Origin of the sequence: Saccharopolyspora cebuensis (assembly GCF_039542665.1) — a bacterium.
Taxonomy (GTDB): domain Bacteria; phylum Actinomycetota; class Actinomycetes; order Mycobacteriales; family Pseudonocardiaceae; genus Saccharopolyspora; species Saccharopolyspora cebuensis.
In genome coordinates this window covers 1-56,383 of the sequence record NZ_BAABII010000009.1, presented here as the reverse complement: position 1 = coordinate 56,383, position 56,383 = coordinate 1, and the positions used below count along the sequence as shown (strand labels likewise).

The window sequence follows — 56,383 nt, the reverse complement described above, 5'->3', positions numbered from 1 at the left end:
GACCGCGCCCCCATTGTCGGCGGATCGGCGGGTTCCGCACCCGCAGGACGGCGGGCGGCTCACCCGGCGCCCACCGCGCCCGGCCCGCCGGTGGGCAGCCACAGCCCGGACCGCGCCCGCCCGGTGCGCCCCGGTGCGCCGGGCTCCCCGGGTTCGGGCAGGTCGAGCAGCGCGTTGATCGCCGTGACCGCGTCCCCGCTGCTGCTCCACACGACTTCCTCGGCCTCCACCGCGCTGTCCAGCACCGCCCGGGTGGCCACCGCGTCGTGCTCGTCGTTGATCTGGATGCGGTCGTAGTACTCGGCCCACCCGTAGGTGCCGATCACGGCGCAGATGCGATCCTCCCGATCCGAGAGCTGCAAGAACCGGTAGCCGCGCGCGACCAGGGCGCGCAAGCCGTCGTCAACGCTGTGCATCTCAGCTTCTCCCCGTCGACCGTCCGGGACCAGGGCGGCAGGCGCCAGCGGTGCGCGCCCGCCGCTGCCGCGGGGGTGGGAGACCGGGCCGGAGGACGACCGGCGGAGCACGCGGTTCCGCTCCCCCGCGATCGGTGCGCGGGCCGATGGCATCGGGGGACCACCGGCCCGCCGATCCAGCCTCGCGCCTGCCCGGCGAAGCGGGAACAGCGTTCCGGTCGCCGGTTCACCAGGCCGCGAGATCGGCGTCGGAGGCGGTGGCGAACTCGGAGATCTACTCGGAGACTTGCCCGGAGATCACTCCGGCCGCGCGCTCGCGAACTACCCTTCGAACACGACCGAGCACCGAGAGGCAGTCGTGATGCCCGCGACCAACGGCAGACTCGTGGCCGCCCGGACGGCGGCCATGTTGACGCAGGAGTCCCTGGCCGGTTTGGCGAACGCGCAGGTCGAACGCGACACCGGCAAACCGGGCGCGATGGACGCCGACTACGTCAGCAAGCTCGAGCGCGGGGTGCACCACTGGCCGGGCAAGGACTACCGGCGGGCGCTGCGCACCGTGCTGGGCGCGTCCGAAGACCGCGATCTCGGCTTCTACTCCACGCGGAGCAAGGCGGCTACGGTCGTCGGTGATCCAGCAGAGGCGGCCCAAGGGAGCGACGACGTGAAGCGGCAAGCATTCCTCCGGGCGCTGGCGGCCACCGCGGCCGGGATGGCGGTCGGTGACCCGGTGGCCGAGGCGGTGGGCCGCGCCGGCAGCGGCGACACGCCCGCGCGGGTCGGAGCCACCGAGGTGGAGCAGGTCGACCACGCGATCGAGCTGTTCGGCGAGTGGCAGGACCTCTACGGCGGCGGCGTCTGCAAGGACGCGCTGGCCGGGCAGGTCCGGTGGGCCACCTCGCTGCTCGGCGCCCAGGCCACCGAGAAGGTGCGCAACCAGCTCTACCGCTCCGTCGGGTTCCTCGTCGACATCGCGGGCTGGGGCGCGTTCGACGCGGGGCACCACGACACCGCGCGCTCCTACTTCCGGCTCGCGCTGGGCTGCGCCGAGCAGGCCGACGACTGGGGGTTGCGCGCCAACGTGCTCTCCGACATGGCGCGCCAGGCGATCTACGTGAACCGGCCGGACGACGGCCTGAGCCTGATCGAGCTGGCCCAGGTGCGGCAGGACCGGCAGACGCCGACGGTGCGCTCGATGCTCGCCACGGTGCACGCGCGGGCCCTGGCGAAGGTGGGCCGCGGGGAGGACTGCTACCGGGCGGTGATGGGCGCCGAGGACTCCTTCGGCGACCGCCGGGTCGGCGACGACCCGCCGTGGATCACCTACTTCAACTCCGCCGACCTCGCGGGGGACACCGGGCACGCGCTGCTGGACGTGGCGCTGGACGGCGAGCACGTCGACGCCGCCCGGGACCGGTTGCGCCGATCGGTGGACACCTATTCCCAGGCCCAGGCCCGCGCCCGGGCGTTCTCGCTCGGCAAGCTGGCGATCCTGGAGCTCTCGGTCGGTGACGCGGACCGAGGGGTCGACTACGGCGAGCAGGCCCTGGCCGCCGAGGCACCGCTGAAGTCCCAGCGCGCGCGGGACGACCTCGCCGAACTCCGCAAGGCGCTGCGGGCCCGGCGCGAGGTCCCCGGCGCCCCGGAGCTGCGCTCCCGGCTCACCCGCGCGCTGCGCTCCGCCTGAACGGCGCTCCCGCGGGAGCGCGGGCCGCGTGCCGACCACCATCGCGGCGGTGTTCGAGTCCGACGATTCGCACACCGATCTCTGGGTAACCCGGTCGTGGGACGCACAGATCGGATTCCCGTTCCCGCGGAGGTGATGACGATGAACAAGACGGCCCGCTTGCCCAGGCCGGTGGTCGACTCGTACCAGTGGCAGCTCGACGCCGCGTGCAGGCACGAGGAGACCAGCCGGTTCTTCCACCCGGACAACGAGCGCGGGTCCGCTCGGCACAACCGGGAGCGGCGGGCCAAGGAGGTCTGCTTCGAGTGCCCCGTGATGCAGCAGTGCCGGGCGCACGCGCTGAACGCGCGCGAACCCTTCGGGGTCTGGGGCGGGCTCGGCGAGCTCGAACGCCGGGACATGCTCGCGGGTGACCGGGCGGCCTGATCGGCGCACGTCCAACCCCGCACGGCACGAGCAGCAGGAGGCGCCGCGGTGCCCGACGACGAACTCACCCCGGTCGAGCGGACCGCGCTGCTGACGCTGTCCGCGCGGGCCTGGGACGCCCGGCACGTCAGCCCGGTGCTCGGTGACGCGATGGCCGAACAGGTGCTCGGTGCGCTGGGGTCCGCCCCGGAGCACTGGCGGATGACCTCGGCCGCCGTCGCGGAGATCGCGCTGCGCACCTCGATGCTCGACGACGCGGTGCGCGGGTTCGCGGTCGAGCACCCCGACGCCGTGGTGCTCGACCTGGGTGCCGGGTTCGACGCCCGCGCCCAGCGGGTCGACCCGCCCGACGGCGTCGACTGGTACGACGTGGACCTCCCCGCGGTGGCGCGGCTTCGGGAGCGGTCGTTGCCCGCCCGCACCGGGAGCCGCGCGGTCGGCGCTTCCGTGGCTGAATCCGGGTGGGCGGAGCCGATCCCGACCGGACGCCCGGTGGTGGCCGTCGCCGACGGGCTGCTGCCCTTCCTGACCGAGCAGGAGATCGCCGTGCTCCTGCTCGCGCTGACCGACCGCTTCGGCACCGGCGAACTCCTCGTCGACGACTCCCGGTGGCCACCGCTGGGCGCCTGGCCGAGCCCGTCGATCCGCGGCGTGGCCCGCCGCCCCGCGGGGATCGAGGACCCGCGCGCCCTGGAGCGCTGGAACCCCCGGATGCACTGGGTCGAGGAGCGTCCCCTGGTGCACGAACCGGAGGTGGCACGGCTCCCGCCGGTGCCGCGCCACCTGGCCCGCGCCGCGACGCACTTCCCGGCCGCCGCGCGCACCGCCCGCGTGCTGCGCTACCGGTTCTGAGGACCGCTTTCGCCAATGGTCTGCGTGGCGGTGCCGGTAGCGGAACCTCAGCGGCCTGCTCGCTCCGGGAGCCGTTCGGCGATGTACCCACCTCGTACACGGCGTCACGGCTGTCCTCGCGAGAAGACCGCTGAGCGGTCACGTCCGAGCACGGGCCGCGGTGCAAGTTGCGTGCTTCACCGCAATGCGGCTCCGCCGCATTCTGAAAAGCCCCCTGAGGCGCGCGGCCCGGCGTTTGGGGATCAGCGCCTGCGGTCATCCCAGCGAGGATGGACGAACTCGACGGGGCGCGCGCGGCGATCCCGGAGGGGGTGCGCATCGCGGCGGCCTGGAGCTGGCGGCTGCTGCTGCTCGTCGGCGTGTTCGTCGTGTTGTGGCGGGCGGGCTCGGCGATCTCCCAGGAACTGCTCGTCGTCGCGGTCGCGGTGCTGTTCAACGCGCTGCTCGCGCCCGCCGTGAACTGGCTGGACGACCGCGGGGTGCACCGGACGCTCGCGGTCGTCCTGGTGCTGCTCGGCGGGCTGGCGCTGATCGGCGGGGTGCTCACCGTCGTGGTCCGGACCCTGGTCCGCGGCTTCGCCGGACTGCGCGGCCAGCTCCTGTCCAGCCTGGAGCACCTGCACCGCTGGCTGCTGGACGGTCCGCTGAACCTCAGCCAGCAGCAGCTCGACCGGGTGTTCAGCGGGCTGCCGCAGGCGCTGCACCTCGGCGGCGGGGTGACGGCGACGGCGGTGACCACGGCGGACGCGGTGCTGCGGCTGCTCGCCGGAGCGCTGCTGGCCCTGTTCACGCTGTTCTTCCTGCTCCGCGACGGCTCCCGGATCTGGCGGTTCCTGGTCTGCGTGCTGGTGCCCCGGCGGGCGCGGTGGCGGGTGCACCGCGCCGGCTGCGCGGGGTTCAGCACCCTGGTGGCCTACGTGCGGGCGACCGCGGCGGTGGCCTTCATCGACGGCGCGGGCATCGGCATCGGAGCTCTGGTGCTCGGCGTGCCGTTCCCGTTCGTCATCGCGATCACGGTGTTCCTCGGCGCGTTCGTGCCCTACATCGGTGCGGTGGTCACCGGCGGGCTGGCCGTGCTGGTGGCGCTGGCGGCGAACGGGATCGTGCCCGCGCTGATCATGCTGGCGGTGGTGGTCGGCGTGATGCAGCTCGAAGGGCACGTCCTGCAACCGCTGCTGCTCGGGCACGCGGTGCGGCTGCACCCGCTGGCGGTGGTGCTCAGCGTGACGGCGGGATTCACCATCGGCGGTGTCGGCGGCGCGGTGCTGGCCGTGCCGGTGGTCGCCACCGGAAACACGATCGTGCGGGCATTGCGCCGAAAACGGTGATCACGACGGGCTTTTCAGTCTTCCGGGCGACAGCGGGCACCGGTTCGCCGGTGAAGGATCGCGGCATGACGAGAGTCAACCCGATCGAAGCGCTCTACCGGGCTCGGGACGCCCTGGAACTGGCCGCCGCCGAGCAGGCCCGGCAGGCCGAACCGACTCCCGACCAGCTCTCGGCCTACGGATCGGCGATCGTCTCCACCCTCGCGGCGGCGGGTGAGCTGGCCACCGTCCTGGCCGGTCAGGTCGCCGACTACGACGAGCAGCGCCTGCGCGAGCAGGCCACCCAGAACCACCCCGCCGACAAGCTGCGCGCGGCCCTGTCCCACCTCACCGCCTTGCAGGAGGTGCTGGCCAACGCCCTCGTCGACGCCAGGCACTACTGGACCGCGGCGGCGGGCATGCACGACGACCTCCAGGCCGACCGGGAATGAGCACCGGCGCCTCGGGTACCCGGCGGGAATGGGAAGCGAACGGCTGACCGAATACCGGCGCAAGCGCGACTTCGACCGCACCGCCGAGCCGTCCGGGAAGGAGGCGTCCCGGGCGTCGGGTCACCGCTTCGTGGTGCAGCGGCACCGCGCCAGCAGGCTGCACTACGACCTGCGGCTGGAACTCGACGGCGTGCTGGTGAGCTGGGCGGTGCCCAAGGGGCCGACGCTGGACCCGAAGGCCCGCCGGATGGCGGTGCACGTCGAAGATCACCCGATCGAGTACGTCGACTTCGAAGGCGTCATCCCCGAGGGCGAGTACGGCGGCGGCGACGTCATCGTCTGGGACCGGGGCACCTGGCAACCCGTGGACGGCGCCGACCCGGCGCGCGCGCTCGACGACGGGAACCTGCACTTCGACCTGCACGGCGAGAAGCTCAGCGGCCGGTTCGTGCTGGTCCGCCCCGGCGGGAACCGCGATCCGAAGCAGTGGCTGCTGCTGCACAAGAAGGACGACGACGCCGCGACCGGGTGGAACCCCGAGGAGCACCCGCAATCGGTGAAGACCGGGCGGACCAACGACGAGGTGGCCGCCGACCCCGAGGCGATGTGGCGGACCGACCGGCCCGCCGAGTCCGCGGAGACCCCGGTGCGCCGCGGCGGCGGCAAGGGCGGCGGGAAGGGCGGCGGCCGCGGGGGCAGCACGACCGTGAGCGGCGGCGCGGCGCGGCAGTCGACGACCGCCTCCGGGAAGCGGCGCACCGGGACCCGCGACCGCTCCGGTGGACGCGGCGGGAAGGGCGGCGGCTCGTCGAAGGCGAGCGGCCGGGGGCGGCGCTGGAAGCCGCCGACGGCCGCGCAGCTCCGCGCGCTGGACGAGCTCGGCGGCAAGGGCCGCTGGCACGTCGACGGCCGCGACCTGGTGCTGACCAACCTGGACAAGGAGCTGTTCCCGGGCCGGGACGGAGCTCCTCCGGTGACCAAGCGCGACCTCATCCGCTACCACGCGCTGATCGCCCCGGTGATGCTGCCGTACCTGGTGGACCGCCCGCTCAACAGCCACCGCTTCCCGCAGGGCGTGGGCGAATCCGGGTTCTGGCACAAGGAGTACCCCGAGCACGCCCCGGAATGGTTGCGGCGCTGGCACTACCCCGCCGCCGACGCCGACGAGACGCAGGACTACATCGTCCCGGACAGCGTCGCGGCGCTGGCCTGGCTGGCGAACTGGGCGGCGCTGGAACTGCACCCGTGGTCCTCCCGCGCCGACGACGTCGACCACCCGACCTGGGCGCTGTTCGACATCGACCCCGGCTCCCGGACCACCTTCGAGGACGTGCTGGTGCTGGCGCGGCTGCACCGCACCGCGCTGGACCACCTCGGCGTCGTCGGCAAGCCGAAGGTGACCGGGCAGCGCGGCATCCAGATCTGGGTGCCGGTGGAGCCGCGCTACACCTACGCCGAGACGCGGGCGTGGGTGGAGTCGGTGTCGCGCGCGGTCGGCAACGTGGTCCCGGAGCTGGTGAGCTGGGCGTGGCGCAAGGGCGATCGGCGTGGCCTGGCCCGGCTCGACTACACCCAGAACGTGATCAACAAGACCCTGGTCGCGCCCTACAGCGCCCGGCCGGCCCCCGGCGCCCCGGTGTCGGTCCCGCTGGAGTGGGACGAGCTCGACGATCCGGACCTGGCACCGGACCGCTGGACGGTGCGGGACGTCCTCGACCGGGTGCGGGAGGTCGGCGATCCCTTCGCCAGCCTGCTCGACGCGCAGCAGCGGCTCCCGCCACCGTGAGCGGTCCGCACCGCGGCGTGGAACCATGCGACCCGACACCGGCCCGATCCGACAGCGGCCCGACCCGACACCGGCCTCGGGAGGAGGCGGTCCGACTGAGCACGGCGATCGCGCTGTTCACCAGGAACCTGCGGGTGCACGACAACCCCGTGCTGCACGCGGCGGCGCGGGCGGAGGCGGTGGTGCCGCTGTTCGTGCTGGACCGGGCCGTCCTCGACGGCCCCTTCCACCGCCCGAACCGCGCGCGCTTCCTGCACGACTGCCTGACCGACCTGCGGGACCGGCTGCGCGAGCTGGGCGGTGCGCTGGTGGTGCGCGACGGCGACCCGGCGACCGAGGTGGCGCGGCTGGCCGAGGAGGTCGGCGCCGACGCCGTGCACGTCGCCGCCGACGTCAGCGCGCACTCCTACGCCCGCGAGGAGGCGCTGCGCGCCGCGCTGCCCGACGGGCTGCTGCACGTCCACGACGACGTGGTCACCGCCCGCGCACCGGGCCTCGTCACCCCGTCGGGCAACGACCACTTCGCGGTGTTCACCCCGTACTTCCGGCGCTGGCAGGAGGCACCGCTGCGCCGGGTCGTGCCGGTGCCCGACGCGATCCGGTCGCCCCGGGTGCGCCGCGGCGGCCTGCCCTCCCGGAACGAGCTGATCGCCGGCTCGCCGTCCCCGGACCTGCCGGCCGGGGGCGAGACGCGGGCCCGCGAGCGGATGGCGGAGTGGTACCGCGACGGCGTCGCCGACTACGCCTCCGGGCAGGACGACCTCGCCGCCGACGCCACCTCGCGGCTGTCCCCGTACCTGCACTTCGGCTGCCTGTCCCCGGTGGAGCTCGTGCGGCGCGCGGGGACCGGCGACCCGGAACGGGCGTTCGTCCGGCAGCTCGCCTGGCGGGACTTCCACCACCAGGTGCTGGCCGCGCGCCCCGGTGCGCACGACCGCGACTACCGCACCCACCACGACCGGTGGCGCGCGGACCCGGACGCGTTGCGGGCCTGGCAGGAGGGGCGCACCGGGGTGCCGATCGTGGACGCCGGGATGCGCCAGCTCGCCGCCGAGGGCTGGATGCACAACCGGGCGCGGCTGATCACCGCCAGCTTCCTGACCAAGTCGCTGTACCTGGACTGGCGGCTGGGCGCCCGGCACTTCGAGGACCTGCTGGTCGACGGCGACGTGGCGAACAACCGGATGAACTGGCAGTGGGTCGCCGGGACTGGCACCGACACCCGGCCCAACCGGGTGCTCAACCCGGTGCGGCAGGCCCAGCGCTACGACCCGCGCGGCGACTACGTGCGCCGCTACGTGCCGGAACTCGCCGAGGTGCCCGCCGCGCGGGTGCACGACCCGCACCGGCTCGGCGAGGACGAGCTCGACCGCCTCGGCTACCCGCCGCCGCTGGTCGACCTCGCCGAGGCCACCGAGCGGTTCCGCCGCGCCCGGGGCAAGGCATGACGCTCGCCGACCAGGTGCGCGCGGTGCTCCGGGAGCGCGCGGCCACCGACCCGGCCGCGGCGCAGGCCGAATTCCGCGAACCGGTCGAACAGCACGGCGCGGCGGCGGTGGCGACCGCGGTGGTCGTCGAACGCTGATCAGCGCGGCGGCAGTGGTCGACCGCACCGCGGCCGACCGCCGTTCCGGGTCGACCCGGCGGTGCGCCTGGAGCGCCACGCACGCGGCCCGCCGCGGGCACCGGGCGTCGGCGGGCACCGGGGCATCGGCGGGCACCGGGGCGTCAGCGGGCACCGGGGGACCGCGCCGCCCGTGGTCGGCGCGGCCTAGACTCGCCGCCGGAGCCGAGAGGTCGAGGGCGGGGAGGCGATCGCGCGGTGTCCCGGAAGAAGGTGCCGGTGCTCGTCGTCGCGGGATTCCTGGGCGCGGGCAAGACGACGCTGCTCAACCACCTGCTGCGCCACCCGCGGGGCGCGCGGATCGGCGTGGTGGTCAACGACTTCGGCAAGATCGGCATCGACGCGATGAGCGTGGCCGGGCAGGTCGACGCCGCGGTGTCGTTGAGCAACGGGTGCCTGTGCTGCGCCGTCGACCCGGAGGGCCTCGACGAGATGCTGGGTCGGCTGACGCGGCGGCCCATCGACGTGGTGGTCGTCGAGTCCAGCGGGCTGGCCGATCCCCGGGTGCTGATCAAGATGCTGCTCAACAGCACCGACGAGCGGATCAGCTACGGCGGCCTGGTCGAGGTCGTCGACGCCGCCGAGTTCGCGACCACCCGCCGCGACCACCCCGAGCTCGACGGGCACCTGCGGTTCGCCGACCTGGTGCTGCTGAACAAGGCCGACCGGGCCGCCGACCTCGACGGCGTGCTGCGGCTGGTGCGCGAGCTCGCCGGGGGCACCCCGGTGCTGCCGACCAGCCACGGGCGGGTCGACCCGGAGCTGCTGGTCGACGCCCGCGCGGCTCCGGTGGCCCAGCAGCTCTCGTTCGACGAACTGCTCGCCGACGACGAGGACGACCACCCGCACGCGGCCTACCAGAGCGTCGAGTTCAGCACCGCCGAACCGCTGCACCCGCGCCGCTTCATGCGCTTCCTGGACGAGCGGCCCGCCGGGGTCTACCGGATGAAGGGATTCGTCCACTTCGGACCAGCGGACCCGCGCGCGTTCTCGGTGCACACGGTCGGCAACTTCGTGCGCTTCGCGGCGACGCGCCGACCGGCGACCCCGGGCACCCACCTGGTGCTGATCGGCGCGGGCATCGACGCCGACCGGTTGCACGCCGACCTCGCCGCGTGCCGGGGCGTCCCGGACGACACCGACGAGCACGCCATGCTCGACGTCCTGCGCTACCTCCGCTGACGCCGGCGGCCGATAGCCTGGGCGCATGGGTGATTACGTGCAGGTCGTGACCACGACCGACTCCGAGGAAGCCGCCGCGGCGCTGGCCCGCGGGATCGTGGAATCCAAGACCGGCGCCTGCGTGCAGGTCGTGCCGATCCGCAGCTTCTACCGGTGGGACGGCGCCGTGCAGGACGACCCCGAGTGGCAGCTCCAGGTCAAGACGCCCGCCGGGCGGCTGGACGCGCTGGTGGCGCACATCCAGGAACACCACGGCTACGACGTACCGGAGATCATCGCCACGCCGATCACCGGCGGCGGCGAGGCCTACCTGCGCTGGCTGGACGACGAGACCCGGCCCTGACCGACGCGCGCGCCCCCGCGGCCGGTCGCGGCGCCGCTCAGCACCCGCCCGGCGCCGGGGCGCGGTCGAGCCGCCGCAGCGCGAGCAGGCCGCCGACCGCGGGCAGCAGCGCGAGGACCTTCGCCCCCGCGTCGGGCCACCGCCACGTCCCGAGGACGACGACCAGGTAGGCGCAGCCGTGCGCGGGCCCGAGCAGGGCGGACACCTGCGGGAGGTGCGCGGTGGCGAGGTTGGCCAGCATCAGCGCCAGCGTGACGAGTTCGGCCCGGGCGGCCCAGCGCAGCACCCGCACCGATCACACCCCCGTGGTGGAACCGGGGCGGACGATCATCAGCACGGTGACCACCGCCCACAGCAGGTTGAAGACGCCGGTGAGCACGGCCAGCCGCGCGGTGGTGCGCCGTTCCAGCACCGCGCCGGGCGCCTCGGCCGCCGCCAGGGCCGCGTCCTGCCGGGGCAGGACCAGCAGCCCCAGCACGACCGCGGCGATCCCGGTGAGCACCACCGAGGCGATCAGCCACGGGTCGCCGAGCACCCCGAGGCTGCTCGCGGTGGCGAACCCGAGGACCGGGACGGCGAGGCCGACCAGGGCGTACACGCGGCAGATCCGGTGCACGGTGCGCAGCGCGGGCAGGGCGGCGCGGTCGGCGTGCGCGCGGCGCAGCACCGCCGGGAACATGCTGGCGGCGACGGCGACCGGGCCGATCGCGAGGATGGCGGCGAGGACGTGCAGGGACAGCAGGAGCTTCGGCATGGCGGGGGTTTCCTGGGAGTCGGGCGGTGGGACCGGCACCGACGCTAAGCGGATCGGGACCGTTGCCCCAGTGGCATTCCCGCCGATCGGCAACGGGATCCCGCCAACACCGGTTCGCGCAGGTCACCGCCCGGAGGACCGGTGACGCCGGAGCGGCGGACGGGTAGGTTCCGGCCATGCACGTCGTCGCCGTCCTCGCCCTCGACCAGGTGATCCCCTTCGACCTCTCGACGCCCATCGAGGTCTTCACCCGCACCCGGCTGCCCGATGGCCGCTCGGGCTACCAGGTGCGGATCTGCGCCGAGCGGCCCGAGGTCGACGCCGGGGCGTTCACCCTGCGGGCGCCCCGGGGGCTGGACGGGCTGGCGGACGCGGACACCATCGTCGTGCCCGGCACCGCGTCCCCCACCGCACCGCCGCCGCCCGCGGTCGTCGAGGCGCTCACGTCGGCGGCCGCGGCAGGCACCCGGATCGCCTCGATCTGTTCCGGCACGTTCCCGCTGGCCGCCACCGGACTGCTCGACGGCCTCCGCGCGACGACGCACTGGTCCGCCGCCGGACTGCTCGCCGAGTCCTTCCCGGACGTCGAGGTCGATGCGGACGTGCTGTACGTGGACAACGGGCAGGTCCTCACCTCCGCGGGCGCCGCCGCCGGGCTCGACCTGTGCCTGCACCTGATCCGCCGCGACTACGGTTCGGCGGTCGCCGCCGACGCCGCCCGGCTGTCCGTGATGCCGCTGGAGCGCGAGGGCGGCCAGGCGCAGTTCATCGTGCGTCCGCTGCCCCCGACCCCGCGCGGCTCCGAGCTGGAGCCGCTGTGCGCCTGGCTCCAGGACAACCTCGCGCGGGAGCTCACGTTGGCCGACATCGCGGCCCGGGCGCACACCAGCCCGCGCACCCTGATGCGCCGCTTCCGCGAGCAGACCGGGAGCACGCCGCTGCAATGGCTGCACCGCGCCCGGATCCGGCAGGCGCAGCACCTGCTGGAGACGACCGGGCACACCGTGGAGCGCATCGCCGCGCAGGTCGGTTTCGGCTCTCCCACCGCCTTCCGGGACCGGTTCAAGCGCACCACCGGCGTCAGCCCCCAGGCCTACCGCCGCTCCTTCGCCTGAACCCCGCGCCGCACCGGACTGGTGAGGGGCACCTTCATCCGGCTCAGTCGGCTGAAGGTGCCCCTCACCAGGAACGGAGGGCGCGATTTCGACGGGGCGTATTCATAGACCGAGTGCTCGGTCTACGATAGGTGCCATGAGGGCGGCGGGGCACGTGCTGGAACGCGACGGGACGCACTTCGAGCTGGCGGTGCGGCGCACCGGCGGGCAGACCGAGGTGGAGCTGTTCCGCGACGCGGAGCGGGTGGGCTCGGCCACCGGGCTCGGGCCGCTGCGGATCCCGCTCGACGAGGGCGAGCCGACGACCGCCGTGCGGGTGCTCAGCCCGCTGCCCGGTCTCGTCGTCGGCGCGCAGCTGCGGGTGCCGGAAGCCGACGACCGGGCCGCCGAGCAGGTCCCGTTCGAGCCGCCCGCCGGAACGCCCGCCGCCCGGCTGCTGGCGTTCCAGCGGGCGCACCCCGCGCTGTACGCGTCGCGGCACGTGGTCGGCGCGGTGGCCAAGGTGCTGCTGGGCGTGCTCGGCGTCGCGGTGCTCGTGCAGCTCGTGCTCCGGCGGGTCGTCGAGTGGGTCCTCGACCGGTTGCCCCCGATCGAACTGCCTCGCATACCCTGGCCGGACATCGATCTGCCGTCGATCCCGTGGCCGGACATCCCGTGGCCGGAGATCGAGTTCCACCCGCCCGGATGGCTGCTCGCGGTGCTCGGCACCGCGAAGTACTGGGGCCCGGTGCTGCTCGCCGCCGCCGTGGCGGTGCGGGAATTCCGGCGGCGGAACCGGCGAGCGGGTGGGGAGGGCGAACGCGACGATGCGCACCGCTGATCCGGAGCTGCACCGGCAGCGCAGGCAGCAGATCGTGGGCGCAGCGGTCGAGCTGTTCGCGACCAAGGGCCTGGCCAAGACCACCACGGCCGAGATCTGCCGGGCCGCCGGGGTCAGCACCGGCAACCTCTTCCACTACTTCCCCTCGAAGCTGGCGATCTTCTACGCGCTGTTCGAGGTCGACCGCGACGAGTGGGACGAGCTCTTCGCCGCCACCGCCGCCGATCCGGATCCGTGGGCCGGGCTGATGCGGGTGGTCGACCAGCTCGCCGCCGATGCCGCGCACCCGGTGCTGGCGGGGTTGCTGGTGGAGATCTTCGCCCAGGCGCACCGCGACCCGGAGTGCGCGGCGCTGGTGGCCGAAGGCGACCAGCGGATGCTGCGCGGCATCACCGCGCTGGTCGAGCGGCTGGTGGCGGACGGCCGGGCGGACCCGGTGGTGCCCCCGCCGGACGCCGCGCGCTGGGTGCTCACCACCACCGACGCCTTCCACACCCGCGGCTACCCCGAACCGGACCGGGACCGCACGACCGAGATCGCCCAGGCCAAGCAGGTCATCGCCCGGCTGCTAGGTCACCCGGAAGGGCGGTGAGCGAGGGGCACTTTTAGCCGGCTCGCGCTGAGGTCGGTCGTGACCTGCACGGATGTGGTGGGTGCACACCAGGCGCCCCACCCCTGGCCGACGTCGCGTTCTTCAGCGCAGACGAACAATCCTGGTTGTGGTTCGTCTCACTCGGATGCTCCCGTGTCGGCCTGGAAGGACTCGGCGACCGCAGCCGGGAGCGGGTCGCATCTCCGCCGCCAGGTCTCCGCAGAACGCCAGTTGGTGACCGGGGCGCGGACGGGCACACCTCACGTCCGCGCCCCAGCGATCTGCTCGCACTCAGCGCACATCGGCCACTCACCGGGGACGGTCGTCCGTGGCCCCCAACCGAGCCCGCCGCACTGCCCGATGACGAGCGGACGACCGTCGATTCGGGTGCGGGCGGCGTCGGGCGCGACGCGGTGAACCTCCCGCTCGCGCCACGACAGCGCGTAGAGCTCGCCCGAGGCGGAAGCGCCGACGATCTCCTCCGGCTGCATCTCGTCGAGCTCACGCACCGACGGCGCATCGAGCTCGGCGCGGGGGAGCGGCGGGGCGTCGCTGGACAGCGCGGCGATCATCGCGCACTGGGTGCACGGCGCCCCGGTGAACGCCTGCACGACCTCGGCAGCGTCCGGCTTGATCCGCGACCCGCACGGAGCCCGCCAGACATCTTCGCCGTCAGGTACCCGGTAGGCGTGCACCTCCGGCGGGTGTCCCGGCGGTGCGTACTCCGCCCGTAGCCGCGCCAGAATCACCGGCCCGGAACGCTGCACGTTCATGCTGCGCGTCCCGCAGTACGGCGGCGCAGCCGTTCCTCCCGGTGTTGCGTGGCTTCCCGCATCCGTTGGCGTCGCCGGTGGTCCGGCCACCACCACGCCAGGAACAACGGAATGAAGATCACTGCCCAGGCCAGCAGCCCGAGGACCAGCGTCAGCGCCTCATGCATGGCGCCAAGATCGCCCGGGCTGACACCGCCGATAGGTACAGTTCGTACCTCTACCCGATCAGCGGACCCCGATGCGTCGCGCCAGCGACCGCACCGTCATCGTCTCCCCGTTCGGCGGGTGGTCGAGCAGCTTGTGCGTCAGATCGCGTGCCCAGCCGTTGAACCGCGCCGTTTCCGGCGCGGTCCGCTCCGCCCGCTCCAGCATGGCCAGCGTCGCCGCCTGATCGCCTTGCAGTGCGTGAACGCGGGCGACCTCGATCAGGTGGCGGGCGCGGCGTGGGACGGATGCGATCTCGACCGGGTCGAAGGAGTTCGCCGCCTGTGCCGCTTCGCCGCCTCGCCGGAGCTCCACACCGAGCGTGACGGCGTTCGCGTGCATCACCGGGAGCCCGAAACTCGTCTGCACGTGCCGATAACCAGGCCCGAGCTTGCGGGCGATGTCGTAGGCCGACTCCCAGTACCGCCACGCTTCGCCGTGCTTGCCCCGGCGGGCGTAGGTGAGTGCGTTCTCGGCGCGGAGAGCGCCGACCATGCCGCGCCAGTCGTCCGGCGCGGACTCCAGGTAGGGCTCTAGCTGCGCGGCACCGTCGTGGGCGACGCTGACCGCCTCTTCCCAACGCCCCGACTCCCGCAACGCCTGCACCAGCGCCCACGCACCGGCCGCCATCGAATAGGGGTCGTCGGCTTCCTGCCCTTCGGTCACGGCCCGGTCGGCGACCAGCCACACCAGTTCAGGCGCGGGCTGGAAGGCAACGTAGAAGTCGGCGAGCTGGTAGACGCCCGCCAGGATGCGCCGCGCCTCCCGCCGATCAAACCCCCACCGCGCCCGGACGGCCCGCTGCGCGTCGCGGATCAAGCCGGGAAGCAGCGCGCCGAGCTTGGTGCGGTGATCCGGCGAGCTGTGCCGCACCTTCCACGCCGACGCGAGCCGTTCCGCCAGGTGTGCCAGGTCGACGGGTCGTGGGTCAGAGGCAAACCGGTACTCGGTCAACGCGGTCCGCACGTCGGAGAGCGCTTGGTGAGCCGCGCCCGGTGCGAACCGGGATACCGAGACCGCCTCATCGTTGCCGGTGAGCTCGGCCAGATCCCGAATGTCGAGCACGTCAGCAAGCTTGGTGAGCATCTGCAACTTCGGGGTCTGCAAACGGCCGACCTCGACCGCCTTGACCCACTCGGCGGAGCGGTCGACGAGGCCACCCAGCACGCGGCGGCTCATCCCGGCGCGTTCCCGCGCGTGCCGTATGCGCGCACCGACAGACGGACCGTTCGAGGACACGATCACATCACCTCTTCGCGGAAGGCCCTCTTCGCGTGCCCCCGGCCCGTCGGCCGGGGGCGTACCTCCGCGAAGAGGTGACCTTGAGGGTAGCGAGAAGGCGATCAGGTGACGAGCACGTCCGCCCACGGGTGGAGCGGCGGCTCGGACGTGGGGCGAACGTGGGGTCCGAAACCCGTCACACCACGTACTCACCACAGGTCAGCGCCAAGCCTCCGAGGTGAGGGGCCCCTTGTCCCGGATACTCGGACGAGGGGCCCCGCACCTCGACGAAGATCGCGCGATCGGGGGCGTCAGCGCGGGGTCTGGCCGTAGCCGCTGAACAGGTCCACGCAGCGGGCCAGCTCGGCGTCGTCGAGCAGCCGCGGCTCGCCGACCCGCGAGGCGGTCAGCCACAGCTCGCACAGCCACTCCAGCTGCCGGGCCCGGTTGTAGGCCTTGCCCAGCGTGTCGCCGGTGGTCACGGTCCCGTGGTTGCGCAGGATGCAGCCGGTGCGCCCGGCCAGCGCGGCCGACACCGACCTCGCCAGCTCGTCGCTGCCGAAGGTGGCGTACTCGGCCACCGCGACGCTCCCGCCGTAGTCGGCGAGCTGGTAGTGCACCGCGGGCACGTCATCGCGCAGCAGCGACAGCGCGGTGGCGTGCAGCGAATGGGTGTGCACCACCGCGCCCGCGTCGTGCTCCCGGTAGGCCACCAGGTGCATCGGCAACTCGGAGGTCGGCTTCAGCTCGCCGTCCACCACCACGCCGTCGAGGTCGACCAGCGGGATGTCCCGCAACCGCAGCTGGTCGTAGTCGACCCCGGAGGGCGTCACCGCCACCAGGTCGCCGCAGCGCACCGAGACGTTGCCGGAGGTGCCCACGACCAGCCGGTCGTCGGTCATCCGCCGGGCGGTGGCGATGACCTCGCGGCGTTCCCGCGCGCAGCGCACCTCGCCGGCTTCCGGGCCGGCTTCCGGATCCATCGCCGACCCGCTCAGCACGCCGACGGCTCGTAGCCGTCGATCGCCGCGACCTTCTTCGCCGACGACGAGTTCTCGTCGAACCGGTGGTCGAGCCACTCGGAAGCCAGCTTGCGGGCCAGTTCGAGGCCCACCACCCGCTGGCCGAAGCAGAGCACCTGGGCGTTGTTGCTCAGCACGGCCCGCTCCACCGAGTAGCCGTCGTGCGCGGTCACCGCGCGCACGCCCGGCACCTTGTTGGCGCTGATCGCCACGCCGAGCCCGGTCCCGCACACCAGCAGCGCGCGGTCGGCCTTGCCCTCGGCGACCAGCCGGGCGGCGGCGACCGCGACGTGCGGGTAGTCGGTGTGCTCGTCGCTGCCGACCCCGACGTCGGTCACCTCGGCGACCCGCGCGTCCGCGCCGAGGTCCGCCTTCAGCGCCTCCTTGTACTGCAGTCCCGCGTCATCGCAGCCGACCACGATGCGCCACGGCGCCTGCTCGGTCATCTCGACCTCCTCCTCCGATGCTTGTCCGCGAACTCGTGCTTCCTGCCGGTCTCCGCCGGCGGCGCGTGCTCAGGATTCGGCGAGCACCCCGCCGATCCAGGTCAGCGCCATCGCCAGCGAGGTCGCCCCCGGGTCCGGGGTGCCGACGCTGCGCTCGGCCAGCGGTCGGGCGCGGCCGGTGCGGGGACGCAGCTCGGCGGTCCCCGCCGCGGCCTCGGTCGCGACCTCGGCGGCCCGCTGCCAGGCCCGCGCCACGCCCGACCCCGACCCGGTGGCCTCGCGCAGCGCGTCGACGAACGGCACCAGCGCGTCCACCAGCGTCTTGTCCCCGAGCTCGGCCCGGCCGAGCCGCTGCACCGAGGCCAGCGCCGCCGCCGCGCCGGAGGTCACGTCGTCGCCCGTCACCGCGCGGTCGGCAGGCAGCAGGTCGCCGAAGGAGCGCAGCGCGGCGCCCCACAGCGCACCCGAGGTACCGCCGGCCTTGCTCGCCCAGGCGTCCCCGGCCGCGAGCAGGACGGCCGCCGGGCCGACCCCCTGCGCGGCTTCCTCGGTCGCCGCCTCCGCCGCCGCCGCGCTGCCCTTGGTCATGCCCCGGCCGTGATCGCCGTCGCCCGCGATCGCGTCCATCCGGCCGAGCTCGTCCTCCGCGTCGCGGAGCCGCTCGGCGACCACGTCCAGCGCGCGCACCACGAGCGCGGCGGTCGCCTTCCCCTCGGCCGGGGCCTCGACGACCTCCTGCTCGACCGGCGCGGGCGGTTCGTAGGCCGGTTCGGACCCGTCGGCGACCGGGATGCCCACGTCGCCCTTGCGGTAGGCCGGGGAATCGGCGGGGGCCTGCCACAGCCGCTCCAGCTCCGGGTCCAGCCAGGTGACGGTGAGCGAGCACCCGGCCATGTCCAGGCTGGTCACCAGCTCCCCGACCTCGGGGGCGACGACCTCCACCCCGGCCTCGGCGAGCAGCCGGGACGCGGTGCGCCACACCACGTACAGCTCCTCGTACTTGGTGGCGCCGAGGCCGTTGAGGATGGCGGTGACCCGCGGGCGCTGCCCGGCGTCGGCCGGGGCCTCCGCCAGCACGCCGTCCACCAGGATCTTCGCCAGCTCCGCCGCCGAGGGCAGGTCCCGCTCGGAGACGCCCGGCTCACCGTGGATGCCCAGCCCGAGGCCCATCCGACCCTCCGGCACCTCGAACAGCGGCTCGTCCTGCCCGGGCAGGGTGCAGCCGTCGAAGGCCACGCCCAGGCTCCGGGTCCGGTCGTTGGCGTGCTCGGCGACCCGGACCACCTCGTCGAAGTCGTAGCCCTCCTCGGCGGCGGCCGAGGCGACCTTGAACACCACGAAGTCGCCGACCACGCCGCGCCGCTTGCTCGCCTCCGAGCGCGGCGCGCTGGCCACGTCGTCGGTGACCACCACGTTGTGCGCGCGGACGCCCTCCCGCTCCAGCCGTTCCACGGCGAGGCCGAAGTGCATGTTGTCGCCCTGGTAGTTGCCGAACGAGAACACCACCCCGGCGCCGTTGTCGGCGGCCCGCGCGACGGAGTAGGCGTCCTGCGCCGACGGCGAGGTGAAGATGTTGCCGATGACCGCGCCATCGGCGAAGCCCGGTCCCACCACCCCGCAGAACGCCGGGTAGTGCCCGGAACCGCCGCCGGTGACCACGGCGACCTTGCCGCGCCGGGGCCGGCGGGACCGCACCACGCCGCCCGGGACCTGCCGGACGTGGTCGGGGTGGGCGGCGACGAAGCCGGCCACCATGTCCTCGGTGAACGTCGCCGGGTCGTCGTACAAGCGCGTCATCGCACTGCTCCTCGTACAGGGTTCGTCGCGGCCTCGGTGGTTGCCGGACGGGCGGTCCTCAGTCGGTCGGGCGCTGCCGCCACAGCGGGCGGGCGCGGTCGATGGAGTCCAGGTACTCGCGGTAGCCCCGCTCGTAGAACTCGACCGCGCTCGGGTGCGGCTGCACCACCCGGCGGGCCTGCGCCCAGCGCTGCCGGTCCACGGGTTCGCCCAGCGAGTCCCAGGCGGTCATGGCCGCGCCCCGCGCCCCGACGCCCTCCTCGTGCGGCACGTGCAGCGGACGACCGAGCACGTCGGCGAAGATCTGGCTCCACGCCGCCGACCGGGCACCGCCGCCGCACGCCGAGACCTCACCGGTGAGCCCGGCGGTCTCCAGGTTGTGCCGGGCGGCGTAGGCCACCGCCTCGCACATGGCGCGCACCAGGTCGGCCGGGGTGGTCTCCAGGGACAGCCCGGTGAACTGGCCCCGCGCGTAGGGCTCGACGAACGGGGCGCGCTCGCCGGAGTTGGACAGGAAGGACAGCGCCGAGACCCCGCCCGCACCCGGCCGGCTGCCGCCCAGCAGCGGTTCCAGCTCCTCGATGCCCGCGCCGACGGTGCGCAGCACCCAGTCGAGGTTGGCGGTGCCGACCATCGCGGGCATCACGCTGAGGTAGCGCTGCGGCTGCGGGGTCGCCAGCCACATCCCGGCGGCCTCGCCGTCGGGGTCGAAGTCGACCTCGTCGCGCAGCACCTGGCAGCCCAGCGTGGTGCCGATGACCAGGGTGCCGTCGCCGGGTTCCCGGATGCCCGCGCCGAAGGCGCACGCGGGCAGGTCGAACGGTCCGGCCGAGACCGGCAGCCCGCTGGGCAGCCCGAGCTGCTTGGCGGCGCGCCCGCTGAGCGCGAACAACTTGCCCAGCGGCGCCGGATCGGCCAGCAGCTCCCGGTACCCGGACAGGCCCGCCGCCGCGATCGCCCGCTCCGAGTAGGTGCGGGCGGCGACGTCCAGGAACGGCAGCGAGGCGTCGGAGGCGTCCACCGTGATCTCCCCGGTGAAGCGCTGCACGATCGCGTCCACGCAATAGCCGGCCACGGCGGCCCGGCGCAGCCGGTCGGGGTCGTGCTCGGCGAGGTGGGCCAGCAGCGGACCGGCCGAGCCGGAGAACATCCCGGAGCCGGTCAGCCGGTAGACCTGCCGCAGCACCCCGGTCTCCGCCCAGCGGTCCATCACCCCGGAGGCCCGCGCATCCAACCAGGACAGCGCGGGACCGACCTGGTCGCCCTGCTCGTCGCGCAGCCAGAGGCCGTCGCCCTGGCCGGTGATGGCCAGCGCCTCGATCGGCTGCCGCTCGCGCTCGGCCTCGGTCACGACCTGCCGCACCACGCGCACCACCGAGTCGACGACCTCGTCGAGGTCCTGCTCGACCCGGCCACCGGGGGCGCGGCGCAGCGTGCTGCGCACGCTGTGGGTGACCATCGCCGAACCTTCCCGGTCCAGCAGCGACGCCTTGGTCACCGACGTCCCGACGTCGACTCCGATGATCATGGCCGCAGACCCTCGATCCGGTCCAGCACCTCCGGGTTGGCCACGAAGCGGGGCCGCCGGCCGTCCAGGTACCGGGCCACCTCGCCCGCGACGATGTCGGCGGCGCGGTGCGCGGTCTGCCGGGTCGCCCCGGCCAGGTGCGGCGTGGTGATCACGTTCGGCGCGTCGAACAGCGGCCAGTCCCGCGGCGGCGGCTCGATGTCGTAGACGTCCACCGCCAGGGCGCCGAGCTTGCCGGACTTGAGCAGCTCCGGCAGCGGCGCGTAGTCCAGCAGCCCGCCCCGCGCGGAGTTGATCAGCGCGGCGCCCTCGGGCAGCAGCTTCAGGTTGTCGGCGTTGAGCAGGTGGTGGGTGTCCTCGGTCAGCCGGGCGTGCAGGCTGACCACCGAGCTGCGGCGCAGCAGGTCCTCCAGACCGACGAGCTCGACCCCGTCGCGGCGGACGTCCTCGGGGTCGGCGAACGGGTCGGACACCAGCACGTGCGCACCGAACGCGGACAGCACCCGGGCCACGATCCGGCCGATCGCGCCGTAGCCGACGAGGCCGGCGGTGGAGCCCTCCAGCTCGATGCCCGCGTTCTCGTAGGCGTAGTAGTCGCCGCGCCAGTTGCCCGCCTTGAGCTCGGCGTCGGAGCCGGGGATGCGGCGCAGCGCGGCCAGGATCAGGCCGACGGCGAACTCGGCGGCGGCCGCGGCGTTGCGCCCCGGGGCGTAGCTGACGATCACGCCGTGGTCGGTCGCGGCCGTGAGGTCGACGTTGACCGGGCCACCCCGGCAGACGCCGACGAACTTCAGGTCGGGGGCGGCGGCGAGCACCTCGGCGGTGAACGGCGCCATCTGGGTGGCCACGATCTCGGCCCCGCCGAGCGCGTCGAGCAACTGCCGCTCGGTGCCGCTGGCCTCCTGGACGTTGCCGACCGGGCCGAACGGCTCCACCGGCCACGGCAGCCGCAGGGTGCTGAAGTCCAGGTCGTGCGCGCCCGCGCTGCGGCGCAGGGCGTCGACGAACACCTGCGGTGCGACGAAGTGGTCGCCCGCGGCGAGAACACTGGTCATGACGACTCCTTTGTCTGTCGTGGGGTCAGCGGCCGACCGGCTCGACGAGCTCGCCCAGCAACCGCTCGCGCACGTCGTCGAGGTCGGCGGCGACGTAGGCGGCACCGGCGAGGGCGTCCTCGGCGGGCGGGTAGTCGGAGTTGGGGATGGCCACCACGGTCATCCCGGCCGCCGCGGCGGCCCGCAACCCGTTGCTCGAGTCCTCCACGGCCAGGCAGGCCGCTGCCTCCTGCCCCAGCTTGCCAGCCGCCGCCAGGTACACGTCCGGGCTCGGCTTGCCCTTGGGGACCTCGGCGCTGGAGACGGTCGCGGTGAACCGCTCGGTGAGCCCGTGGCGGTCCAGCACCGCGTCGATGAGCCGACGCGGCGCCGAGGAGGCCAGCGCGATCGAGGCCCGGTCGGAGACCTCGACGACCATCCGCTCGGCGCCGGCGAGCAGTTCGATCTCACCGCCGTCGAGGGCGCCGATCATGCCGTCGACGACCTCGCGCTCGGTCTCGGCCGCGGTCTTGCCGGTGCCGCTGAAGCGGGCCAGGAAGGAGGCCCACTCGGGAGCGCTCATGCCCTGGACCTGCCGGGTCTGCTCCCCCGTCCAGGTCGTGCCGTGGTCGGCCGCGAACCGGGCCCACATCCGTTCCCACAGGTGCTCGCTCTCGACCAGAACGCCGTCCATGTCGAACACCACGGCGCGGTGGACGCCGGTCGGCCCCTCGGGCTGGGTCATGCTCACTACCTCCCGCGAATCACGTCTGAGCGTCAAATTAACACGGGGATAGTTAATTGTCACCGTTGGTGTGATAGTTCGCCGATCCGCCGCGCCGGGCCCCGCTCGGCGGCGCGGAGCAGGCAAGATTGACCGCATGGCGTCCGCACCGAAGAAGCAATCGCCCCGCCTGCTGCGGCAGCAGAAGATCATCGACCACGTGGTCGCCCAGGGGTTCGCCAGCGCGGCGGAGCTCTCCGCGCTGACCGGGGTCAGCCTGATGACGGTGCACCGGGACCTCGACGACCTGGCCACCCGGGGCCTGCTGCGCAAGTACCACGGCGGGGTGTCGGCCCAGCCCTCCACGGTGTTCGAGAGCAGCTCCGACTTCCGGCTGCACACCCACACCGCGGAGAAGGACGCGCTGGCCCGGGACGCGGTCGGGTTCATCCACCCGGGCATGTCGGTGATGCTGGACGACTCCACCACGGCGCTGGCGCTGGCCCGGCTGCTGCCCGACGTGGGCCCGCTGACCGTGGTGACCAACTACCGGCAGGTCGTCGACGCGCTGCGCGAGGTCCCCGACATCCGCCTGATCGGCCTGGGCGGGGAGTACTCCCGCACCCACGACTCCTACCTCGGGCTGCCCTGCCAGGAGATGGTGCGCTCGTTCTCGGTGGACATCGCGTTCCTGTCCACCTCGGCGATGAACGCCCGCCTGACCTTCCACCAGGAGCAGGAGATCGTGCTGGTCAAGCGGGCGATGATGGACACCGCGGCGACCAGGGTGCTGATGATGGACGCCAGCAAGGTCGGCCGCGCGGCGCTGCACCAGTTCGCCCCGGTGGACTCCTTCCACCACGTGCTGCTGGCCGGCGAGCTGGACGCCGAGCTCGTCGAGGCCATGCGCGAGCACACCGACGTCCGGCTCGCGGCGGTGGAGTGAGGTTCCCTCCATCACAGCGATCCGCTCGTTATTAACATGGGTGTTGAGATTTTTATCTAGAAGTATGAGGATGGTGCGCACGTAAGCGAGGGCGGAGGCCGTTGCACCACGCCCCTGCACCAAGCACCTCAACGTGGAGGTTTGGCGTGTCTACAGCCACTCCTGCGGGATCGACATCCCTGCTCGACCGATGGGGCCTGCCCAAAGCGCTGGTCTACGGCTACATCGGCGTTCTGCTGTTCATGATCGGCGATGGCGTCGAATCGGGCTTCATCGCGCCGTACATGGCCGACCACGGCGCGGGCACCGACGTCCGCGCCGGCTACGTCATCACCGTCTACGGCATCGCGGTGATGATCGCCTCGTGGTTCTCCGGCGCCCTGTCCGACGTGTGGGGCCCGCGCCGGGTGATGTTCCTCGGCTTCGCCATCTGGGCCGTGTTCAACGTGCTCTACCTGGTGTTCGCCCTGGGCACCGAGAACTACGTCCTGATGATGGTCTTCTACGGGCTGCGCGGCTTCGGCTACCCGCTGTTCGCCTTCGGCTTCCTGGTGTGGATCACCGCCACGGCGCCCACCCCCCGGCTCGGCGCGGCCGTCGGCTGGTTCTACTTCGCCTTCACCGGCGGCCTGCCCACCCTCGGCTCGCTGTGGTCGAGCTTCACCATCCCGTTCCTGGGCCAGTACGGCACCCTGTGGTCGGCCATGGTCCTGATCCTGGCCGGTGGCGCGTTCGCCCTGCTCGGCGTCAAGGAGCGCACCGGCTACCAGCGGCTCATCCCGGCCGACGTGACGCTCGGCGAGAGCCTGCGCAACAGCGTGTCGATCATGTGGACCCACCCGCGGGTGCTGGTCGGCTGCCTGGTGCGCATCATCAACACAACCCCGCAGTTCGGGATGCTGGTGTTCCTGCCGCGGATCTTCTCCGACGACATCGGCTTCGGCGAGAGCAAGTGGTTGCAGCTCCTCGCGATCATCTACGGCACCAACATCGTGTTCAACCTGATCTTCGGCGCCCTCAGCGACCGGATCGGGTGGCGCACCACCATCGCCACCTTCGGCGGGCTGGGCTGCGCGGTCAGCGTGACGCTGCTGTACTTCATCCCGACCGCGCTGGGCCCGGACTACTACTGGGCCGCGGTGCTGGTGGGCATGTTCTTCGGTGCGACGCTGGCCGGGTTCGTCCCCATCTCGGCGCTGATCCCGTCGATGGCCCCGACCAACAAGGGCGGCGCGATGGCGCTGCTGAACCTGGGCGCCGGCGGCGCGACCTTCGTCGGCCCGGCCATCGCGAGCCTGTTCTTCCCGCTGGTCGGCGCGGGCGGCGTGACGCTCATCTTCGCCGCGCTGTACGTCGTCGCCATCGGGCTGACCATGCTGCTCAAGCTGCCCCAGGACGCGGAGGCCGCGATCGCCCGCGGCGACACCCTGCAACAGGCGGCCGCCAAGAGCTGACGGTCCCCGACGCCGCCCGCACCCGACCGGTGCGGGCGGCGTCGTGTTCTGCGCCCCACCTGCCTGCTCGCCGGGCCGCGGGGTTTGGCAGGCTGCCGGACATGCCCGCAGCGTCCTTCCCCCGCCGAAGCGCCCGCACGCAGGGATTCACCCTGGGCGCGCCTCGTGACCTCACCACCGCAGGTGACGGTTCCGCCGTGTTCTTCCTGCGGTCGGCGAGCGGCACCGACCGCAGCAACGCGCTGTGGGCGCTGGACGTCGCCACCGGCGCGGAGCGGCTGCTCGCCGACCCCGCCACCCTGCAGGAGCAGGAGCAGGTGTCGGCGGAGGAGCAGGCGCGCCGGGAACGCGCCCGGGAACGCGCGGGCGGCATCACCGGCTACGCCACCGACCGCACCGGCGCCCTGATCACCTTCGCGCTCGCCGGGCGGCTGTTCGTCACCGCCACCGGCACCGGCACCACCCGCGAACTGGCCGTGCCGGGCCCGGTCGCCGACCCCCGGCTCGACGCCGACGGGCGGCACGTCGCCTACCTCGCGGGCGGAGCGCTGCGGGTGGTCGCCGTGGACGGCACCGGCGACCGGCCGCTCGCCGAGCCGGACGGGCCCGACGTGACCTGGGGCGCCGCCGAGTTCATCGCCGCCGAGGAGATGTCGCGCCCCCGCGGCCACTGGTGGAGCCCGGACGGGGCGGCGGTGCTGGCCGCCCGGGTCGACGAGTCCCCCGTGGGGCACCTGCACCTCGGCGACCCGGCCGAGCCCACCCGGCCGCCGACCGTCCTGCGCTACCCCTTCGCGGGCACCCCGAACGCCGACGTCGGGCTGGCCGTGCTCGGGCTCGACGGCGGGCGCACCGACGTGCGCTGGGACCGCAGCGCCTTCCCGTACCTGGTCAGCGCGCACTGGTCGGACCGGGGCCGACCGCTGATCGCGGTGCAGAGCCGCGACCAGCGCACCCAGCTCGTGCTGGCCATCGACCCGGCGACCGGCGCCACCGAGGAGCTGCACCGCGACGAGGACCCGCACTGGGTGGACATCAAGACCGGGGTGCCGGCCTGGACCCCGCGCGGCGAGCTGGTGCGCGTCGAGGCCGCGGCGGGCAGCTACCGGCTCGTCGTCGGCGACCGGCCCTGGACCTCCGCACCCCTGCAAATCCGGTCGGTCCTCGACGTCGGCGAGGACGACGTCCTGGTCTCCACCTCCGGGGACGACCCGGCCGAGGTCCACCTGCACCGGGTCACCGCCGCCGGCGCGGAGCCGCTGACCACCGCCCCCGGCGTGCACGGCGGCACCCGCGGCGGCGGCCTGCTGGTGGTCACCAGCGCCACCCTCGACGAGCCGCACGCGCGGGTCCGGGTGTTCCGCGACGGCGTCCACGCCGCCGAACTCGGTTCCCACGCCGAGGACCACGGGCTGCGGCTCACCACCGAGCTGCTGCGGCTGGGCGACCGCGAGCTGAGCAGCGCCCTGCTGCTGCCCGCCGACCACCGCCCCGGCGACGGACCGCTGCCGGTGCTGCTGGACCCCTACGGCGGGCCGAAGGCCCAGCGCGTGCTGTCCCGCCAGCAGGGCTACCTGACCTCGCAGTGGTTCGCCGACCAGGGCTTCGCGGTGCTGATCACCGACGGGCGCGGGATGAACGGCCGCGGTCCGGAGTGGGAGCGGGCCATCGCCGACGACCTCGCCGGTCCGGTGCTGCAGGACCAGGTCGACGCGCTGCACGCGCTGGCCGAACGGCGCCCCGGGCTCGTCGACCTCGACCGGGTGGCCATCCGCGGCTGGTCCTTCGGCGGCTACCTCGCCGGGCTCGCCGTGCTGCGCAGGCCGGACGTCTTCCACGCCGCGGTGGTCGGCGCCGGGGTGGTGGACTGGCGGCTCTACGACACCCACTACACGGAGCGCTACCTCGGCGACCCGAACGAGCGGCCCGAGACCTACCGGGCGAACTCGCTGCTCGACGACGCCGCCCGGCTGGACCGGCCGATGCTCGTCGTGCACGGCACCGTCGACGACAACGTCGTCCCGGCGCACGCGCTGCGGCTCTCCGCGGCGCTCACCGCCGCCGCCCGGCCGCACACCGTGCTCCCGCTGCCCGGCGTCAGCCACTTCCCCACCGACGAGGTCACCACCGAGAACCTGCTGCTGATGGAGGTCGACTTCCTCCGCCGCGCCCTGGGCTGAGGCGGGCTGGGAAGGCCGCCCCGCGGCGGAGGTCTTCCCCAGGTATGACGCGAAGATCTGCCTCGAGGCAGACGCCCCGCGGCGGCGCGGCGACCTACGCTGCCGACCGTGCCACACCTGATCACGACGCACGAGCTGGGCAAGACGTACCGGAACCGGGTCGTCGTCGAAGGCTTGGACCTGCGCGTTCCGGAGGGCTGCGTCTACGGCTTCCTGGGGCCCAACGGGTCGGGGAAGACGACCACGATGAAGATGCTGCTCTCGTTGGTGCGCCCCACGACCGGCGAAATCCACGTCATGGGTCGCCCCATGCGGCGCTCGACGCGTCGCGAGCTGCTGGGGCACATCGGTTCGCTGATCGAAGCTCCGCCCGCGTACGGACACCTCACCGGTCGGGAGAACGTGCGGCTGGTGCAGCGGCTGCTGGCTCTCGACGACCGCCGGACCACGCGGGCGGTGCGCACCGTGCGGTTGCAGGACCACCTGGACAAGCGGGTCCGCGACTACTCGCTGGGGATGAAGCAGCGCTTGGGGATCGCCCTGGCGTTGGCCCGCGAGCCACGGCTGCTGATCCTCGACGAACCCACGAACGGACTCGACCCGGCCGGTATCGACGAGATCCGCCGGCTGCTCACCCGCCTGGCGGACGGCGGGACCACCGTGCTGGTCTCCAGCCACCTGCTCGGCGAGATCGACCGAACGGCCACCGTGCTCGGCATCCTCGGCAACGGTCGCCTGCTCTTCCAAGGCACCCGGGACCAGTTGTTCGCCCGCTCGGTCCCGGACGTGCTGATCGAGACGCCTGAACCCCGGCGGGCGGCGGCGCTGGTCGCGCGGTCGCACCGGGCCCGCGTCGACGAAGGCGCGGTGCGCCTGACCGGGCTCGACGACGCGGCCACGGCCGGGGTGGTGTCCCACCTCGTTCGCGAGTCCGTCGACATCTACGGCGTGCGCCGCGATGCCCGAACGCTGGAGGACGTGTTCATGGACCTCACCGGAGGTCGGGGACTGTGATGGGACGTGCGGTGGTGAACGAGTTCGCGAAGATGCGCCGCCTCCGCGTGGTGCCCATCGCGGTGGTGATGGTGCTCGGCGTCGTCGCCCTGTCGTGCTTGGTCACGCTCACCAGTCCCGGGTTCTCGGCGTCGGTGGCGGATCCTTCCGGACACCCCTGGCGGTGGCTGCTCGGCGGCATGTCGACGTTCGTGCCCGTGGTGTCCCCCCTCCTGCTGGCGGTGCTCGCCAGTCGGCCCGTGGACGTCGAGCACCAGGGCAACGGCTGGCTGCTGTCCGGAACGTCCGGGCTGGCGCCCGGGCAGCTGTGCCGGGCCAAGTTCGTGGCGGGCGGTTCGGTGGTCGTGCTCGCCACGCTGCTGCAAAGCGCCCTGGTGGTGGCGTTCGGTGAACTCGTCGGGATCGCGGCCGCGCTTCCCGTCGGGCGGTGGCTCGCCTACACCGCTGGGATCGTGCTCGTGAACCTGGTGGTGTTCGCGCTGCACCTCCTGCTCTCGGCACGCATCGGGAACCAGCTCGTGGGACTGGGCGTCGGCGTGCTGGGCGTGTTCCTGGCCATCGCGAGCAGCGGCATGCCCACCTGGTCGGCCCACTTCGTCGCGCCGTGGGGCTACTACGCCGTGATCACACCGGTCGACGCGCGCGGAGCCGGCATGGTCGCGCTGGCCCCGTCGCACTGGGGCGTGGTCGGCCTCGGTGTCGCCGGCGGCGCCCTGTTCCTGCTCCTCTCCCGACTCTTCGACCGCCAGGAGGCCTGAAGCATGGGTTCGGTCCGCGCGGAGTTCCTCAAGCTGAAGCGCTCCTCCAGTTGGGCGGTGGTGGTCCTCCTCCCGCTGATGGCCGTCATCACCGGCGTGGCGAACACCGCCGTCTCCGGGCAGGAGCTCGACGGCGGCTGGCACGCGTGGTGGCTTCGGGTGGTCGTGTTCTACGGCTTGTTCCCGCTGTCCGCCGGGGTGGCCGCGCTCGCCTCGCTGGTGTGGCGGGTCGAGCACCAGGGCGGCAACTGGAACGCGCTGATGGGCAGGCGCGTATCGAGTTCCCAGGTGGTGATCGGCAAGTTCGCCGTGCTGGCCGTGCTCGCGGCAGCCATGCAGGCGGTCCTGGTGGTGGGGTTCGTCCTGGCGGGCAAGCTGCTGTTCGGACTGGCCGGGCTGCCACCTGCCCGGTACTTCCTGATCAGCGCGGTGATCGTGCTGGCATGCCTGCCCGCGGCCGCTCTGCAGTCCGGCCTGTCCATGCTCATGCGGTCCTTCGCCGCCCCGGTCGCCGCAGCGCTGGTGGGGGCGAGCGGTGGCGTGCTGCTCCTGATGGCGGGGCTCGAAGCCCCGGCGGTGGTCGTGCCCTACGGCTTGGTCGGCCGAGCCACCCAGCTCGGAACCGGGATGTTCGTGGACAGCGGGACGATCACCCCCGGCGTCCTGGCCGTCGTCGCGGCAGCGGCCCTCGTCCTCACCGCACTGGTGATCGGCACGGCGACCGCGCTCCTGGAGCGTCGCGACGTCCGCTGATCGGTGTCGTGCCGAACCGGGACGCTGCGGATCTGGAAGCCCTGCCGAGGAGGATCCGACGGGTTCGTCCACACAGGACCCCCACCCGTCGCCCGGAGCCGCACCGGTCCCGGGAAATCGCGCCACCGCCGAGCTTCCCGACGTGCGGCACGCGTACCGGAACACCCTCGAACGGCCTCGTCCGCGCGGTAGGCTGAACCCGTGATCGGCGTGCGCTCGTGGCTGCGGAAGCGTCCGCGGGCCGTCGATGCCGCGGTCGCCGTCGTGGTGTTCGCCTACAACGCGCCCGTGCAGGGCCTCTACGTTCCGCAGGGCCTTCCACCGGGGACGGGAGTGCTGCTGGCGGTCGGGTTGTGCGCGCCGCACGTGCTCCGCCGCGAATTCCCGCTGAGCTGCTTCGCGAGCGTCGCCACCGCGTTCTCCCTGCAGCTGGCGCTGGGGGTCGGGTTCATCCCCGCGGACGTCATGCTCCTGTTCGCCCTCCACACCGTGGCGGCGTGCTGCCTGCGGTGGGTGTCCGTCGCGGCGGCGGTTGCGGTGGCGCTCGGCGTGCTGGTGGTGGCCATCGGTTGGTGGGACGAGCTGTTCCTCAACGTCGGCGATCTGGTGACGGCCTTGGTGCTGATCGCATCGGTCTGGATGTGGGGATCGACGACCGGCCTGCGCCGGGCGCACGTGGCGGGCCTGCACGAACGCGCGGTCCGGTTGGAGAAGGAGCGCGACGACCAGGCTCGGATCGCGGCGGCCGCGGAGCGCGCCCGCATCGCGCGGGAGATCCACGACGTCGTCTCGCACGGCTTGAGCGTCGTCGTCGTGCTGGCGCGCAGCGCTTCCGTCAGCGTGCGCGAGGATCCCGACCGCGCGGAGCGGTCGCTCGAGACCGTCGAAGCGACCGGCCGTTCCGCGTTGGCCGAGATGCGGCGGATGCTGGACGTCCTCCGGGAGGACGAGCCGGGTTCGCACGCCCCGCAACCAGGCATCGCGCAACTGGAACAACTGGTCGCGGATGCGCGGTCCTCGGGGATGCCCGTCGAGTTCACCGTCCGCGGGACCGCGCGGCCGCTGCCCGCCGGTACCGCCCTCGCGGTGTACCGGATCGTGCAGGAAGCGCTCACCAACGCGCGCAGGCACGCCGGTCCGGGCGTGACGCGGGTCGAGGTCGGCCTGCACTACGGGGAGGAGGAACTGCGGGTGCACGTCCGCGACGACGGCCGCTCCGCGGCTTCGGGGGCTGCGTCCGGCGGCGGGCACGGACTGGTCGGGATGCGCGAGCGCGTCGCGGCCTACGGTGGTGCGCTGCGCACCGGGTTCCGGTCCGACGGCGGGTTCGAAGTGGCGGCGGCATTGCCGCTCGGGAGGTCGACGTGACGATCCGCGTCGTGCTGGTCGACGACCAGGAGCTGATCCGCGTCGGGTTCCGCACGATCCTCGACGCGGAACCCGGCATCGAGGTCGTCGGCGAGGCGGACGACGGGGACACCGCGCTGGAGCTGCTGACGACGCTGACGGCCGACGTCGTGCTCGTGGACGTCCGGATGCCCCGGATGCACGGAGTGGCGGCGACGCAGCGGATCCGCGCCGATGACGGGCCGCGCGTGCTGATCCTCACGACCTTCGACCTGGACGAGTACGCCTACGAAGCGCTCCAGGCCGGGGCGAGCGGCTTCCTCCTCAAGGACGCCCCGATCGCGGACCTGGTCGCGGCGATCAAGCACGTGCACCACGGCAACGCGGTCGTGGCACCCAGCACGACCCGCCGGTTGCTGAAGCACTTCACCGGGGGACGGCCCGCAGGCCGCGGGCCGCGCCCCGCTCCCCGGGCGCTGGACGACCTGACCGCGCGCGAGCGGGAGGTGCTCGTGCTCCTCGCCCGAGGTCTGTCGAACGCGGAGATCGCCGGGGAGCTCGTGGTGTCCGAGGGGACGATCAAGACGCACGTGGGACGGATCCTGACCAAGCTGGGCCTGCGCGATCGGGTCCAAGCCGTGGTCCTGGCCTACGAGACCGGCGTCATCTCCGTCGGCGAGGGCTGAGGCGGCGGTCAGAGGATTTCGAGGGGGACGGGGTTCGCCGGGGCTGGGAAGGCCGCGTCCAGCGCGGCGAGGTCGTCGGCGTCCAGGCGCAGGTCCAGCGCCGCCCGGTTCTGCTCGACGTGCTCGGTGGTGGCCGCCTTCGGGATCGCGCACACGTCCTGCGCCAGGACCCACGCCAGCGCGACCTGGGCGGGTGTCGCACCGCGCCGCCGGGCGACGTCGGCCAGCTCCGGGCGGTCCAGCAGCCGGCCCTGCTCGATCGGCGAGTACGCCATCACCGGCATCCCGCGCTCGCGGCACTGCGGCAGCAGGTCCAGCTCGACGCCGCGCCGGGTCAGGTTGTAGAGGACCTGATCGGTCACCGCCTCCCGGCCGAGCGGGAGGCCGGCGAGCTCGTCGAGGTCCGCCGGGTCGAAGTTGCTCACCCCGAAGGCGCCGATCCGGCCCGCCTCGCGCAGCTCGGCGAACGCCTCCAGGGTCTCCGCCAGCGGCACCCGGCCGCGCCAGTGCAGCAGGTACACGTCGAAGCGGTCGGTGCCGAGCCGGCGCAGGCTGGCCTCGCACGCCTCGACCGCCGCGCGCCGCCCCGCGTTGCCCGGCAGCACCTTGCCGACCAGGAACACCTCGTCGCGCCGGCCCCGGATGGCCTCCCCGACGACCTCCTCGGCCCCGCCCGCGCCGTACATCTCGGCGGTGTCGATCAGGCCGAGCCCGAGGTCGAGGCCGTGGCGCAGCGCGTCGACCTCGGCGCGGCGGGCGTCCGGCCGCTCCCCCATCCCCCAGGTGCCCTGGCCGAGCACCGGCAACGTCCGTCCGTCCGGCATCGGCAACTGGCGCATCGCGATCCTCCTCCTGGTCAGGTGCGCGGGAGCTCGGCGACCACGTCGAACCCGCCGTCGGCGCGCGTCCCGGCGTCCAGGGTCCCGCCGGCCACCCGCACCCGCTCGGCCAGGCCCGCCAGCCCCGAACCGGTGCCGCCGACGTCGACCGCCGGCGCCGCCGGGGGCTCGTTGGCGACCACCACCCGCAGCGCGTCGTCCCGCTCCGACAGCTCTACCACGACCACCGCCCCCGGCGCGTGCTTCGAGGCGTTCGTCAGCGCCTCCTGGACCACCCGGTAGGCCGCTCGTCCGGCGGCCGGGGCGACCGCGTCGTCGGCCACCGCACCCCGCAGCTCGATCGGCAACCCCGCCTCCCGCGCCGATTCGACCAGGCCCGGGACCGCCGCCAGCGCCGCCCGGTCCCGGGCGGCCTCACCCAGGCCGAGGGCGCTGCGCACCTCGTCGAGGGCCTGCTTGGCCAGCCCGCGCAACCGGTCCGCCGCCTCGGCGGTCCGGGGGTCCGGTGCGGTGGCGCCGAGCGCGGCGGACTCGACCGCGATCAACGTGACGTGGTGGCCGACCGCGTCGTGGATCTCGCGGGCGATGCGGGACCGCTCCTCGGCGCGGGCCCGCTCCGCGTTGGCCTCCAGCGCCGCGTCGGTGGCCTCCTCCAGCCGTCGCAGGCTCTCCGCGAGCCGCGCGCGCAGCGACACCAGCGCGCCGAGCGCCACCGGCGCCCCGGCCGCCAGCAGCACGAAGGCGACCGTCAGCACCACCGCGCCCGGGGCGAGCGACTGCACGAGCAGCACCGGCGCGAGCGCGGCCACCGACACCAGCAGCACCCACCCGCTCAGCGGGCCGACGCTGGGCCGGGCCCGGCCCAGCGCGAACAGCGCCACGATCGCCGGGGCCCAGCCCAGCCCGCCGGCCATCGCGGGCAGGCACACCAGCACCGCCGTGCGCGGCCGGTGCCGCCGCAGCACCAGGCCCGCCGCACCGACCAGGCCCGCGACCAGCGGCCAGACCCGGTCCGAGGAGGCGAACCACACCGCGAGCGCGGGCACCCCCACGGCGGGCACCTCGACCAGCAGCCGCGGCCACCCGGTCCTCACCGGACCCCGCCACCGGCCGCCCGCTGCGCGATCAACGCCGCCTGCACCCGGTTCTGCGCGCCGAGCTTGGTCAGCACCGTGGACACGTAGCTCTTCACCGTCGCCTCGGTCAGCCCCAGCCGGTCACCGATGTCGGCGTTGGCCCGGCCGTCCGCGAGCAGCCCCAGGACCTGCTGCTCGCGCGCCGACAGCGCCCGCACCAGGCGGTGCTCGTGGTCGCGGTCGCCCACCGCGCGCAGCTTCGGCAGCAGCCGGGCCGCCACCCTCGGGTCGAGCACCGCCCCACCGGCCGCCAGGTCGTGCACCGCGCGGACCAGCACCTGCGGGTCGGCGTCCTTGAGCAGGAAGCCGTGCGCCCCGGACCGCAGCGCACCGGCCACGTAGTCGTCGAGGTCGAAGGTCGTCAGCACGGCCGCCACCGGGGCGTCCGGCAGCGCCGCCAGGTCGCGCAGCGCCTCGATCCCGTCCTTGCCCGGCATCTGCACGTCCACCAGCACGACGTCGGGCCGGTGCGCGCGGACCTCGGACAGCATCTCGTCGGCGGTGCCCGCCTCACCGACCACCCGGACGGTGCCCGCGGTCTCCAGCAGCACCCGCAGGCCGCGCCGCAGCACGGCCTCGTCGTCGGCGAGCACCACCCGAACCGGTTCGGCGGCGGTGCCCGCGCCGTCGTCGATTCGCACTCCCAGCCCCCTCCCCCAGAGGTCCGGCCGCAGATCGTCGGGACGCGGCGACCGCGAGGTGGACCGGATCACCTCCGGCCGTGCTTGTCCTTCCGGCGTTCCCGCACCCGCACCGAGATCCGCACCGGGCTGCCGGTGAAGTCGAAGGCCTCGCGCAGCTTGCGCTCCAGGAACCGGCGGTACCCGGCCTCCAGGAAGCCGGTCGTGAACAGCACGAACGTCGGCGGTCGGCTCTGCGCCTGGGTGGCGAACAGGACCTTCGGCTGCTTGCCGCCGCGCACCGGCGGCGGTTGGGCCGCGACCAGGTCGGACAGCCACGAGTTGAGCTGACCGGTCGGGATCCGGGTGTCCCAGGAATCCAGCGCGGTGCGCAGCAGCGGCGCCGTCTTGGCCACCGCGCGACCGGTCAGCGCCGAGACGTTGACCCGCTCCGCCCAGCGGACCCGCACCAGGTCCCGGTCGATCTCCTTCTCGAGCTGGCGCCGCCGGTCGCCGTCGACCAGGTCCCACTTGTTGTAGGCGATGACCAGGGCGCGCCCCGCCTCGACCACCATCGTCAGCACCCGCAGGTCCTGCTCGGTGAGCGGTTCGGAGCCGTCGATCAGCACGATCGCCACCTCGGCGGCCTCGATCGCCGCCTTGGTGCGCAGCGACGCGTAGTACTCGGTGCCGCTGGCGGTCTTGACCCGCTTGCGCAGCCCGGCGGTGTCGACGAACCGCCACACCTCGCCGTCCAGCTCGACCAGCGAGTCCACCGGGTCCACGGTGGTGCCCGCGACCGAGTCCACCACCGCGCGGTCCTCACCGGTCAGCCGGTTCAGCAGGCTGGACTTGCCGACGTTGGGCTTGCCCACCAGCGCGACCCGGCGCGGACCGGCACCCCGGCCGGTCTGCTCGCGCGGGGTCGCCGGGAACGCCTCCAGCACCGCGTCCAGCAGGTCACCGGACCCGGTGCCGTGCAACGCGCTGATCGGCATCGGCTCGCCCAACCCGAGCGACCACAGCGAGTGCACCTCGGAGGCCATCCGCTGGTCGTCGACCTTGTTCGCGGCCACCAGCACGGGACGCTTCGAGCGGCGCAGCACCCGCGCCACCGCCTCCTCGGTCGCGGTGGCGCCCACCCGGGCGTCGACCACCAGCAGCACCGCGTCGGCGGCCTCCATCGCCCGCTCCGCCTGCGCCGCCACGGCGCCCTGCAGGCCCTTGGCGTCGGGCTCCCAGCCACCGGTGTCGAGCACGGTGAACTCGCGGCCGTTCCACAGCGCCTCGTAGGCGATGCGGTCCCGGGTCACCCCGGGAACGTCCTGCACGACGGCTTCGCGGCGGCCCAGCAGCCGGTTCACCAGCGTGGACTTGCCCACGTTCGGGCGGCCCACGACGGCGAGCACGGGCTTGGGCACCGGCGCCGATTCCTCGTCGGTGCTGCCGGTGCCGTCGAACTCGGCCCACTCGGCCTCGTCGGACCAAGTACCGTCCAGTCCCGCGTCGTCCAGCGGTTCGTCGGTCACGCCTGCTTCCCTCTCACATCGTCCACGGGTTGATCGGCGATCAGCGCGTCCAGCTCCGCGATCAGATCGACCAGTCCGGTGCGCACCTGCTCGGTCGCCGCCACCAGACCGGCGCGGCCCTTGGCCGACGACAGCGCGATGGGCTCTCCGAAGAGCACGTCGACCCTGGGCATCAGCCTACGGCGCCGCCCGGCGGGACGACCGGTGCCCCGGCACGCGACCGGCAGCAGCACCGCACCGGAGCTGCGCGCCAGCCACGCCGCGCCGTTCTGCGCGGAATCCACCGCACCGGTCCCGCGGGTGCCTTCCGGGAACACGCCCACCAGACCACCGGCGCGCAGCACCCGCAGCGCGGCCAGCAGCGGCGCCCGGTCCGCTTCGCCGCGCCGCACCCCGAGCTGGCCGATCTTCCGCAGGAACCAGCCCAGCGGTCCCCGGAACATCTCCGCCTTGATCAGGAAGACGGTGTTGCGCCCGAACATGCCGTACAGCAGCGGGCCGTCCACCAGCGAGGTGTGGTTGGCCACCACCACGACCCCGCCGGTGCGCGGCACGCGGTCGGTGCGGTGCATCCGCACCCGGTAGGGCAGCCGCACGAACAGCCGCGAGATCCACCAGCCCAGCCGGTGCATCCGTTGCGAAGCGCCCTCCGGCAGCGTTCCGCCGTGGCCGCTCACGACACGGTCCGATCCGCGAGCAGACCGCGCCGCTCCACCAGCTTGTGGAGCTGCTCGATGACCTCGCCCACGCCGAGCTCGGTGGTGTCCAGCTCCACCGCGTCGTCGGCCCGGCGCAGCGGCGACACCGCGCGCCCGGAGTCCAGGGCGTCGCGGCGCTGCACGTCGGCTCGGGTGCTGGCCACGTCACCCGCCCGGCCCTCGGCGTTGTCCTGGGCGGACCGGCGCAGCGCCCGCGCGTCCGAGGACGCCGTCAGGAACACCTTCAACCCGGCGTCGGGCGCCACCACGGTGCCGATGTCGCGGCCTTCCACGACGATCCCGCCCGGCTGGTCGAGCGCCGCCCGCACCACCGCGCGCTGGTGCTCCACCAGCAGCTCGCGCACCGCCGCGACCGCCGACACCGCCGACACCGCGCCGGTGACCTCCGCGCCGCGGATCTCGGCGGCGACGTCGGTGCCGTCCAGCGCCACCCCGGGGCCCAGCGGGTCGGTGCCCATCACCAGCTCCACCGCGCGCGCCACCCGCTCGACCTCGACGCCGTCGGCCGGATCGACCGCGGCGCGCAGCACCGCCAGCGTCACCGCCCGGTACATCGCGCCGGTGTCCAGGTAGCGGGCCCCCAGCGAGGACGCCAGCTCGCGCGACACCGTGGACTTGCCGGTGCCCGATGGGCCGTCGAGGGCCACCACACCGCGGAGCTGGACCACGTCGCTTTCCTTTCCTCGTCCTGCCGACCAGCTCTCCATTCTGCCTGTTCCGGAGACGGCGGTGTGCGGCGCGTCCCGGCACGCCGGAAGCCCCGGCGGCGGTGGTCGGTGTACTAGGGTCGGCGCCCGTGGACGTCACCGTGACACCGCTGCCCGGACTCGGCACGCAGCAGGACTTCACCACCCGATCCGGCCACCGCATCGGCGTGATCACCTACCGGGACGGCCGGTTCGAGCTGATCGTCTCGGGCCACGAGGACCCGGACAAGGTCGCGGCGTCGGTGGCCCTGACCACCGAGGAGACCAGCGCGCTGGCCAACCTGCTCGGCGCCCCGCAGCTCGTCGCCCAGCTCACCGAGCAGCAGCGGGAGGTCGCCGGGATCACCACCTGGCAGCTCGCGGTCGCCCCGGGATCGCCCTACGACGGCCGCGAGCTCGGCGCCACCGAGATGCGCACCCGGACCTCGACGTCGATCGTCGCGGTGGTCCGGGGCGGCACCGCGCACCCGTCGCCCCGGCCGGACTTCCGCTTCGCCGGGGGCGACCTGGTCGTCGTGGTCGGCACCGCGGCCGGGCTGCGGGCGGCCGCCGAGATCCTCGAACGGGGCTGAGGCTCGACGCCCACCGCGCCCCGGTCGCCGGCGCCCCGCGCGCCGGACACAACTCCATAGCAGCGAAGGGTAGGGAAACAGGTGCACGAGACGGCGATCTCCCTCATCGAACTGGGGGCGGTGTTCTTCGGTCTCGGCGTCCTCGGCCGACTCGCCTGGCGGATCGGGGTCTCGCCGATCCCGCTGTACCTGCTGGGCGGTCTCGCCTTCGGCGAGGGCGGACTGCTGCCGCTGCACGGGATCGAACCCTTCACCCACCTCGCCTCCGAGATCGGCGTGGTGCTGCTGCTGCTCCTGCTCGGCCTGGAGTACTCCGCGGGCGAGCTGGTCACCGGGCTCCGGCGGTCCTGGCCCGCCGGGCTGATCGACATCGCGCTCAACGCCGCACCCGGCGCGGTGGTGGCGCTGCTGCTGGGCTGGGGCCCGGTCGGCGCCCTGTCGATGGCCGGGGTCACCTACATCTCGTCGTCCGGGATCGTCGCGAAGGTGCTCGGCGACCTCGGTCGGCTCGGCAACCGGGAGACCCCGGTGGTGCTGTCCATCCTGGTCTTCGAGGACCTGGCGATGGCCGTCTACCTGCCGATCCTGACCGCGCTGCTGGCCGGGGTGAGCTTCCTCGGCGGGCTGACCGCGGTCGGGATCTCGCTGGTGGTCATCACCCTGGTGCTGGTCATAGCGCTGCGGTTCGGCAGGTACGTCTCGGCGCTGGTGGACTCGCCCGACCCGGAGGTGTTCCTGCTCCGGCTGCTCGGCGCGGCGCTGCTGGTGGCCGGGATCGCCTCGGAGCTGCAGGTCTCGGCCGCCGTCGGCGCGTTCCTGCTGGGCATCGCCATCTCCGGGTCGACGGCGGTGAACGCCACCCGGATGCTCGAACCGCTGCGCGACCTGTTCGCGGCGGTGTTCTTCGTGGTGTTCGGGCTCAACACCGACCCGGCCCGGATCCCGCCGGTGCTGCTGGTGGCCCTGGCGCTGGCCGCGATCACCACCGCGACCAAGGTGCTGACCGGCTGGGCCGCGGCGCGGATGCAGGGCATCGGCCGGATGGGGCGGGCCCGCGCGGGAGCGGCGCTGGTGGCGCGGGGCGAGTTCTCGATCGTCATCGCCGGGCTCGCGGTGACCTCGGGCGCGGTCACCGAGCAGCTCGCCGCGCTGGCCACCGCGTACGTGCTGCTGATGGCCATCCTCGGCCCGGTCGCCGCCCGCGTCGTGGAACCCGTCGCCCACCGCGCCCTCGCCGTCGTCGCGAAGCGCTGAGCCGCACGAACCCAGCAGCCGGGACCACGATCCTGAGGCGAATTAATTTCACTTCACCCTGAAACCATTAACCCGTTCGAGCGTTCTTGAGCTGAGTGAGGGGCACCCTTGTCCGAGATACTCGGGCAAGGGTGCCCCTCACTCAGGTCCCGAACGGGTGATCACATGTCGACGGCGCGGTAGAGGGAACCGATCTCCTGCCGGTTCAGCGGGCGGATGGCGCCCTGGCGCTCGTTGGTCAGGCGCACCTCGCCCACGGCCGTGCGGACCAGCCGCTGCACCGGGTGCCCGACGTGCTTGAGCAGCCGCCGCACGATCCGGTTCCGGCCTTCGTGCAGCACGAGCTCGACCAGCGCCCGGTTCTGGTTCACGTCGACCAGCTTGAAGCGGTCCACCTTCACCGGACCGTCCTCCAGCTGCACACCGCGGCGCAGCTGCTTGCCCAGGTCCTTCGGGATCGGCCCCAGCACTTCGGCCAGGTAGGTCTTGGGCACCTGGTACGACGGGCGCATCAGCCGGTTGGCCAGCTCGCCGTCGTTGGTGATCAGCAGCAAGCCCTCGGTGTCGACGTCCAGCCGCCCCACGTGGAACAGCTTGCCCTGCCGCTCCCGCAGGTAGTCGCCGATGCACGGGCGGTCCTGGTCGTCGGACATGGTGCACAGGATGCCCTTGGGCTTGTTCAGCAGCAGGTGCGTCAGCTCGTCGTTGACCATCACCCGCATCCCGTCCACGTGGATCACCGCCGACGCGGGGTCCACCCGGGAGCCGAGCTCGGTGACGACTTCGCCGTCGACCTCGATCCGGCCCTCGACGATCATCTGCTCGGCCGCGCGACGGGAAGCCACGCCGGCCTGGGAGAGCACCTTCTGCAACCGCACCCCCTCGTCTTCGGAGGAGGCCGGGGAATGCTTGGACGTCATCAATCGAATCCACTTCTCGGTGAGCAAGCTCGAACGCCACGCGCGGGAGCCCGCCGCCGACCGGCTCCGGATCATTCCTCCCGCCGGCCGCGGGGCGTCCCCGCTGGCTGCCTCCGACCAGTATCCCACGCATGCCGCGGTGGTCTCCGACGTCCTTTCCGAACGCCCCGCGGAGGGGCTCGACGGCTCGGCTCCGGAGCCGGCCGGCAGCGCCGCGGGGCCTCCGCGGCCTTCGCTCAGACGTCGTCGATCGAGTCGACCTCGGGCAGCAGCGGCGCCAGCGGCGGCAGGTCCTTGAGCGAGGACAGCCCGAGCCGCTCCAGGAACAGCTCCGTCGTGCAGTACAGGTGCCCGCCGGTCTCCGCGTCGGCGCCCGCCTCCTCGATGAGCCCGCGCCCGACCAGCGTGCGGATCACGCCGTCGACGTTGACGCCGCGCACCGCCGCGACCCGCGAGCGGGTCACCGGCTGGCGGTAGGCGATCACCGCGAGGGTCTCCAGCGCGGCGCGGGTCAGCTTGGTGCGTTGGCCGTCGAGCAGGTAGCGCTCCACGTACGGCGCGTACTTCTCCCGCGTGTAGAAGCGCCAGCCGTCCCCGGCGCGGCGCAGGTCGATGCCGCGCTCGGCGACGGCGTAGGCGTCGGAGAGCCGGTGCAGCGCCTGGCGCACCCGCGCGACCGGCTGCCCCAGGGTGTCGGCCAGCAGCTCCTCGCCCGCGGGCACGTCCACCACCAGCAGCAGCGCCTCCAGCGCGGCGTCCAGCGCGTCGTCGGTGTCCAGGTCCGGAACGGCCGAGACCTCGGCCTCGGGCGGCGCGTCGGCCTCCGGGGTCGCCGCCACTTCGGCCGGGTCCGACGCCGGGGCGTCGACCGCCGGATAACCGCCGGGATCGGTGTCGCTCACCCGTACTCCTCCTCGTCCTGCCTGGCCCGCTGCGCCTCGGCATCGGCCTGCGCCTGCTCGACGGACCCGCCGACCCAGTGCACGACCAGCTCGCCGAGCGGGTCCTCCTGGTCGAAGCGCACCACCTGCTCCCGGTAGAGCTCCAGCAGCGCCAGGAACCGGGCCACGATCTCCACCGCGTGCCCGCAGTCGGCGACCAGCTCGGTGAACGTCGCCACGCCCCGCTCGGCCAGCCGCACCCGCAGCAGCGCGGCGTGCTCGCGCACCGACACCTGGTGCTGGTGCAGGTGCTCCAGCGACACCGTCGGCGGCGGTTTCGGCCGGAACACCGCGGCGGCCACCTCGGCGAAGCGCTCCGGGCCGACGCCGATCACCACTTCGGGCAGCAGGCTCTCGAAGCGCTCCTCCAGCGACACCGCGCGCGGGTAGCGGCGCAGCGCACCGGCCTCCAGCTCGCCGAAGAGCGCCGCGACCTGCTTGTAGGCGCGGTACTGCAGCAGCCGGGCGAACAGCAGGTCGCGCGCCTCCAGCAGCGCCAGGTCCTCCTCGTCCTCCACGTCCGCGGCGGGCAGCAGCCGGGCCGCCTTGAGGTCCAGCAGCGTCGCGGCGACCACCAGGAACTCGGTGATCTCGTTGAGGTCCCAGTGCTCGCCCAGCGTCCTGGTGTAGGCGATGAACTCGTCGGTGACCTGGTGCAACGCCACTTCCGTGACGTCGAGCTGGTGCTGGGAGATGAGCTGGAGCAGCAGGTCGAAGGGGCCTTCGAAGTTGTCCAGCCGCACCGTGAAGCCGTCCTGCTGCACCGGCTCGGAGGCCTGCCCCGCGAGGTCGGTCCCGGTCACCCGGCTGATTCCTCCCCCAGCCGCTGGACCAGGACCGAATCGGCGCCGCGCCGGTCCAGATCGGCGAGCACCACGGCGACGGCCTCGCGCACCACCCGACCGCGGTCGACCGCGATGCCGTGCTCGGCGCGCAGCGCCAGGCGGGCCTGCTCCAGCGCCAGCAGCTCGTCGTCGGACAGGTACACGGTGATCTTCGCGTCGTGCTTGCGCCGACCCGACCCGGTGCGCGCCGGCCCCGGCGGCACCTCCTCGGTCCGGGCGGGGCGAGCGGCCGTGGTGCGGAACAGCTCGGCGGCACCGGGCAGCGGAGCCCTCCGGGTCACCCCGCCTCCCCCGTGCTCGTCACGACCCCACCCGCTGCGCGTCCCGGCCCACCCGGGCATGGTCCCACGCCGCTCACCGGGCGATCACCTCGCGGGCCAGGGCGCGGTAGGCCTGCGCACCCGCCGAGCGCGGTGCCCACCGGGTGATCGGCTCCCCGGCGACCGTGGTCTCCGGGAACCGGACGGTGCGGTTGATCACGGCGTCGAAGACGGTCTCGCCGAACGCCTCCACCACCCGCGCCATCACCTCCCGGGAGTGCAGCGTGCGCGGATCGAACATGGTCGCCAGGATGCCGCTGATCTCCAGCGACGGGTTCAGCCGCTCCTGGACCTTCTCGATCGTGTCGATGAGCAGCGCGACCCCGCGCAGGCTGAAGAACTCGCACTCCAGCGGGATGATCACGCCGTCGGCGGCGGCCAGCGCGTTGACCGTCAGCAGCCCCAGCGAGGGCTGGCAGTCGACCAGCACGTAGTCGTACTCGCCCATCACCGGGTGCAGCACCCGGCGCAGCGTCTGCTCGCGACCGACCTCGGCGACGAGCTGCACCTCGGCGGCCGACAGGTCGATGTTGCTGGGCAGCAGGTCCATGCCCGCCGTCGTGGTCGGCCGCACCACGTCCTGGATGCTCACCGACCGCTCCATGATGACGTTGTAGATCGTCTGCTCGAGCTGGTGCGGTTGGACGCCCAGCCCCACCGACAGCGCGCCCTGCGGGTCGAAGTCCACCAGCAGCACGCGGCGGCCGTACTCGGCCAGCGCGGCGCCGAGGTTGATCGTCGACGTGGTCTTCCCGACGCCGCCCTTCTGGTTGCACATCGCCAGCACCGACGCGGGACCGTGCCGGTCCAGCAGCGGGGGTTCGGGAATGCGCCGACGTGGCCGACCAGTGGGACCGATGCCACCGGAGGAACCCGGCGTGAGGTCCACCTCCTCCGGGGGCCCGGCTGCTTCCGGGGCGATGCTCAGGTCGACCGCGCCCCGGTTCCGCCCATCGGCGGAGGGCTGCGGTACCGACATGGCGATCTGACTCCTTCTCTGCCGGTGGCGATCAAAAGCAGCCTAAGCGGCATTCACGACCAGCGGCAACGTGCCCCGCCGAGGTGTCGGAAATGCGGTTGAGGTGCTGTGATCAGCTTTACCCCCATTCCCGCCGCCCCGCCATTCCGGCGATCACCCCGTCGCGTGGGCCCGGGGGTGCGCCGTCGCGTAGACCTCGCGGAGCGTGTTCGCGGTGATCAGGGTGTAGACCTGGGTCGTGGTGACCGAGGCGTGGCCGAGCAGTTCCTGCACCACGCGGACGTCCGCCCCGCCTTCGATCAGGTGCGTGGCGAAGCTGTGCCGCAGCACGTGCGGTGAGACGTCGTGGCCGATCCCGGCCCGCGCGGCCGCCGCCTTCAACGCCTGCCAGGCGCTCTGCCGGGACAACCGGGAACCCCTGCGGTTGAGGAACAGCGCCGACGAACCCCGGCCCGCCGCCACCAGCCCGGGCCGCGCCCGCACCAGGTAGGCCTGCACCGCCTCCAGCGCGGGCCGCCCCACCGGGACCAACCGCTGCCTGCCGCCCTTGCCGTCGAGCAGCACCGTGCGGTCGGTGTCGTCGAGGTCGTCGAGGTCGAGCCCGATCGCCTCGGAGATCCGCGCCCCGGAGGAGTAGAGCAGCTCCAGCAGCGCGCGATCGCGCAGTCCGCGCGGATCGTCGGCGCTGCCGGTGTGCTCCAGCAGGCGGGCGACGTCGTCGACCGGCAGCGCCTTGGGCAGCCGGCGCGGCGGGGCGGGCGGCGAGAGCTCCCGGGCGACGTCGACCTCCACCAGGCCCTCGGCGAGCGCGAAGCGGTGCAGCCCGCGCGCGGCCACCAGCGTCCGGGCCGCCGACGAAGCGGCCAGCGGCGGTCGCTCCGCGGACCCGTCGCGCAGCTCGGCGAGGAAGTCGGTGAGGTGCCCGGGCCGGACCTGGGCCAGCTCGCCGACGCCCCGGCGCACCAGGAACTCGCCGTAGCGCCGCAGGTCCCGGGTGTAGGAGTCGAGCGTGCTGCGGGCGGCGCCGCGCTCCACCGCGAGGTGGTCGAGGTATCCGGCCAGCGCGGCGCGCACCCCGTCCGGGACACCCTCGAATGCGTTCACCCGGCTCTCCTCGGTTGCCGAACGTACTACTGTGGTGGATGTGACGCATGGGGGCTCCGGGGAGATCCGGATCGGGGACAACGAGCGCCAGTCGACCATCCAGCTGCTGGGTGAACACTACGCGCAGGGTCGGCTGGACCTGGAGGAGTACGAGCAGCGGGTCTCCACCGCCTCGTACGCCCGGACCACGGCCGAGCTCGCCGGGCTGTTCACCGACCTGCCCGCGCCGCACCCGCCGTTCCTGGCCCCGACGCCGGGGTTCGCCCCACCGCCCCCGCCGCCGACCGGTTTCGGGCCGGCCCCGCCGCCGGGCTACGACTTCGGCCTGTCGGACAAGACGAAGGTCGCCGCCGGGCTGCTGCAGATCTTCCTGCCGTTCGGCATCGGCCGGTTCTACACCGGGCACACCAACGTCGCCGTGATCCAGCTCCTGCTGTTCTGGCTCGGCATCCTGCCGTGCGGGCTGGGCACCCTGGCCGCGGTCATCTGGTGCCTGATCGACGGGATCGTCCTGCTGAGCACCGAGAGCACCGACTCCGACGGGCGCCGGCTCCGCTGACCGGTCAGCCGCGGGCCCGGAACCTGCTCGGCCGGTCGATCCACGGCGCGTCGGCCGGACGTCCCCGCGCCTGGCCGGTGCGGACCGCCTGCGCCGCGAGCAGACCGCCCACCGCCGGGCCGTTGACGATCTCCCCGGCCAGCACCATCGCCACCGCCTCGGCCAGCGGGAACCGCCGGACCACCAGGTCGGCCTCCTCGTCGCCGACCGCGTCCGGCAGCGCCACGTCGGACAGCCCGGTGGCCAGGAAGACCCGCACGCTCTCGTCGCTGAACCCGGGCGAGGTGTCGACGTCGACGAGCAGCTCCCAGTGCTCGGCGGCCACCCCGGCCTCCTCGGCCAGCTCGCGCTGCGCGGTCCGCAGCGGTGGTTCGGCCTCGACGTCGAGCAAGCCCGCGGGCAGTTCCCACAGCCGTCGCCCGAACGGGTAGCGGTACTGGTGGACGAGCACCACCTGGTCCGCGTCGTCCACCGCGACGACGGCGACCGCGCCGTAGTGCTCCACCACCTCGCGGCGGGCCTGGCCGCCGCCGGGCATCGCGACCTCGTCCGCGCGCAGCGCGAGGATCTTGCCGACGTAGACGTCGGTGCTGCTGACCGTGCTGAACTCGTGCGCACCGCCGGTGCGGGCGACCGGGCCGGAGCCGGGGTGATCGGTGGGGGTCACCGGATCACCCTACGACCCGCACCGATCACACGCTCGCGGCCGGTTCCTCCTCCGGCAGCTCCACCGGCAACCGGCCCTGCGCCTGGTAGTCCAGCGCCGCCTTGACGAATGCCGCGAACAGCGGGTGCGGCCGGGTCGGGCGGCTCTTGTGCTCCGGGTGCGCCTGGGTGCCGACGAAGAACGGGTGCTGCTCCTCGGGCAGCTCCACGAACTCCACCAGCCGCCCGTCCGGCGAAGTCCCGGAGAAGACCATCCCCGCCTTGCCCAGCTTGTCCCGGTAGCTGTTGTTGACCTCGTAGCGGTGCCGGTGCCGCTCGGCGATCTCGGTCTCCCCGTAGGCCTTGGCCACCACCGAACCGGACTTGAGCAGCGCCGGGTAGGAACCCAGTCGCATCGTCCCGCCCATGTCGCGGTCCCCGGCGAGCACGTCGCGCTGATCGGCCATCGTGCTGATCACCGGGTGCTTGCAGGGCTCCTCGAACTCCGTGGAGTTGGCCCGTTCCAGCCCGGCCAGCGACCGCGCCGTCTCGATCACCATGCACTGCAGGCCCAGGCACAGGCCCAGCGCCGGGATGCGGTTGGTGCGGGCGTAGCGGATCGCGCCCAGCTTGCCCTCGATGCCGCGGACGCCGAACCCGCCCGGGATCAGCACCCCGTCCATCCCGGACAGCGCCTGCGCCGCACCGGCGTCGGTCTCGCACGTGTCGGAGGGCACCCAGGCGATCTCCACCTTCGCGCGGTGGGCGAAGCCACCGGCGCGCAGCGCCTCGGTGACCGACAGGTAGGCGTCGGGCAGGTCGACGTACTTGCCGACGAGCGCGATCCGCACCTTCTCCGCCGGGTTGTGGACCCGGTCCAGCAGATCGCCCCACACCGACCAGTCGACGTCGCGGAACGGCAGGCCCAGCCGCCGCACCAGGAAGGCGTCGAGGCCCTCGCGGTGCAGCACCTTCGGGATGTCGTAGATCGACGGGGCGTCCGGGCAGGCCACCACGCCGTCGGACTCGACGTCGCACATCAACGCGATCTTGCGCTTGAGGTCCTCCGGGAGGTCCCGGTCGGCCCGGCAGACCAGCGCGTCGGGCTGGATGCCGATGTTGCGCAGCGCCGCCACCGAGTGCTGGGTGGGCTTGGTCTTGAGCTCGCCGGAGGGCGCCAGGTACGGCACCAGGGAGACGTGCAGGAAGAAGCAGTTGTCCCGGCCGACGTCGTGGCGCACCTGGCGGCAGGCCTCCAGGAACGGCAGCGACTCGATGTCACCGACGGTGCCCCCCACCTCGGTGATCACCACGTCCGGCGTGCGGCCGTCCTCGTCCGGCTCGGCCATCGCGCGGATGCGGCTCTGGATCTGGTCGGTGATGTGCGGGATGACCTGCACCGTGTCGCCGAGGTACTCGCCGCGCCGTTCCTTGGCGATCACCGACGAGTACACCTGGCCGGTGGTGACGTTGGCGTTGCGGGTCAGGTCGCGGTCGAGGAACCGCTCGTAGTGCCCGATGTCCAGGTCGGTCTCGGCACCGTCCTCGGTGACGAAGACCTCGCCGTGCTGGAACGGGTTCATCGTTCCCGGGTCGACGTTCAGATATGGATCGAGCTTCTGCATCGTCACCCGCAGACCGCGGGAAGTGAGCAGTTCACCCAGGCTGGACGCCGTGAGCCCCTTGCCCAAGGAGGAGGCGACGCCTCCCGTAACGAACACATGCTTGATCGTGCGTGCGTGCGGCACCAACAAAAGCTCCCCGTGGTCAAACCGTCGCCGGGCTGGAAGTTTGCGCTGGCAGGACGGCTGATCCGTCGCTCCCACGGGATTCCAGCCTAACGCACATCCCAGCACCCGCCCACCAGGCCCCGCACCGGCCGCCCCGGCTCACACCCCAGCGGACGCGGCCGTCACGTTCGTCACAGCCTTCCCGGCACGGGCGGATCGAGCGGCCGCCCGGAGGACGTGCCCGGGCGGGGGTGTCAGCCCCGCTCGTCGGGCACCGGCCCCTGGGCGTTGGCGGCGACCCCGTAGTGCCCGGCCCGGCCGTCGCGCTGCTCCCGCAGCGCCAGCACCACCGCGACCCGGCCGGCCGCCGCCTCGAGGTTGTCGACGGTCGAGACCACCGAGGAGATCGAGGGATCGGCCCGGGCGGCGCCCACCGGGACCGAAGTGCCCGCGACCGCGCCCGCCCCGGCGAGCACCGCCCCACCACCGGCGGCGTCGAGCTGGGTGGTGAACCGGGCCAGCGTGATCGCGCGGTCCTCGGCGTCGTCGGCGCCGGGACGGCCACCGGTGAGCACCACGGCCTGCTGGGCGGGCCGGAGGTCGGGTGAGGCGGTGAGGAAACCGCCGGTGGCCAGGCCGGCGAACGCCGCGGCCCGCTCCTCGCCGGAGGTGCGCGGTCGCCCGTCGGCCGGGTCCACCAGCGCCAGCGGCGCGACCAGGGCACCGGCCAGCGTGCCCGGATCGGCGGCGGTGGGCAGCTGCGCCCCGGCGGGCAGCAGCTCGGTGACCACCCGCCGGAGCTGGTCGACGCGGCTCGGGTCGGTGATGCCGCCGGTGAGCTCCAGCGCGCCGGTGACCTCGGCACCCGCGGCGCCGAGCAGCTCCCGGACCTGCTCGCGGTGCTCCGGGGCGACGTCGGGGGTGCTGATCAGCACGACGCTGCCGCCGTCGAGCAGCCCGGACACCGCGCGCGGACCGACCGCCGCGCTGAACCCGTCGGCGTCGGCGAGGCGAGCCTGCAGCACCGCGCGCTCGGCGCGCAGCTCGTCGACCTGCTCCCGCAACGAGCCCGCGTCCCCGGCCACCGCCGTGAGCAGGCGTTCGCTGACCGAGGTGGAACCGAGCACCACGCCCAGCGCCAGCGCCAGGAAGACCGCCGTGATCGACACGACGTGCCCGCGCATCGAGATCACCCGAACAACCCCCTCAGGTAGGTCCACGTCGAACCGCCCGCGTCACCGAGCACCAGCAGCATCCCGTCGGCCACCCCGGTCACCACCAGCGCGAGCACCGCCACCAGCAGCACCGCCAGGACCAGCGCGAGCACCGAGGCGGTGGAGATCCGGGCCCGCTGCAGCGCGACCACCGCGGCCCCGTCCAGGACCTTGCTGCCCAGCCGCAGCCGGGTCAGGAACGTCGACGGGTTGGACCCCAGCCGCCCCCGGTCCAGGAACTCGTGCAGGGTGGCCTGGAACCCGACGGTGACCACGAGTTCGGCGCCGTGGGCGTCGGCCAGCAGCAGCGCCAGGTCCTCGGGGTTGCCGGAGGCGGGGAAGGTCACCGCGCCGACCCCGAGGTCCTGGATCCGCTCCAGCCCCGGGGCGTGGCCGTCCAAGTGCGCCGGGACGACCACCTCGGCACCGCAGCGCAGCGCTTCGGCGCTGATCGCGCCCGGGTCGCCGACGATGAGGTCCGGGCGGAACCCGGCGGCGCGCAGCGTCTCGGCACCGCCCTCGACGCCGACCAGCACCGGCCGGTACTCGCGGAGGTAGCGCCGGAGCCGCTTGAGGTCGTCGGCGTGGCCGTAGCCCGGTGCGACGACCACCACGTGCCTGCCCACCACCGAGACGTCCACCTCGGGCACGCCGACGCCGTCCAGAATCAGCGTCCGCTCCCGGCGCAGGAACTCGATGGTGTTGGCCGAGAACGCCTCCAGCTGGGTGGACATCCCGGCCTTGGCCTCGATCAGCAGGTCCGCCACCGAGTCGGGGGTCTGCTCGGTGCCGCGCGCGATCTCGCGGTCGCCGGCGAACACCGCGCCCTCGTGCACCCGGACCCGGGTGCCGTCCTTGAGCCGGTGCAGCACCCCGGTGCCGACGCCGTCGACGAGGACGACCCCGGCGGCCAGCAGCACCTCCGGGCCGAGGTTGGGGTAGCGACCGGAGATCGACGGGGCCGCGTTGACCACCGCCACCACGTCGGCGGCGACCAGCGCCTCGGCGGTGCGCCGGTCCAGGTCGGCGTGGTCGATGATCAGGACGTCACCCGGCCGGGCCCGCCGCAGCAGGTCGTCCGACCTGCGCTCGACCCGGGCGGGTCCGGACACCCCGGGCAGGTCCACCTGCTGCCGGGGGAGCAGACCGCTGAGCTTCATGCGGCGATGGTGACAAACCGAACACCGCTTCCCGGTCCGCCACGCCGTAACCGATCGGCCGGAACGCCGGTAGACCCTTCAGCCGTTCGGCCTAACCGTTACGGGTGGCGGATCGGCCTTTCGGCCGTCGTCCCCGCTCAGCCTTGTGCTCGGCGGCGGTGTTCAGCAGCTCCTCGGCGTGGGCGCGGCCGGTCTCGGTGGACTCCAGCCCGGCGAGCATCCGGGCCAGCTCCACGACCCGCCGGTCGTCGTCGACGACCCGGACGTCGCTGCGGGTCAGCCCACCGTCGGCCGAGCTCTTGTCCACCACCAGGTGCCGGTCGGCGTAGGCGGCCACCTGCGGCAGGTGGGTCACCACGACGACCTGGTGGGTGCGCGCCAACCGGGCCAGCCTGCGGCCGATCTCCACCGCCGCCCGGCCGCCGACCCCGGCGTCCACCTCGTCGAAGACCAGCGTGGGCACCGTGTCCGCGTCGGCGAGCACCACCTCCAGGGCCAGCATCACCCGGGACAGCTCACCGCCGGAGGCGCCCTTGTGGATCGGCAGCGACGGGGCCCCGGAGTGCGCGACCAGGTGCAGCTCGACCTCGTCGACGCCCTCGGTCCCGGCGTGCACGGTCGCGCCGTCCAGCGGCAGCGCGCAGGAGTCCTCGTGGTCGGTCTCCCGCAGCCGCACCACCACCTCCAGCCGGGCCTGCTGCATCGCCAGCCCGGCCAGCTCGGCGGTCACCGCCTCGGCGAGCCGCCCGGCGGCCTCGGCGCGGGCCGCCGAGACCACGCGCGCGTGCTCGGCCAGCTCGGCGGCCAGCTCGTCGCGCCGGGCGGCCAGCGCCGCGATCGCCTCCTCCGAGGTGTCCATCCCGGACAACCGGCCGCGGGCGTCCTCGGCCCACGCCAGCACCCCGTCGACGTCCGCGGCGTACTTCCTGGTGAGCTGCTTGAGCTCGGCCTGCCGGGCGAGCACCTGCTCCAGCCGGGCCGGGTCGGCGTCCAGCCGGTCCAGGTACGCGGCGAGCTCGCCGCCGACGTCGGCCAGCACCGCCGCCGCCTCGGCCACCCGGGGTTCGAGTTCGCGCAGCACCGGGTCCTCCGCCCCGGCGAGCCGGCGCCGCGCCTCACCGACCAGGCCGATCGCGCCGGGCGCGTCCGGATCCCCGTCCACCGCGCCGGACAGCGCCAGCTGCGCCCCGGTCGCGAGCTCGCGGAGCTGGTCGACGTCGGCGAGCCTGCGGGCCTCGTCGACCAGCGCGGCGTCCTCGCCCGGTTCGGGGTTCACCGCTTCGATCTCGGCGAGCCCGTGGCGCAGCAGATCCGCCTCCCGGGCCAGTTCGCGGGACCGCTCGGTGCGCTCCGCCAGCTCCCGGGCGGCCGCCACCCACTCGGCCCGGACCCGCTGGTACTCCGCGAGCGGGTGCAGCACCGGCGAACCGGCGAACCGGTCCAGCACGGCGCGCTGCTCGCCGGAGCGCGTCAAGCGGAGCTGGTCGTTCTGGCCGTGCACCGCGAGCACCTGGTCGGCGAGCTCGGCGAGCACCGCGTTGGGCACCGAGCGGCCGCCGAGGTGGGCGCGGGACCGGCCGTCGGCGGTCATCGTGCGCAACGCGAGCAGGCTGCCGTCGTCGTCGGGCTGGGCACCGGCACCGGTGGCGACCTTCGCCGCCGGGGAATCCGGGGTCGTCTCGAACCGACCCTCCACCACCGCGCGCTGCGCGCCCGTCCGCACCCGCGACGCGTCCGCGCGTCCCCCGCTGAGCAGGTGCAGGCCGGTGACCACCATCGTCTTGCCCGCGCCGGTCTCACCGGTGACCACGGTCAACCCCGTGTGCAGTTCGAGCGTTGCGTCGTCGATGACGCCCAGTCCCTGGATCCGCATCTCCGCCAACACATCACGCACCCTAGTCCCCCGGGATCGCGACCGGGGGCCCGCCAGTGCGATCAGCGCGCTGTGCCCGAGCGGCGCGATCAGTCGACGACCGGGCCGCGCCATCCGTGCACGGGCAGCTCGAACTTGCGCACCAGCCGGTCGGTGAAAGCGGTGTCGTGCAGCCTGACCAGGCGCAGCGGACTACCGCCCGCGACCACCTCGACCCGCGCTCCCGGCGGCAGGTCGACGTGCCGCTGCCCGTCGCAGGACAGCACCGCGTCGGGCCCGTTCTGGTCGAGCTCCAAGGCGACCTGCGAGCGGCGGGACACCACCAGCGGCCGGGCGAACAGCGCGTGCGCGTTGCTCGGCACCACCAGCAGCGCCTCCACCTCCGGCCACACCACCGGTCCGCCCGCCGAGAACGCGTAGGCGGTGGAGCCGGTCGGCGTCGAGCACAGCACCCCGTCGCAGCCGTAGGTCGAGACCGGGTGGCCGTCGACCTCGACCACCACGTCCAGGATGCGCTCCCGCAGGGTCTTCTCCAGGCTGGCTTCGTTGAGCGCCCAGGTCTGCGCCAGCAGTGCGCCGTCCAGGGTGGCGGTGACCTCCAGGGTCATCCGCTCCTCGACGTGGTAGCGGCCCTCGACGACCGCGTTGATCGCCTCGTCGAGGTCGTCGGAATCGGCCCCGGCCAGGAACCCGACGCGCCCCAGGTTGACGCCGAACACCGGCACCCCGGTGGGCCGCGCCAGTTCGGCGGCGCGCAGCAGCGTGCCGTCGCCGCCCAGCACCAGGACCACCTCGGTGCCCTCGGCGGCGCGTCCGCCCGGCGCCACCACCTGCGCGTAGCAGTCCGGATCGAGCTCGGGCGCCTCCTCGGCGAGCACCCGGACCCGCATCCCGGCCTCGATCAGCCGGGTCGCCACGTGGTCGGCGGTGCGGAGGTTGTGCTGCCTGCCGGTGTGCACCACCAGCAGCACCTGCCGGGTCACCGGGCGCCGCCCTTCGCGCCCTTGACCGGGGTCTGCGGGCCGGACCGGACGGCCTCGGCGACCAGTTCCGCCGCGTCGACCGCACCCGGGCCCGAGCGCAGCCAGGCGAAGTACTCGACGTTGCCGGACGGTCCGGGCAGCGGGCTGGCCACCACGCCGCGCAGGCCGAAGCCGTGCTCGGCGCCGAAGCGCACCACGTCCAGCACCGCCTCCTCGCGCAGCGCCGGGTCGCGCACCACGCCACCGGAACCGAGCCGCTGCTTGCCGACCTCGAACTGCGGCTTGACCATCGGCACCACGTCCGCACCCGGCCCGGCGCAGCCGATCAACGCGGGCAGCACCAGCTTGAGCGAGATGAAGGAGAGATCGGCGACCACCAGGTCCACCGGGCCACCGATGTCCTCGGCGGTCAGCGAGCGGACGTTGGTGCGGTCCCGCACCACGACCCGGTCGTCGGTGCGCAGCTTCCAGTCGAGCTGGCCGTACCCGACGTCGACGGCCACCACCGCGGCGGCCTCGCGGCGCAGCAGCACGTCGGTGAACCCGCCGTTGGACGCGCCCGCGTCCAGGCACCGCCGGCCCGCGACCGCCAGCCCATCGGGCTCGAACGCCTCCAGCGCACCGACCAGCTTGTGCGCACCGCGCGACGCCCAGCCCGGGTCCTCGACGTCCTCGGCGACCACCACCGGCGCGTCGGTCGCCACCGCGGTCGCCGACTTGTGCGCGACCATCCCGCGCACGCTGACCCGGCCCGCCGCCACGAGCTCGGACGCGTGCTCGCGGGAGCGCGCCAACCCGCGCCGGACGAGCTCGGCATCCAATCGCAACCTGCGCGGCACGTCAGCTCCTGTCGCCGCTGGTCGTCGACAGCAGGTGGTCGGCGTGGGAGAGCGCACCGGTCAGCGCCGAGTGCACCGCCTCGAACCGCTCGACGTGCTCGGCGACGGGCGCCTCGCGCACCGCGTCCAGTTCGGCCACGGCGGCCTCGACCGCCTCCACCGCCGCCTGGCCGTCGTCGCCGCGCCGCGCCAGCACCGCCGGAGTCGGGTGTTCCGGAGAGGTCATGGTTCCTGCCTTCGATCGCGCCGCTGATCACCCACGGCGACCTGTCCACGCTATCCGACGCGAGCGGAACGGGTCAGCTCAGACCCAGCTCCACCAGCACCGCACCGGCCCGCTCGTCGGCGGCGCGGACCGGTAACGGCCCGCTGCCCGCAGCCCACCGCCGCGCGCACAACGCGCGCAGCGCCGACAGCGCGTCACCATCGCCGGACAGCTCCAGCGCACCGCCCTCGACCCGCGCGGCCCAGCCCGCCGCGGCGGCGATCCGGGTCTCCGCGGCCGGCCGGTGCAGCGCGCTCAGATCGGCGGCGAGGTGGTCGGGCCGCAGGCCCTCCGGCGCGGCCAGCAGGTCGACCGCCTGGTGCACCCCGGTGAGCACCATCAGCGACGGCATCCCGGCGGTGACCGCGCCCGCGATGTCGGTGTCGAGCCGATCGCCCACCATCAGCGGCGAGCGCGCCCCCGCCGAGGCCACCGCGGCGTCCAGCAGCGGCCGTTCCGGCTTGCCCGCGACGAGCGGCTCCCGATCGGTGGCCGCCCGCAGCGCGGCGACCATCGCGCCGTTGCCCGGCAGCAGACCGCGCTCGGTGGGCAACGTCCGGTCCTCGTTGCAGGCGACCCACCGCGCACCGGCCCGGATCGCCAGGCACGCCTCGGCGAGGTCGGCCCAGCCCGTGCCGGTGGAGTGGCCCTGCACCACCGCCACCGGTTCGTCGGCGGCCCGGCGCACCGGCGCGAGCCCGACGGCGGCCACCTCGTCGGCCAGCGACGCGGAGCCGACCACCAGCACCGCCGCCCCGGCGGGCAGTTCCGCGGCGAGCACCGAGGCACCGGCCTGGGCGCTGGTGCTCACTTCCTCGGGGGCCGCCGCCAAGCCCAGACCGGTCAGGTGGTCGGCGACCGCGCGAGCCGGCTTGGACGCGTTGTTGGTGACGTAGCGGACCGGCACGGCGCGCTCGTGCACCGAGCGCACCGCTTCCAGCGCCCCGGCGACGAGCTCACCGCCCCGGTAGACGGTGCCGTCCAGGTCGAACAGCACCACGTCGTGATCGTCGAGCAGGGTGGAGCTCACCGGTCGCGCGCACTTCCCTGCTCGTCGGCACCGGCGCCGGACTCCGATCCGTCCTCGCCCGAGGTGCGCTCGGTCGCGTCCTCGTCGGAGGGCTCGGCATCGGCCCCGGCCCGCTCCGCCCCGTCCGCGTGCTCCTCGGCATCGGCCGCGGACGTCTCCGGCTCGGTCGGGTCGGACTCAGCCGAGCCGGAGTCCTCGTCGTCCTCCTCGAACTCGATGCCGAGCGCGGCTTCGGCCTCGGTCACGAGCTCCTCGGCCGCCTCGGGCCCGCCGAGCTTCTCGACCAGCTCGTCGAGGCGCGCGGGGGCGTCGGTCTCGCCCTCGTCGTCGGCGTGCGCCGCGTGGACGAACCAGGTGAACGCCTCCTGGATCCGGTCGGCGGCCAGCAGGTTGTCGGCGTAGGCGTAGAACAGCCGGGCGCTCCACGGGTCCTCGCGCTGCGGATCGAGCTCCGGGAGCTGCAGCCCGACCACCGCGGCGTCGATCTCACCGAGATCGCGCCGGGCGCCGGCCATCACGATGCGCAGCTCCACCGTTTCCTCGCGGTCGAGCTCGGTGGCCTCCTGGCTGCGGCCGATCTCCAGCGCGCGCTCCGGTCGGCCCATCGCGCGCTCGCAATCGGCCATGATCGCCATGTTGCCCGGGCCACCGGTGAGCCGTCGAGCCGTGCGCAGCTCGCTCAGCGCCTCGTTCCACTCACCGGCGAGGTAGGCGGCGAGCCCGTTGGCCTCCCGCACCGGCGCGATCCGCGAGGCCTTCTGCCGCGCGTAGCGGGTGTGCTCCAGCGCGCGCTGCGGGTCCTCGTCGATGAGCTGGCCGGAGGCGACCAGGTGCAGCGCCACGTTGTCCGCCAGACCGCGCGGCAAGGTGCGCAGCTCGCGCCGGACCTCGTCGTCCAGGTCCGCGACCTGGACGCCCTCCGGGAGCTGCGGCTCCTTCGGCTTGGCCTGGGTGGACTCCGCCTTGGCCGCGTTGCGCTCCTCGCGCTGCGGACGCGGTCCCCGGTCATCCCGCCGGGGCCCGCGGTCGGTCCGGTCATCGCGACGCGGACCGCGATCGTCGCGGTCCCGACGCGGTCCCCGGTCGTCCCGGCGCGGACCTCGGTCGTCATCGCGGCGCGGTCCCCGGTCGTCGTCCCGACGCGGGCCTCGGTCGTCCCGGCGGTCGCGGAAATCCCGGTCCCGCGGGCCGCGGTCGTCCCGCCGGTCCCGACGACCGTCCCGGTCATCGCGCGGACGACCCGTGAAGTCCCGACCCCGGCGGTCCTCGCCGCGGCGGTCGCCACCCCGGTCGTCGCGGCGGAAGTCGCCGCCCCGGCCCCGGTCATCGCGGCCCCGGTCGTCGCGACGGCGGTCGTCGTCCCGCCCACGCCGGTCGTCGCGCCGGTCGAAACCACGGCCACCACGATCGTCCCGGCGATCGTCGCGCCGGAAATCGCCACGTCCCCGGTCATCATCGCGACGCCGGTCGAAACCGCCCCGATCGTCGCGGCGCCCGGAATCGCGCCCCCGGCGGTCGTCGCGGCGGAAGTCCCCGCGCCCGCGGTCGTCGTCGCGGCGGAACCCACCGCCTCGGTTGTCCTGTCCGCGCCGGTCATCGCGGCGGAAGTCGTTCCCCCGGCCCCGGTCGTCCCGACGGCGGTCGTCGTCCCGCCCGCGCCGGTCGTCTCGGCGGTCGAAACCGCGGCCACCGCGATCGTCGCGCCGGTCGAAACCACGGCCACCGCGGTCATCCCGGCGATCGTCGCGCCGGAAATCGCCACGTCCCCGGTCATCGTCGCGACGCCGGTCGCCGAAACCGCGCCCCCGGTCGTCGCGGTGGTCGAACCGGCGGGAGCGGTCGTCGCCGCGGAACCGGTCCCGGCCCGAGTCGCGGCGGTCGCCGCCCCGGTTGTCCCTGTTGTCGCGCGAACCACCAGGGCGCCGGTCACCGCCGAAGCGGTCGTCCCTGCCCCGGCCATCGGACCGACGACGCGGGTCACCACCTCGTCCGCGGTCGTACCCGCCTCCGCCTTGGCCGCGGTGTCCTTGGCCGCGGTGTCCCGCACCGCTGCGGCCGGTACCGGCCCCGCGGCGGAAATCGCCACGATCGTCGTTGGAACCGGACACCGGACCTCCTGGAACGCCTGGAAAAACTGAGCACCACCAGCGTAAACCCACTGGCGTTGTGAGCTGCGCCGGGCACCGCGCCACGATGATCAACGGTGCCGGGACAGATCATGATGAAGGAACAAAAAAAGGGCGGGGGCCGGTCGATTTCTGCCCTTACCGGACAGAATCGACCAGCCCCCACCCTGTTGGAAATGTGTCGGCGGTGTCTTACTCTCCCACACCCTCACGAGTGCAGTACCATCAGCG

General features: G+C 73.7%; 59 protein-coding genes. 25 read left to right on the top strand and 34 right to left on the bottom strand.

The genetic code is table 11. From position 1 onward, the window contains the following. Window positions 1-59: 59 nt before the first annotated feature. The gene (locus ABD976_RS14300) at window positions 60-416 is read right to left on the bottom strand and encodes a hypothetical protein (RefSeq protein WP_345363153.1); all 357 of its coding nucleotides are present in this window, start codon (window positions 414-416) and stop codon (window positions 60-62) included. 361 nt (window positions 417-777) lie between these two features. On the opposite strand from ABD976_RS14300, the gene ABD976_RS14295 reads away from it, so the two are divergent. From ABD976_RS14295 to cutA, 10 genes are all read left to right on the top strand, one after another. After that, window positions 778-2,103 (top strand): helix-turn-helix domain-containing protein, encoded by a 1,326-nt coding sequence (locus ABD976_RS14295; protein ID WP_345363151.1) that lies wholly within the window; start codon window positions 778-780, stop codon window positions 2,101-2,103. Window positions 2,104-2,244: 141 nt separating this feature from the next. Then, entirely contained in the window at window positions 2,245-2,529 is a 285-nt protein-coding gene (locus ABD976_RS14290) for a WhiB family transcriptional regulator (RefSeq protein ID WP_345363149.1), read from the top strand. A 48-nt stretch (window positions 2,530-2,577) separates the two neighbouring features. Beyond that, entirely contained in the window at window positions 2,578-3,381 is an 804-nt protein-coding gene (locus ABD976_RS14285; RefSeq protein ID WP_345363147.1) for a class I SAM-dependent methyltransferase, read from the top strand. Window positions 3,382-3,650: 269 nt separating this feature from the next. Then, window positions 3,651-4,709, top strand: coding sequence for an AI-2E family transporter (locus ABD976_RS14280; protein WP_345363145.1), 1,059 nt, complete (start codon window positions 3,651-3,653; stop codon window positions 4,707-4,709). A gap of 65 nt (window positions 4,710-4,774) precedes the next feature. Next, window positions 4,775-5,140: a hypothetical protein gene (locus tag ABD976_RS14275; RefSeq protein WP_345363143.1), complete on the top strand. Its 366-nt coding sequence runs from the start codon at window positions 4,775-4,777 to the stop codon at window positions 5,138-5,140. Between the two features lie 28 nt (window positions 5,141-5,168). Further along, window positions 5,169-6,926, top strand: a complete 1,758-nt coding sequence (locus tag ABD976_RS14270; RefSeq protein WP_345363141.1) for a non-homologous end-joining DNA ligase LigD — start codon at window positions 5,169-5,171, stop codon at window positions 6,924-6,926. A 95-nt stretch (window positions 6,927-7,021) separates the two neighbouring features. Further along, window positions 7,022-8,374, top strand: a complete 1,353-nt coding sequence (locus tag ABD976_RS14265; protein WP_345363252.1) for a cryptochrome/photolyase family protein — start codon at window positions 7,022-7,024, stop codon at window positions 8,372-8,374. Continuing rightward, a complete protein-coding gene (locus ABD976_RS14260) occupies window positions 8,371-8,511 on the top strand; it encodes a hypothetical protein (protein WP_345363139.1) in 141 nt (46 codons plus the stop codon). Before ABD976_RS14265 ends, ABD976_RS14260 begins: the two co-directional genes overlap by 4 nt. A 237-nt stretch (window positions 8,512-8,748) precedes the next feature. Continuing rightward, window positions 8,749-9,732 (top strand): CobW family GTP-binding protein, encoded by a 984-nt coding sequence (locus ABD976_RS14255; RefSeq protein WP_345363137.1) that lies wholly within the window; start codon window positions 8,749-8,751, stop codon window positions 9,730-9,732. 25 nt (window positions 9,733-9,757) lie between these two features. Further along, a complete protein-coding gene (cutA, locus tag ABD976_RS14250; RefSeq protein ID WP_345363134.1) occupies window positions 9,758-10,075 on the top strand; it encodes a divalent-cation tolerance protein CutA in 318 nt (105 codons plus the stop codon). A gap of 37 nt (window positions 10,076-10,112) precedes the next feature. Here cutA and ABD976_RS14245 read toward each other — a convergent pair whose 3' ends face one another. After that, a complete protein-coding gene (locus tag ABD976_RS14245; protein ID WP_345363132.1) occupies window positions 10,113-10,367 on the bottom strand; it encodes a DUF3817 domain-containing protein in 255 nt (84 codons plus the stop codon). A gap of 3 nt (window positions 10,368-10,370) precedes the next feature. Continuing rightward, window positions 10,371-10,829, bottom strand: a complete 459-nt coding sequence (locus ABD976_RS14240) for a DUF2269 family protein (RefSeq protein ID WP_345363130.1) — start codon at window positions 10,827-10,829, stop codon at window positions 10,371-10,373. A gap of 176 nt (window positions 10,830-11,005) precedes the next feature. On the opposite strand from ABD976_RS14240, the gene ABD976_RS14235 reads away from it, so the two are divergent. The 3 genes from ABD976_RS14235 to ABD976_RS14225 all read left to right on the top strand — a co-directional run bounded on the left by ABD976_RS14235 (window position 11,006) and on the right by ABD976_RS14225 (window position 13,356). Further along, window positions 11,006-11,944: a GlxA family transcriptional regulator gene (locus ABD976_RS14235; protein ID WP_345363128.1), complete on the top strand. Its 939-nt coding sequence runs from the start codon at window positions 11,006-11,008 to the stop codon at window positions 11,942-11,944. Window positions 11,945-12,080: 136 nt separating this feature from the next. Then, complete coding sequence (locus tag ABD976_RS14230) at window positions 12,081-12,764, top strand: hypothetical protein (RefSeq protein ID WP_345363126.1); 684 nt, start codon at window positions 12,081-12,083, stop codon at window positions 12,762-12,764. Continuing rightward, window positions 12,751-13,356: a TetR/AcrR family transcriptional regulator gene (locus ABD976_RS14225; RefSeq protein WP_345363124.1), complete on the top strand. Its 606-nt coding sequence runs from the start codon at window positions 12,751-12,753 to the stop codon at window positions 13,354-13,356. Before ABD976_RS14230 ends, ABD976_RS14225 begins: the two co-directional genes overlap by 14 nt. 260 nt (window positions 13,357-13,616) lie before the next feature. Here the strand turns inward: ABD976_RS14225 and ABD976_RS14220 are convergent, their stop codons facing one another. The 9 genes from ABD976_RS14220 to ABD976_RS14180 form a co-directional block, all read right to left on the bottom strand. After that, window positions 13,617-13,928, bottom strand: coding sequence for a hypothetical protein (locus tag ABD976_RS14220; protein ID WP_345363122.1), 312 nt, complete (start codon window positions 13,926-13,928; stop codon window positions 13,617-13,619). 197 nt (window positions 13,929-14,125) lie between these two features. Beyond that, window positions 14,126-14,296, bottom strand: a complete 171-nt coding sequence (locus ABD976_RS14215) for a hypothetical protein (protein ID WP_345363120.1) — start codon at window positions 14,294-14,296, stop codon at window positions 14,126-14,128. Window positions 14,297-14,354: 58 nt separating this feature from the next. Further along, entirely contained in the window at window positions 14,355-15,572 is a 1,218-nt protein-coding gene (locus ABD976_RS14210; protein WP_345363118.1) for a helix-turn-helix domain-containing protein, read from the bottom strand. A gap of 293 nt (window positions 15,573-15,865) precedes the next feature. Then, window positions 15,866-16,537 (bottom strand): class II aldolase/adducin family protein, encoded by a 672-nt coding sequence (locus ABD976_RS14205; RefSeq protein WP_345363116.1) that lies wholly within the window; start codon window positions 16,535-16,537, stop codon window positions 15,866-15,868. 11 nt (window positions 16,538-16,548) lie between these two features. Continuing rightward, on the bottom strand, window positions 16,549-17,022 hold the full coding sequence (locus ABD976_RS14200; protein WP_345363114.1) for a ribose-5-phosphate isomerase: 474 nt from the start codon (window positions 17,020-17,022) through the stop codon (window positions 16,549-16,551). 69 nt (window positions 17,023-17,091) lie between these two features. Continuing rightward, on the bottom strand, window positions 17,092-18,819 hold the full coding sequence (locus ABD976_RS14195) for a dihydroxyacetone kinase family protein (RefSeq protein WP_345363112.1): 1,728 nt from the start codon (window positions 18,817-18,819) through the stop codon (window positions 17,092-17,094). Window positions 18,820-18,877: 58 nt separating this feature from the next. Beyond that, on the bottom strand, window positions 18,878-20,347 hold the full coding sequence (locus ABD976_RS14190) for an FGGY family carbohydrate kinase (protein ID WP_345363110.1): 1,470 nt from the start codon (window positions 20,345-20,347) through the stop codon (window positions 18,878-18,880). Beyond that, window positions 20,344-21,402, bottom strand: coding sequence for a 2-hydroxyacid dehydrogenase (locus tag ABD976_RS14185; protein WP_345363108.1), 1,059 nt, complete (start codon window positions 21,400-21,402; stop codon window positions 20,344-20,346). The genes ABD976_RS14190 and ABD976_RS14185 overlap by 4 nt, the downstream gene beginning before the upstream one ends. A 25-nt stretch (window positions 21,403-21,427) precedes the next feature. Continuing rightward, window positions 21,428-22,126, bottom strand: coding sequence for an HAD family hydrolase (locus tag ABD976_RS14180; RefSeq protein WP_345363106.1), 699 nt, complete (start codon window positions 22,124-22,126; stop codon window positions 21,428-21,430). A 136-nt stretch (window positions 22,127-22,262) separates the two neighbouring features. On the opposite strand from ABD976_RS14180, the gene ABD976_RS14175 reads away from it, so the two are divergent. The 8 genes from ABD976_RS14175 to ABD976_RS14140 all read left to right on the top strand — a co-directional run bounded on the left by ABD976_RS14175 (window position 22,263) and on the right by ABD976_RS14140 (window position 31,243). After that, window positions 22,263-23,051 carry a DeoR/GlpR family DNA-binding transcription regulator gene (locus ABD976_RS14175; RefSeq protein ID WP_345363104.1) on the top strand — a complete coding sequence of 263 codons (789 nt, stop codon included), beginning with the start codon at window positions 22,263-22,265 and terminating at the stop codon, window positions 23,049-23,051. A gap of 146 nt (window positions 23,052-23,197) precedes the next feature. After that, window positions 23,198-24,505, top strand: a complete 1,308-nt coding sequence (locus ABD976_RS14170) for an MFS transporter (RefSeq protein WP_345363102.1) — start codon at window positions 23,198-23,200, stop codon at window positions 24,503-24,505. 101 nt (window positions 24,506-24,606) lie between these two features. Next, entirely contained in the window at window positions 24,607-26,685 is a 2,079-nt protein-coding gene (locus ABD976_RS14165; protein ID WP_345363100.1) for a S9 family peptidase, read from the top strand. A gap of 108 nt (window positions 26,686-26,793) precedes the next feature. Then, window positions 26,794-27,699, top strand: a complete 906-nt coding sequence (locus tag ABD976_RS14160) for an ABC transporter ATP-binding protein (RefSeq protein WP_345363098.1) — start codon at window positions 26,794-26,796, stop codon at window positions 27,697-27,699. A 14-nt stretch (window positions 27,700-27,713) separates the two neighbouring features. Continuing rightward, on the top strand, window positions 27,714-28,457 hold the full coding sequence (locus tag ABD976_RS14155) for an ABC transporter permease (protein WP_345363096.1): 744 nt from the start codon (window positions 27,714-27,716) through the stop codon (window positions 28,455-28,457). 3 nt (window positions 28,458-28,460) lie between these two features. Then, on the top strand, window positions 28,461-29,210 hold the full coding sequence (locus tag ABD976_RS14150) for an ABC transporter permease (RefSeq protein ID WP_345363095.1): 750 nt from the start codon (window positions 28,461-28,463) through the stop codon (window positions 29,208-29,210). A gap of 201 nt (window positions 29,211-29,411) precedes the next feature. Beyond that, on the top strand, window positions 29,412-30,578 hold the full coding sequence (locus ABD976_RS14145) for a sensor histidine kinase (protein WP_345363094.1): 1,167 nt from the start codon (window positions 29,412-29,414) through the stop codon (window positions 30,576-30,578). Beyond that, window positions 30,575-31,243: a response regulator gene (locus ABD976_RS14140; protein WP_345363092.1), complete on the top strand. Its 669-nt coding sequence runs from the start codon at window positions 30,575-30,577 to the stop codon at window positions 31,241-31,243. The genes ABD976_RS14145 and ABD976_RS14140 overlap by 4 nt, the downstream gene beginning before the upstream one ends. Before the next feature lie 8 nt (window positions 31,244-31,251). Here ABD976_RS14140 and ABD976_RS14135 read toward each other — a convergent pair whose 3' ends face one another. From ABD976_RS14135 to cmk, 6 genes are all read right to left on the bottom strand, one after another. Next, window positions 31,252-32,082, bottom strand: coding sequence for an aldo/keto reductase (locus tag ABD976_RS14135; protein WP_345363090.1), 831 nt, complete (start codon window positions 32,080-32,082; stop codon window positions 31,252-31,254). 17 nt (window positions 32,083-32,099) lie between these two features. Further along, window positions 32,100-33,176 carry a sensor histidine kinase gene (locus ABD976_RS14130; RefSeq protein ID WP_345363088.1) on the bottom strand — a complete coding sequence of 359 codons (1,077 nt, stop codon included), beginning with the start codon at window positions 33,174-33,176 and terminating at the stop codon, window positions 32,100-32,102. After that, on the bottom strand, window positions 33,173-33,859 hold the full coding sequence (locus ABD976_RS14125) for a response regulator (protein ID WP_345363086.1): 687 nt from the start codon (window positions 33,857-33,859) through the stop codon (window positions 33,173-33,175). Before ABD976_RS14125 ends, ABD976_RS14130 begins: the two co-directional genes overlap by 4 nt. 68 nt (window positions 33,860-33,927) lie before the next feature. Further along, a complete protein-coding gene (gene der, locus ABD976_RS14120) occupies window positions 33,928-35,367 on the bottom strand; it encodes a ribosome biogenesis GTPase Der (RefSeq protein ID WP_345363084.1) in 1,440 nt (479 codons plus the stop codon). Then, window positions 35,364-35,999, bottom strand: a complete 636-nt coding sequence (locus ABD976_RS14115; protein WP_345363250.1) for a lysophospholipid acyltransferase family protein — start codon at window positions 35,997-35,999, stop codon at window positions 35,364-35,366. Before ABD976_RS14115 ends, der begins: the two co-directional genes overlap by 4 nt. Before the next feature lie 41 nt (window positions 36,000-36,040). Further along, window positions 36,041-36,793 carry a (d)CMP kinase gene (gene cmk, locus ABD976_RS14110; protein ID WP_369774744.1) on the bottom strand — a complete coding sequence of 251 codons (753 nt, stop codon included), beginning with the start codon at window positions 36,791-36,793 and terminating at the stop codon, window positions 36,041-36,043. Between the two features lie 89 nt (window positions 36,794-36,882). Between cmk and ABD976_RS14105 the strand changes: the two genes are divergently transcribed. Both ABD976_RS14105 and ABD976_RS14100 read left to right on the top strand, forming a co-directional pair. Further along, on the top strand, window positions 36,883-37,365 hold the full coding sequence (locus ABD976_RS14105; RefSeq protein ID WP_345363080.1) for a cation:proton antiporter regulatory subunit: 483 nt from the start codon (window positions 36,883-36,885) through the stop codon (window positions 37,363-37,365). Window positions 37,366-37,446: 81 nt separating this feature from the next. Then, entirely contained in the window at window positions 37,447-38,619 is a 1,173-nt protein-coding gene (locus ABD976_RS14100; RefSeq protein WP_345363078.1) for a cation:proton antiporter, read from the top strand. 161 nt (window positions 38,620-38,780) lie between these two features. Here ABD976_RS14100 and ABD976_RS14095 read toward each other — a convergent pair whose 3' ends face one another. From ABD976_RS14095 to xerD, 6 genes are all read right to left on the bottom strand, one after another. Continuing rightward, window positions 38,781-39,539 carry a pseudouridine synthase gene (locus tag ABD976_RS14095; protein WP_345363076.1) on the bottom strand — a complete coding sequence of 253 codons (759 nt, stop codon included), beginning with the start codon at window positions 39,537-39,539 and terminating at the stop codon, window positions 38,781-38,783. 236 nt (window positions 39,540-39,775) lie between these two features. After that, a complete protein-coding gene (gene scpB, locus ABD976_RS14090; protein WP_369774743.1) occupies window positions 39,776-40,441 on the bottom strand; it encodes an SMC-Scp complex subunit ScpB in 666 nt (221 codons plus the stop codon). Next, window positions 40,438-41,283, bottom strand: a complete 846-nt coding sequence (locus tag ABD976_RS14085; protein WP_345363074.1) for a segregation and condensation protein A — start codon at window positions 41,281-41,283, stop codon at window positions 40,438-40,440. Before ABD976_RS14085 ends, scpB begins: the two co-directional genes overlap by 4 nt. Continuing rightward, window positions 41,280-41,606 (bottom strand): hypothetical protein, encoded by a 327-nt coding sequence (locus ABD976_RS14080; RefSeq protein ID WP_345363072.1) that lies wholly within the window; start codon window positions 41,604-41,606, stop codon window positions 41,280-41,282. The genes ABD976_RS14085 and ABD976_RS14080 overlap by 4 nt, the downstream gene beginning before the upstream one ends. Before the next feature lie 73 nt (window positions 41,607-41,679). Beyond that, complete coding sequence (locus ABD976_RS14075) at window positions 41,680-42,624, bottom strand: ParA family protein (RefSeq protein WP_345363070.1); 945 nt, start codon at window positions 42,622-42,624, stop codon at window positions 41,680-41,682. 153 nt (window positions 42,625-42,777) lie between these two features. Beyond that, a complete protein-coding gene (xerD, locus tag ABD976_RS14070; RefSeq protein ID WP_345363068.1) occupies window positions 42,778-43,728 on the bottom strand; it encodes a site-specific tyrosine recombinase XerD in 951 nt (316 codons plus the stop codon). A gap of 40 nt (window positions 43,729-43,768) precedes the next feature. Here xerD and ABD976_RS14065 point away from each other — a divergent pair, with 40 nt between their 5' ends. Beyond that, window positions 43,769-44,287, top strand: a complete 519-nt coding sequence (locus tag ABD976_RS14065) for a DUF1707 domain-containing protein (RefSeq protein WP_345363066.1) — start codon at window positions 43,769-43,771, stop codon at window positions 44,285-44,287. Window positions 44,288-44,291: 4 nt separating this feature from the next. On the opposite strand, the gene ABD976_RS14060 is transcribed toward ABD976_RS14065, so the two are convergent. From ABD976_RS14060 to ABD976_RS14015, 10 genes are all read right to left on the bottom strand, one after another. After that, window positions 44,292-44,954 carry an NUDIX domain-containing protein gene (locus tag ABD976_RS14060; RefSeq protein ID WP_345363064.1) on the bottom strand — a complete coding sequence of 221 codons (663 nt, stop codon included), beginning with the start codon at window positions 44,952-44,954 and terminating at the stop codon, window positions 44,292-44,294. A 25-nt stretch (window positions 44,955-44,979) separates the two neighbouring features. Then, the gene (gene pyrG, locus ABD976_RS14055; protein ID WP_345363062.1) at window positions 44,980-46,680 is read right to left on the bottom strand and encodes a CTP synthase; all 1,701 of its coding nucleotides are present in this window, start codon (window positions 46,678-46,680) and stop codon (window positions 44,980-44,982) included. 236 nt (window positions 46,681-46,916) lie between these two features. Next, window positions 46,917-47,855 carry a copper transporter gene (locus tag ABD976_RS14050; protein WP_345363060.1) on the bottom strand — a complete coding sequence of 313 codons (939 nt, stop codon included), beginning with the start codon at window positions 47,853-47,855 and terminating at the stop codon, window positions 46,917-46,919. Continuing rightward, a complete protein-coding gene (steA, locus tag ABD976_RS14045) occupies window positions 47,852-49,036 on the bottom strand; it encodes a putative cytokinetic ring protein SteA (RefSeq protein WP_345363057.1) in 1,185 nt (394 codons plus the stop codon). The genes ABD976_RS14050 and steA overlap by 4 nt, the downstream gene beginning before the upstream one ends. A gap of 91 nt (window positions 49,037-49,127) precedes the next feature. Continuing rightward, window positions 49,128-50,921 (bottom strand): DNA repair protein RecN, encoded by a 1,794-nt coding sequence (recN, locus tag ABD976_RS14040; RefSeq protein ID WP_345363055.1) that lies wholly within the window; start codon window positions 50,919-50,921, stop codon window positions 49,128-49,130. Between the two features lie 77 nt (window positions 50,922-50,998). After that, a complete protein-coding gene (locus ABD976_RS14035) occupies window positions 50,999-51,892 on the bottom strand; it encodes an NAD kinase (protein ID WP_345363053.1) in 894 nt (297 codons plus the stop codon). After that, window positions 51,889-52,731, bottom strand: coding sequence for a TlyA family RNA methyltransferase (locus ABD976_RS14030; RefSeq protein WP_345363051.1), 843 nt, complete (start codon window positions 52,729-52,731; stop codon window positions 51,889-51,891). Before ABD976_RS14030 ends, ABD976_RS14035 begins: the two co-directional genes overlap by 4 nt. 1 nt (window position 52,732) lies before the next feature. Further along, window positions 52,733-52,957 carry a hypothetical protein gene (locus ABD976_RS14025; RefSeq protein ID WP_345363049.1) on the bottom strand — a complete coding sequence of 75 codons (225 nt, stop codon included), beginning with the start codon at window positions 52,955-52,957 and terminating at the stop codon, window positions 52,733-52,735. 73 nt (window positions 52,958-53,030) lie between these two features. Next, a complete protein-coding gene (locus tag ABD976_RS14020; protein ID WP_345363047.1) occupies window positions 53,031-54,026 on the bottom strand; it encodes an HAD-IIA family hydrolase in 996 nt (331 codons plus the stop codon). Continuing rightward, window positions 54,023-54,892, bottom strand: coding sequence for a tetratricopeptide repeat protein (locus ABD976_RS14015; protein ID WP_345363045.1), 870 nt, complete (start codon window positions 54,890-54,892; stop codon window positions 54,023-54,025). The genes ABD976_RS14020 and ABD976_RS14015 overlap by 4 nt, the downstream gene beginning before the upstream one ends. Between ABD976_RS14015 and ABD976_RS14010 the strand changes: the two genes are divergently transcribed. Continuing rightward, window positions 54,857-56,164, top strand: a complete 1,308-nt coding sequence (locus tag ABD976_RS14010) for a hypothetical protein (RefSeq protein ID WP_345363043.1) — start codon at window positions 54,857-54,859, stop codon at window positions 56,162-56,164. The two genes, ABD976_RS14015 and ABD976_RS14010, sit on opposite strands and share 36 nt — an antisense overlap. The last annotated feature ends 219 nt before the right edge of the window (window positions 56,165-56,383 follow it).

Excerpts from the sequence above, each read along its gene's own strand:
- ABD976_RS14185 (WP_345363108.1), bottom strand. The coding sequence starts at position 21,402 with ATGACCAGTGTTCTCGCCGCGGGCGACCACTTCGTCGCACCGCAGGTG.
- ABD976_RS14190 (WP_345363110.1), bottom strand. The coding sequence starts at position 20,347 with ATGATCATCGGAGTCGACGTCGGGACGTCGGTGACCAAGGCGTCGCTG.
- ABD976_RS14115 (WP_345363250.1), bottom strand. The coding sequence starts at position 35,999 with ATGCACCGGCTGGGCTGGTGGATCTCGCGGCTGTTCGTGCGGCTGCCC.
- steA (WP_345363057.1), bottom strand. The coding sequence starts at position 49,036 with ATGAAGCTCAGCGGTCTGCTCCCCCGGCAGCAGGTGGACCTGCCCGGG.
- ABD976_RS14300 (WP_345363153.1), bottom strand. The coding sequence starts at position 416 with ATGCACAGCGTTGACGACGGCTTGCGCGCCCTGGTCGCGCGCGGCTAC.
- ABD976_RS14260 (WP_345363139.1), top strand. The coding sequence starts at position 8,371 with ATGACGCTCGCCGACCAGGTGCGCGCGGTGCTCCGGGAGCGCGCGGCC.
- ABD976_RS14240 (WP_345363130.1), bottom strand. The coding sequence starts at position 10,829 with ATGCCGAAGCTCCTGCTGTCCCTGCACGTCCTCGCCGCCATCCTCGCG.
- ABD976_RS14195 (WP_345363112.1), bottom strand. The coding sequence starts at position 18,819 with ATGACGCGCTTGTACGACGACCCGGCGACGTTCACCGAGGACATGGTG.
- ABD976_RS14235 (WP_345363128.1), top strand. The coding sequence starts at position 11,006 with ATGCACGTCGTCGCCGTCCTCGCCCTCGACCAGGTGATCCCCTTCGAC.
- ABD976_RS14220 (WP_345363122.1), bottom strand. The coding sequence starts at position 13,928 with ATGATCGCCGCGCTGTCCAGCGACGCCCCGCCGCTCCCCCGCGCCGAG.
- ABD976_RS14225 (WP_345363124.1), top strand. The coding sequence starts at position 12,751 with ATGCGCACCGCTGATCCGGAGCTGCACCGGCAGCGCAGGCAGCAGATC.
- ABD976_RS14205 (WP_345363116.1), bottom strand. The coding sequence starts at position 16,537 with ATGGATCCGGAAGCCGGCCCGGAAGCCGGCGAGGTGCGCTGCGCGCGG.
- ABD976_RS14135 (WP_345363090.1), bottom strand. The coding sequence starts at position 32,082 with ATGCGCCAGTTGCCGATGCCGGACGGACGGACGTTGCCGGTGCTCGGC.
- ABD976_RS14095 (WP_345363076.1), bottom strand. The coding sequence starts at position 39,539 with ATGACGTCCAAGCATTCCCCGGCCTCCTCCGAAGACGAGGGGGTGCGG.
- cmk (WP_369774744.1), bottom strand. The coding sequence starts at position 36,793 with ATGGAGAGCTGGTCGGCAGGACGAGGAAAGGAAAGCGACGTGGTCCAG.
- ABD976_RS14295 (WP_345363151.1), top strand. The coding sequence starts at position 778 with ATGCCCGCGACCAACGGCAGACTCGTGGCCGCCCGGACGGCGGCCATG.
- ABD976_RS14280 (WP_345363145.1), top strand. The coding sequence starts at position 3,651 with ATGGACGAACTCGACGGGGCGCGCGCGGCGATCCCGGAGGGGGTGCGC.
- ABD976_RS14025 (WP_345363049.1), bottom strand. The coding sequence starts at position 52,957 with ATGACCTCTCCGGAACACCCGACTCCGGCGGTGCTGGCGCGGCGCGGC.
- ABD976_RS14200 (WP_345363114.1), bottom strand. The coding sequence starts at position 17,022 with ATGACCGAGCAGGCGCCGTGGCGCATCGTGGTCGGCTGCGATGACGCG.
- ABD976_RS14180 (WP_345363106.1), bottom strand. The coding sequence starts at position 22,126 with ATGACCCAGCCCGAGGGGCCGACCGGCGTCCACCGCGCCGTGGTGTTC.
- ABD976_RS14275 (WP_345363143.1), top strand. The coding sequence starts at position 4,775 with ATGACGAGAGTCAACCCGATCGAAGCGCTCTACCGGGCTCGGGACGCC.
- ABD976_RS14270 (WP_345363141.1), top strand. The coding sequence starts at position 5,169 with ATGGGAAGCGAACGGCTGACCGAATACCGGCGCAAGCGCGACTTCGAC.
- ABD976_RS14165 (WP_345363100.1), top strand. The coding sequence starts at position 24,607 with ATGCCCGCAGCGTCCTTCCCCCGCCGAAGCGCCCGCACGCAGGGATTC.
- ABD976_RS14215 (WP_345363120.1), bottom strand. The coding sequence starts at position 14,296 with ATGCATGAGGCGCTGACGCTGGTCCTCGGGCTGCTGGCCTGGGCAGTG.
- ABD976_RS14175 (WP_345363104.1), top strand. The coding sequence starts at position 22,263 with ATGGCGTCCGCACCGAAGAAGCAATCGCCCCGCCTGCTGCGGCAGCAG.
- ABD976_RS14230 (WP_345363126.1), top strand. The coding sequence starts at position 12,081 with ATGAGGGCGGCGGGGCACGTGCTGGAACGCGACGGGACGCACTTCGAG.
- ABD976_RS14075 (WP_345363070.1), bottom strand. The coding sequence starts at position 42,624 with ATGTCGGTACCGCAGCCCTCCGCCGATGGGCGGAACCGGGGCGCGGTC.
- ABD976_RS14290 (WP_345363149.1), top strand. The coding sequence starts at position 2,245 with ATGAACAAGACGGCCCGCTTGCCCAGGCCGGTGGTCGACTCGTACCAG.
- cutA (WP_345363134.1), top strand. The coding sequence starts at position 9,758 with ATGGGTGATTACGTGCAGGTCGTGACCACGACCGACTCCGAGGAAGCC.
- ABD976_RS14150 (WP_345363095.1), top strand. The coding sequence starts at position 28,461 with ATGGGTTCGGTCCGCGCGGAGTTCCTCAAGCTGAAGCGCTCCTCCAGT.